This is a genomic window from Denitromonas halophila, assembly GCF_007625155.1.
GTDB lineage: Bacteria > Pseudomonadota > Gammaproteobacteria > Burkholderiales > Rhodocyclaceae > Nitrogeniibacter > Nitrogeniibacter halophilus.
In genome coordinates, this window is the sequence record NZ_VMNK01000013.1 from 1 (window position 1) to 57,671 (window position 57,671).

The following is a 57,671-nucleotide window of genomic DNA, read 5'->3' on the forward strand; positions in this document are numbered from 1 at the left end:
AGTCATAGACGAAGATCGGCGGGTTCGGCTCGGCCGGTGCGTCGGAGGCGGTGCCGGGCGCGGCAAACATCAGCGGCGTGTCGTCTTGCGAGATCTCGCGCATCGGCACACGGATGTCGGGGCGCGAGCCTTCGACATAGACTTTGCGCGAGTTGGGCAGCGGGGCAATCGCCGCCTCATCAACGTGGGCGCTTGAGGCGAGGAATTTTTCGTTGGCATTCATTCTGAGGCTCTCCGGGTTGAGGCGCTGGGGGAGAGTCGGAACGGGCGCCGGCAGGGGGGCCGGCACGTCGTTTCCCTTCGCCGGCATGACCCGGATCAGGTTCCAAGGGACTCTCTCAGCCGCATCGGCGGCACCCCCAACGAACCCCGTCAAGGTAAAGGAAAAGCAAGTGTCCGGCAACTGTCGTTCAGGACATTCTTGGCTTCCGTGCCGGGCGTGCGGGAGAGAACGATGCCTGTCAATCGCTAGTTCTGGTGCGCCTTGCCGCGCTGCCACAAGGCATGAAAGTGATGCACTGGCCCGTGGCCTTTGCCAACGCTGAGTTGGCCGGACTGGGCGATGGCGCCAAGCAGGTAGCGGCGGGCGTCAAGCACCGCTGCGTCGACCGGGCGGAACTCACGCGTGCGCTGCGGCAGCAGGGCGGCAATGGCGGAGGAGAGTGTGCAGCCGGTGCCGTGGGTGTTGGGGGTGTCGATGCGCGGGGTGGGCAGTTCGACCATGCGGTCGCCGTTGAAGAGCAGGTCGACCAGCTCGTTGCCGGGCAGGTGGCCGCCCTTGAGCAGCACCCAGCGCTCGCCACTGTGCGGCAGCATGTCGCGCAGGCGTTCGGCGGCGCGGGTCATTTCCTTGACCGACTCGGGCGCGCGGGCATCGAGCAGCACGCCGGCTTCGGGCAGGTTGGGGGTGAGCATGAACACCTGCGGCAGCAAGGCCTCCTTGAGCATGGACACGGCCTCGCGGGCGAGCAGGTGGTCGCCGCTCTTGGCGACCATCACCGGGTCAAGCACCACGTTGTCGGGCTGGTAGCGCGCGAGGCCTTCGGCCACGGTGCGCACGATGCCGGCGGTGCCGAGCATGCCGATCTTGACGGCGTGAATCGCCACATCGTCAAACAGCGTGTCGATCTGCAGTTTGAGGAAGTCGGTTGGTGGGGTGTGGATGCCGGTGACGGCGGTGGTGTTTTGCGCGGTGAGCGCGGCCACGATGCCGCAGCCGTAGGCGCCCAGCGCCGAGAAGGTCTTCAGGTCGGCGAAGACGCCGGCGCCGCCCGAGGGGTCGATGCCGGCGATGCTCACTACATTGGGGATACGCGATGTCATGCGGTGTCCTCGGTCACGGGTTCAAGAAATCAGCGTATTTGCCGAAAACCGGATTATCCCCTTTATGCAAGGGCGAGTTGTTCGGAGATCAGGTCATGAAGCATCGCATCCTCTTTACCGTGATGGCGCTGGCAGTTGCATTGCCGGCCGCTGCCGCCGACTGGGCGATGATCGTCAAGGACAAGACGCGGCGGATCGAGATCGATCGCGACAGCGTGCTGCAGTCCGACCCCGGCACCAAGGTGGCGTGGGGGCGCATTGTGTTGTCTGCCCAGGATGCCGAAGAGGCGGGCTATTCGACGGTGAAGGCGCTGAACCGCTACGACTGCAAACGCCGCAATTTTTCGACGATCAAGCGGGTTTATCTGGACGCGGCCAACCATGTGATTCGTGAGGAGCGGGTGACCGAGGAGCGCATCATCGAGGTCAATCCGCGCAGTGTGGATGAAGGCCTGTGGCGCGAGGTGTGCCGGCCGCCCGCTGCGATGGATGTGGCCTCGCTGGCCGAGGCGGCGAGCAAAGCCGCGGCCGCACAAAAAACAAGGCCAGAAAAGAACGCCCCGGAAGCGGCTTCCGTGCGACACGCCGATCAGACGCGGGCGGCCGACCAGCAGCCGACCACGACGCAGGTGGCAGATTCGCATGCGGCCGCGCCGCATGCACCGGCCCCTGTCGTCGAGCACGCGGCGCCGGCTGCCAAAGCCCCGCAAACAACCGCGCTGCCGGCCGACCAAGTGGAAGTGCAAACGCTCGGCAAGGGCCAGTCCCTGCTTCCCCCCATTCCCAGTTTTGGTCCCAAAACGCCGGCCGCGCCCATGGCCGAGTCGCCGGAGGCCAAGCCGACGATGCCTGACCCGGTGGCGGCGCCCACGCCGGCGCCCAAGCCCGCGCCAGTGGTTGTTGCGGCACCCGTGGTGAAGCCGGCGCCGCCGGTGATGCGTGCTGCGCCAAAACCCGCACCGAGAGTGGTGCGCGCGTCGCGGCCCAAGCCGGCCGCGATCAAGGTCGCCATGCTCGAAGAGACGCATGAGCCGAGCACGGCGGAAGTTCACAAATCGATTCACTGGGATTACGAAGGGGTAGGTGGTCCGGCCCGTTGGGGGCAGCTCAATCCGGCGTGGAAAACCTGCGACACCGGCAAGCGACAGTCGCCGATCGACATCCGTGACGGTATCCGGGTCGATCTCGAGCCGATCAAATTCGACTACGTGCCGACCTACTTCCGCATCCTCAACAACGGCCATACAGTGCAAGTCAGTGTCGGGCCGGGCAACACCATGTCGGTGATGGGGCGGACTTTCGATCTGGTTCAGTTCCACTTCCATCGGCCGTCCGAAGAACGCGTGAATGGTCGCGGCTTCGACATGGTCGCGCATCTGGTGCACAAGGATCTGGATGGCCGTCTGGCGGTGGTGGCCGTGCTGATCGAGCGCGGCGAATCGCATCCGCTGGTGCAGACGCTCTGGAACAATCTGCCGCTGGAAAAGCATCACGACTATGCGCCGGCGGTGTCAGTCAATGCCGCCGAACTGCTGCCGCAAGCGCCCGAGTACTACACCTACATGGGGTCGCTGACCACGCCACCGTGTTCGGAAGATGTGCTGTGGATGGTGATGAAGCAGCCGATCACGCTGTCGTCCGAACAGATCGCGATCTTCCAGCGCCTGTACCCGATGAACGCACGGCCGGTGCAAGCCGCCAACGATCGCCTGATCAAGGGCTCGCGGTAATCGGAGGGGGGCGGGAGCCCTCACGAACAGGCGCCGGCACAAGGTCGTCGGCCGTCGGGTGGGCGGCTCGCCGCCCACCATCGTGAATCATGACAAACGCTGCCTGGTGGGCTGTAAAGCCGACCACCGTGCGGGGTGAATGCGCCGATTTGCAGCGAGGTCGGAGCCGGCCGCGACTGCGCTAAATCGCCGAAAACTGATCCCCCAGAAACCGCTCCAGCCGCGGATCGTCTGAAAACGCCACATTGAAGCGTATCCATGGGCTCGCCTGCATCTGCGGCCGAAACACCTTGCCCGGCGCCAGCATGATGCCGACGTTCGCCGCACGGGTGGCCAGCGGCGCCGTGTCTTCGAGCGCCGGCTGGCGCGCCCACACGAAAATGCCGCCGCGCGGCTCGTGATACACCGTCATGTCCAGCCGGTCGAGCATGCGCAGTGTCCGTGACGTGGCCTGCTGGATGCGCCCCTGAAGGCGCTCGACATACTTGCGGTAGTGGCCGTCGGTGAGCATCTGATACACCAGCTGCTCATTGAATTCCGAACTGCTCACGCAGGTGAGCGTCTTCACATCGGTGAACTCGGCGGCCAGATCCGGCCGGGCGGCGATGAAGCCGACCCGCAAACTGCCCGACAGTGTCTTGCTGAAACTCCCCACGTAAATCACCCGATCGAGTTGGTCGAGATTGGCCAGACGGGTCGTCGCGCGTGGGTGCAGGTCGGCGTAGGTGTCGTCCTCTATGACCAGAAAATCGTGCTTGGCCGCCAGTTGCAGCAGGCGGAAGGCGTTGGGTGGCGACAGGTTGGCGCCGGTCGGGTTGTGCAGCACGGAGTGGGTGAAGAACACCCGCGGCTTGTGATCGACCAGAAGCGCTTCAAGCGCCTCGGTGTCGGGGCCGTCGGCGTTGCGCGGCACACCCACCAGCTTGGCGCCGAGCAGGCGCAGATTGCCAAAGAAATTGAAGTAACCCGGGTCGTCGACAAATACCGTATCGCCGGGTTTGATCAGGTGCCGTGCGACGGTGTCGAGCGCCTGTGTGGCGCCATGGGTGAGCACGATCTGTTCGGGTGGTGCGCCGATGCCGAACTCCGCCAGCCGGATCTGCAATTGCTGGCGCAGCGGCAAATAGCCCTGCGCCGTGCCATAACCGGTGACGCGCGCGTCGGCGCGACGCCCCAGCGCGCGCAGGTGGCGGCGCAGTCCTTCCTGATCGAGCCAGATTGAGGGCAGCCAACCGGCGCTGGCTTTGAGAATGTCGGGGGCGTCGTCGAGGGCGCGGCGCATCAGCCACGCCACGTCGACTGCGCGGTCGGGGACGACCGGGCGCTTTTCGCTGGGCGCGGCGGCGCGTGGCGCGACATAGAAACCCGAGCCGCGACGCGAATGCAGATAGCCCATGGCGACCAGTCGGTCGTAGGCCTCGACCACCGTGAAGCGACTGACCTGCTGCATCTGGGCCAGACGGCGAATCGGCGGCAGGCGCATGCCGGGGCGCAGGATGCGGTCGTCCACCTGGTGGCGGATCGCGTCAACGATCTGCTCGACCAGTGGCGTGGATTGGTCGGGGTCGATACTGAGTTGAAGCATCGGGGTTCTCCAAGGGGCCGCGTGCTCTTGTCGGGTGGCGCTGTGGCAGAAGTAAGTGTTTTGAAGTATCGGACAATTGTCAGGAATTGTCATTCGTAGAATAACGGCCTTCAAGACATGACGCACGAACGGCGGAGGCTCGCAAATGTTCAACCTTTGGGCGGCGGCGCCGTTATTCGGTGAGCCGCGCTGTTCGTGCGAAAACCAGCGGCAAGCATGGAGGCACGTCTTGCAGACAATAGTAAGAATCAAGGGGCTTCGGTGGCTGATTGCAAGCGGGCTTGTGCTGGCCGTTGCCGGTGTGCCTGCTGCAGAGCAGGCTGACCGTGCCGTTGCCGCGGTCAAGCAGCTGGTGGCGACCGGCGCGTTGCCTGCGGGGGCTGCGCTTCGCCTGACGGTCAAGCAGGGGAATCTGGCGTCCTTCCTGGGCGAGAATGAGCAGCTGAAGGCCGATTGGGAGCGCGCCACCGGGACGGAGATCGACGCGCGGATCATGCCTCAGCTCGCGTCCCGTGCGTTTATTCAGGACGATGACACGGTGGATCTAACCATCGCCCGCAGCAATGAGACGCCGGACCTCGTCAGCGAGGGGCTGATCATGCCGCTGTCGCCGTTGATTGAGCGCTTCGGCTTTGTGCTCCCCGATACGCCGCCGGATGGTTTTGTACATGTGCGCCAGCAGGCGTTGTTCAATGGGCAGGTCGTCGCCATTCCGGCCGATGGCGACGCGGCATTGTTGTTCTTGCGCCGGGACATGATGGAAGATCCCGCGCAGCAGGCCAGTTTCCTGGCCCGCTTCGGGCGGACGCTGGCGCCGCCGCGTACCTGGGCGGAGTATCAGGATCTGGTCGCGTTCTTCGATCGACCCGCCGAGGGCTTTTATGGCGCGCTTGAGCCGCGCGATACCCTGACCGGCTGGATGTACTGGATGCCCCGTTTTCTGGCGCATGCTCAGGTGGGGCAGCACCTGTTTGATGAGGCGATGCGCCCGACGATTGATTCACCCGAAGGGATCGCGGCGACCGAGTCGTATTTGGCCACGCTAGCGCACTCGCCAGCCGGCGTGCTGAAGCAGGGGAACGACTATAGCTTCACGCTTCCGCTGTTTTTGAGTGGTAAAGGCTTCTCGACGATCATTACAGTGGCGGCGGCGAAGCTGGCCAATACCCGGACCTCTCCGGTGTATGGCAAGGTGATGGCGGTGCCGATGCCGGGGCGCGTGGTGGCCGGCCAGACGGTGCCGCACCCGACGCTGATCTATGGCAACAATCTGGTGATACCGGCGCGTGCGAAGCACAAGACGCTGGCCTTCTTGTTTGCAATGTGGTTGACCGATCCGGACATTTCGGCCCGTTCCGTTGGCGTGGCTGGCGGTTTTACCGACCCCTATCGCTACCATCACTTTGACGACCCGAGAATACGCGCGGTGTATGGCGAGGCATTTCTTGATGCCGCCAAGGCGCAGTTGCCGTATGTTGCGCCCGCGGGGACCGGCTTGCCGGGCGACGCAGCCTACCTTGAGGCCTTGAGCGAGAACCTGTCAGTGGCTGCACATGGGCGTCAGTCGGCGGCGGCGGCGATGCACAATACTGCCCGCCAGTGGGAAGCGATCACCGAGCAGCGGGGGCGGCGGGCTCAGGTGGCGCATTGGCAGCGATATCGGGCTGCGTTGCCGGCGAGCGCATCACCCCGGCTTGCGCCGGTTCATTGAGTCGTTCAGGAATAGACATCCGATGCGTTTGAGACCCTCGCACGCCGGTATCACGCTCCGCACGCGGCTATTGATCAGTCTGGTCATGGTCTGCGCCGTGGTGCTCGCGCTGCTGGGTATGGCGGGGCTGATTTCCACGCAGGCCACGGACCGTGCGCAGGCGGTGCTCGATGCCCAAATCCAGCCATTGGTGTTGCTCCACGGCTTGAAGACGCGTTTGCACCGGATTCGTGAAAGCGAGGTGAAGCTGGCGCTCACCGAAGACTTTTTTGCCGCCTTCTCGCGTCATGAACGTCTGGTTGCGGAGCGCAAGAACTTCGGTGAGGCACTGGCGGTTTTGTGCAACGCGCCCTCGGCGACGCCCGCACATGTGCTGGAGCGGGTCGAGGCGCTCTGGACGCAATACGACGAGGCGCTGGCCGCGCTCGGGCAGCCGGTAATGGAAATGCGGATGGAGGAGGTTGCGCGGATCGCAACATATGAAACCGCAAACCGTTTCGCGGCATTGTCCTCGGCGCTTGACCGTGTGGCCGAAGAGACCCGGCTGGCGGCGAAGGCGTCGTTTGAAGACGCCGCGCTGAGGCAGCACCGCCAGTGGCGGATCCTCAAGTTGATTGCCGCTCTCGGTACGTTGGCGTTCGTCCTGTGGGTGATGTGGTTGTGGCGTGCGCTGTTCGGGCGGCTGCTTGCGCTGAACACGGCGGCGACAGAAATGGCGACAGAGGGGCGCGCTGAACTCGACGTCACTGGCCGGGATGAGCTGTCGGCGGTGGCGTTGGCCTTCAATGCCATGCAGGCGCGCATTCAGGCGCGCGAGAGCGCACTGCGTGATGCACAGAGCGAGTTGGAAACCCGCGTGCTGCTGCGCACCAGCGAGTTGTATGACGTCAATACCCGCCTGTTGCGCGAAGCAGATGAGCGGCAGCGCGCAGAGCAGCAACTGGCCTTGCTGTCGAAGGCGGTCGAACAAAGCCCGGTCGGCATCGTGATCACCGACACCGGAGGCGTGGTGCGCTATGTCAATCCGGCCATGGAGGTCGTGTCAGGTGGTTCGCAGGGTGTGGCGGTGGGGCGCTTGGCCGGTGTGTTTGATCCGGCAATGAACTCGCCTGTGCGGGTGTCGGAGATGTTGCGCAGGCTCGAGGCCGGCGCCGACTGGGATGGGGAGTTGGAGGTTGGCCGGCCCGACGGATCGCGCTATTGGGCGCATGTTTCCCTGTCGCCCGTGGTGGAGCACACCGGGGACACCACGCACTATCTGGTTCTCAGTGAGGATATTTCCTTGCGCAAGGCGCAGGAGGCACAAATTCTCCATCGCGCGCATCACGACGCCTTGACCGATCTGCCGAACCGGGTGTTGGCGATGGATCGCTTGAATCAGGCCCTGCTGCATGCCGAGCGCCATGCCGGGCGGGCGGCATTGCTGTTCATTGACATGGATAACTTCAAGGTGGTCAATGACCGATTCGGTCACGAGATGGGTGACGCCTTGCTGGTCAATGCCGGCCAGCGGATACGCGGGTTGTTGCGGGCCGGAGACACTGTGGCGCGTCATGGCGGAGACGAGTTTCTGATCATTCTCGATGATGTTGGCGGCGCCGACGTCGCAGCCAGTGTGGCCGAGGGGGTACGTCAGGCTTTTGCTGCGCCTTTCGATGTGGGCGGGAATGAAGTGTTTGTCACCCTCAGCATCGGGGCCGCGCTCTATCCCGATGACGGTGTTTCGGCCAGCGTTTTGTTGCGCAACGCCGATTTGGCCATGTATCAGGCCAAGGAAGCCGGTCGAAATAGCTGGCGCTTTTTCGAGTCCCGCCTGCACGAGGCGACCCAGGCCCGCGTGGAGATCGAGACTTGCTTGCGGGGCGCGTTGGAGCGGGGCGAGTTCCGTCTGGTCTACCAGCCGGTGGGTGACACGGCGAGTGGGCGGATCTTCGGTGCCGAGGCGCTGATCCGCTGGGACTCTCCTGTGTTGGGCGCTGTGGCACCTGATCGTTTCATCGAAATCGCTGAGCGAACCGGTCTGGTCGTGCCGATCGGCGACTGGGTGCTCGAGACGGCTTGCCGGCAGGCCGCGCAGTGGCAGCGCGAGTTCGATCCGGGCTTTCACATTGCGATAAATGTGTCGCCGCGCCAGTTTCGCGCGGATGATTTTGTTTCGCGCGTCGCGCAGGTGCTGGCGCAACAGGGCGTCGCTCCGCATACCTTGATGATCGAAGTCACCGAGGGTTTGCTCCTGCATGATCATGACGAGGTGCTCAAGGCCTTCGAGGCACTGATTGCCGTGGGCGCGCGGCTTGCGATGGACGACTTCGGTACCGGATATGCCTCGCTGCGTTATCTCAAGCATTTTCCTTTCCATACGGTGAAGATCGATCGTGAGTTTGTGCGCGATATCGGCAATGACCCCGATGACCGTGTGCTGGTCGATACCGCCATTCGCATGGGAAAAAGCCTGGGGCTTTCCGTGATTGCCGAGGGGGTGGAGACCGCAGACCAACTGGCCATCCTGCGCGGCTTCGACTGCGATCTCATCCAGGGCTACTACTTCAGCAAACCCCTGTCTGCCGAGGGCCTGCACGCCGTGCTGGCGAAGGCGTTGGTCGCGCCGCAGCACCTCATCAATCCTGCCTGAGCGCCTTCCCTTTGCTGCGGTTTCGTACCCTGCGTCCGGGGGCGCTGTGGCGGCGCGTGCCGAGCGCGGTGCGCGTCTGCGATCGGCCCGTTCGTCGGCTTTCACTCAGTTTTCACTTGCATTGCACGCCTCATCTTGGTAAATAACTGACTGGTCAGTTATTAATTGGCTTGGCATGTCTGGCATTGCGATATTTGCGCGGGGGATGGGTGTTGGCCGATCAAGTGGAAAAGAAGGCGCCGGTACGTCGGCGTAAAGAGGCCCGCCCTCAGGAGTTGACGACAGCGGCCTTGTCGTTGTTCGTCGAAAAAGGCTTTGCGGCGACGCGGCTGGACGAAGTGGCGGCGCGGGCGGGGGTGTCGAAGGGCACGCTGTATCTGTACTTCGACAGCAAGGAGGCCTTGTTTCTGGCGGTGATCCGTGAGGGTATCGTGCCGATCATCGAAGAGGGTCGCAAGTTGCTGGTCGCGCATGCCGACGACCCGGTGCGCATGCTGCGTGAATACCTGTTTGGCTGGTGGGCTTTGTTTGGCGACACCGAACTCGGCGGCGTGCCGAAGTTGATGACCTCGGAGGCGCAGAATTTTCCCGAGGTGGCGCAGTACTACGTGCGCGAGGTGATTTTGCCGGGCAAGGCACTGATGCGCGAAGTGCTTGATCGTGGCGTAGCCAAAGGCGTGTTCCGCCAGACGGACAGCGAGCTGGTCACCCATATTCTGATGGCGCCGCTCTTGCATCTGGCGTTGTGGCGGCACTCGTTTGCGGTGTGCTGCCAGGTGCCGGACATGGATCCGAACGCCTATCTCGAGAGTTTTTTTGATCTGGTGCTGAAAGGTCTGGCGGCGACGCCGGAAGGGGGCAAGTAATGCAGCGTGCTGTGGTGGTTTCCTTGTTGGTCGGCGTGGCGCTGGCCGGATGCTCTGCTCCCGAGTCCGAGCCGCTTCCGCCGGCCACGGTGCTTGTTCAGACGGTGGCGCCCGAGGCGGTGCAGACCGGGCGATATTTCACCGGTGAAATCGTGCCACGCCATGCGACCGATCTGGGCTTTCGGGTGGGGGGCAAGCTGGTGGCGCGCGCGGTGGACGTGGGCAGTGTGGTGAAAAAGGGGCAGGTGCTGGCACGGCTGGATGCCGAAGATACGCGGCTCGGTGCCAGCGCGGCGCAGGCCCAACTGGCGGCGGCGCAGTCGGAGTTGACGCTCGCGCAGGCTGAACTGGCGCGGGTGAAGGCGCTGCGCGCACAGAATTTCGTGAGCGATTCGGCCGTCGATACCCGGCGAACCACTCAGGCGGCGGCTGCGGCGCGGGTGAAACAGGCCGGTGCGCAGGCGGTGCTGGCGGCAAATCAGAACGAATACACCACTCTGGTGGCTGACGTGGATGGCGTGGTGACCACCGTGCGTGGCGAACTCGGCCAGGTGCTGGCGGCCGGTCAGCCGGTGCTGACGCTGGCACAGGATGGCGCGCGTGAAGTGAAGATCGCGGTGCCCGAAGGTCATGTGGCGCAGATGCCGGTGGGCACGCCGGCACAGGTGGCGTTGTGGGCCGACCAGAAGACCGTGCTGCCGGCCGTGGTGCGCGAAGTGTCCCCCGCGGCAGACCCGCAGACCCGGACGTATCTGGTCAAGGTCGAGGTCAAGGCCGAGGCGGAGAATCTGCCGCTGGGCGCGACGGCCACGGTGGCGTTGGCCGGCGAGGCGGCGCCGGGCGTGGTGCTGCCGTTGCGGGCAGTGGGCGAGCGTGACGGCCGGTCGGTGGTGTGGGTGTTTGATGCGGCGACCGAGTCCGTGTCGCCCGTGCCCGTGACCGTGACGCGCTTCGATGAGCGCGGCGCCCATGTGGCCACAGGTATCGCGCCGGGTGCGCAGGTGGTGGTGGCCGGGGTGCATCTGCTGCGTCCGGGGCAGACCGTCAAATCTAAAGCGGTGACCGACGCCGTGACGCTGGATGCCAAGCGATGAGGCATTTCAATCTCTCCGAATGGGGCCTGCGCCATCAGACGATGGTGCTCTATTTCATGCTGATGCTGACCCTGATCGGCTTGCTGGCCTACAAAGGCCTGGGCCAGTCAGAGGATCCGCCGTTTACTTTCAAGGTGATGGTGGTGCGCGCCGAATGGCCGGGCGCAACGGCGGCGGAAATGGCCGAGCAGGTGACCGACCGCATCGAGAAGAAGCTGCAGGAAGTCACCCAGGTGCACTACATCCGCAGCTACTCCAAGCCGGGTGAGGCGCTGATTTTCTTCGCCGCCCAGGATTCGACGCCGCCGGATGAGATGGACGGCATCTGGTATCAGGTGCGCAAGAAAATCGGTGATATGCGCCACACGCTGCCGAGTGGCGTGATCGGGCCGAGTTTTAATGATGAGTTTGGCGACACCTTTGGCAATGTGTTTGCACTGCATGGCGAGGGCCTCGGCTACGGCGAACTCAAGCGCTATGCGGAAGCCGTGCGGGCGGAGTTGTTGCAGGTGCCCGATGTGGCCAAGGTGAGCTTCATCGGCGAGCAGTCGGAGCGGGTGTTCATCGAATTGTCGAACACCAAGCTGGCGACTTTCGGGCTGAGCTTGAACGATGTGACCGGTGCGCTCGCGCAGCAAAACGCCAAAACCAGCGCCGGATTTTTCGAGACCGACGAGGAACGCATTTATCTCCGCCCTGACGGCGACTACGCCGATCTGGACGCAATTCGCGCGACGCTGATTCGCGCCGGTGGGCGGAGCTTTCGACTCGGCGATGTGGCCGAGGTGAGCCGGGGCTATCAAGACCCGCCGGGCGACCGCATGCGCTTCATGGGCAAGCAGGCCTTCGGTATCGGGGTGTCGATGCGCGCGGGCGGCGACATCATTGCGCTGGGCCGGCACCTGGATGAGGCGGTGGCGCGGATTGAGTCGCAGTTGCCGGTGGGGGTCGAGCTGGCGCGGGTGGCCGATCAGCCGCGCGCGGTCCAGCGCTCGGTGAACGAATTCGTCAAGGCGCTGGCCGAGGCGGTGATCATTGTGCTGGTGGTGAGCCTGGTCAGTCTCGGGCTGCGTACCGGCATCGTGGTGGTGGTGACCATTCCGGTGGTGCTGGCGATCACCTTTTTGTGCATGCGTGAGTTCAACATCGGCCTGCACAAGATATCGCTCGGCGCGCTGATCCTGTCGCTCGGCCTGCTGGTGGACGACGCCATCATCGCGGTCGAAATGATGGCGACCAAGATGGAGCAGGGCTGGGACCGGGTGCGCGCGGCGAGCTATGCCTACACGTCTACGGCCAAACCGATGCTGTCGGGCACGCTGGTGACCGCGGCCGGCTTCTTGCCGATCGCCACGGCGGCGTCGAGCACGGGCGAGTACACCCGATCGATCTTTCAGGTGACGGTGATTGCGCTGTTGATTTCGTGGGTGGCGGCGGTGGTGTTCGTGCCCTACCTCGGCTTCCATCTGCTGCCGGATTTTTCGAAGAAAAAGAAGGCGAAGGACGGCCGCATGGCGCGAATCGTCGGGCGCATTTCGCCGGCTGCGGGTCGTTGGCTGGCAGCCAAGGCGACGGCTGCGCCGGCGCATCATGATGAGTATGCGATCTACCACACCGCCTTCTACAACCGCTTTCGCAAGCTGGTGGACGCCTGCGTGCGTCGCCGCTGGTGGGTGATCATCGCCACGCTGGCGATCTTTGCTGGCTCGATCGGTGTGTTCCGCCATGTGCCGCAGCAGTTCTTCCCCGACTCCACGCGGCCCGAGCTCCTGGTTGATCTGGAGTTGCGCGAGGGCGTATCGCATACGGCGACCGATGCCGTGGTACGCAATCTCGAAGCCCTGCTCGACACGTCTGACGGCATCGAAAACTATGTCGCCTACGTGGGCGCCGGCAGCCCGCGTTTCTACTTGCCGCTGGACCAGAAGCTCGCGCAGACCAACTTCGCGCAATTCGTGATTCTGACGACCGGGCCGGAGGCGCGGGAAGCACTGCGCCGCCAGTTGATCGACCATTTTGCCAAGGACCCGTCGGGGATGGTGGCAGTGGTCAAACGACTGGAGAACGGGCCGCCGGTGGGCTTCCCGGTGCAGTACCGGGTGAGCGGGCCGGATTTTGCGAAGCTGCGTGAGATCAGCCATCAGGTGGCCGATCACCTGCGTGAGCAAAGCGCCTTGTCGAACGTGCATCTGGACTGGGAGGCGCCGTCCAAGGTCGTGCGTCTGCGCATTGATCAGGAAAAAGCGCGGCTGCTGGGGCTGTCGTCGGCGCAGATCGCCAGTTTTCTGAGCACCTCGCTGCATGGCATGACCGTCACCGAATATCGCGAGGCGACCGAAACCATCCAGGTGCGCTTGCGTGGTGCGGCGGCGGAGCGCACGCATTTGTCGTCGCTGCCCGATCTGGCCATTCCAGTGGCTGGTGGGCGCTCGGTGCCCTTGGCGCAGGTGGTGACGCCGGAGTACGGCTTTGAAGATGGCGTGATCTGGCGTCGCGACCGAGTGCCGACCGTGACCGTGCGCTCGACCTTGTATGGCACGCGTCAGCCGGCGCAGATTGTGGCGGCCCTGGCCCCCGCGATCGCCGACATTGAAGCCGCGCTACCGCTGGGTTACCGGATTGCGGTGGGTGGCGCAGTCGAGGAAAGCGCCAAGGGTGGCGCCTCGGTGGCCGCCGGCATGCCGCTCTTTCTGGTGGTGGTGATCACCGTGTTGATGATTCAGCTGCAAAGCTTTTCGCGGGTGGCGATGGTGCTGCTGACCGCGCCGCTGGGGCTGATCGGCGTGACCGCGTCGCTATTGCTGTTCAACAAGCCCTTCGGCTTCGTGGCCATGCTCGGCACCATCGCGCTGTCGGGCATGATCATGCGCAACTCGGTGATTCTCGTGGACCAGATTCGTCAGGACATGGAGGAGGGGCGTGGGCCATGGGAGGCCATCGTCGAATCCACCGTGCGCCGCTTCCGACCGATCATGTTGACCGCGGCGGCAGCCATTCTGGCCATGATCCCGCTGACCCGCAGCGCCTTCTTCGGGCCGATGGCGGTAGCGATCATGGGCGGCCTGACCGTGGCGACCGCGCTGACGTTGATTTTTCTGCCTGCGCTGTATGCCGCGTGGTATCGCGTCAAACCGGAGGCGGCGGCATGAAGTTTGCTCAGCTGAAGCCGCGCGGCAGCGCAGCAACTGCGCTAAAATGCCAGCGTTTGCGCCTATCTCATAAATTAGTATGTGCTAATATACGCACAGGGAGCCGATGATGGATTTTGAACGCGCGCGCTTCAATATGGTTGAGCAGCAGGTACGTCCTTGGGATGTGCTGGATCAGGACGTGCTTGAGTCGATGATGACCGTCAAGCGCGAGGAGTTCGTGCCTGCCTCGCACAAGGCCTTGGCGTTTTCGGAGGCGTTGATCCCCATCGGCTGTGGTCAGGCCATGTTGTCGCCGGTTATTGAAGGCAAGGTGCTTCAGGCGCTATCGCTGAAGCCGACCGACAATGTGCTGGAAATCGGCGCCGGCTCGGGCTATTTCGCCGCCTTGCTGGCCTCGCGTGCCGACTGGGTGCGCAGCATCGAGATCGAGCCCGAACTTGCCGCGCTGGCCGCGGCCAATCTCAAGGCCGCTGGCGTCGAGAACGCGGTGGTTGAAGAAGGTGACGGCGCCGAAGGCTGGCCCGCACGTGCGCCCTACGATGTGATTGTGGTGTCAGGGGCCATGCCGGAAATGCCTGCCGCGCTCAAATCGCAATTGAAAGTCGGTGGTCGCTTGTTTGCCTTCATTGGTGAGGGACAGATGATGGTCGGCCGCCTGGTGACCTGTATTGGCGAAGGTCAGTACGAGTCGGTCGATGTGTTTGAAAACGTGGTGCCCGCGTTGCGCAATGCGCGCCGGGCCGATGCCTTCCGCTTCTGAGGACACGCCATGCGCCAGATGCTCCCGACCGAACTCAAGGACTGGCTCGACGATCCGGCGCGAGAGGCGCCGGTGTTGCTGGACGTGCGCGAGCCGTGGGAGTTCGAGTTGTGTCATCTGGCGGGATCGCAGCTGATGCCGATGTCGTCCGTGCCGGCCCGTATCGACGAGCTCGACTCCACCGCTGACATCGTGGTGATCTGTCATCACGGCGGCCGCAGCATGCAGGTGGCCATGTTTCTGGCGCAACGCGGCTTCGGTCAGGTCATCAACCTGGCTGGCGGGGTTGCTGGCTGGGCCGCGCAGGTTGATCCGGCCATGCCCCAGTACTGAACAAGCCTCATTACGGAGAATTGCATGAAGCGCACCCTGAGTGTTCTGTTGGTCAGTCTCGCATCTGCCTCTGCCTGGGGCGCGGATCTGATGTCGGTGTATCGCGACGCACTGGAATACGATGCCCGTTTCGCCGCCGCCAAAGCGCAACGCGAGGCGGGGCTGGAGAAAACCGTGCAGGGGCGTGCGGGCGTGTTGCCTGGTATTGGCATGTCGGCCAGCACGACCTGGAACGACAACACCTACACCGGCGTCGATCGCAGCTTCAACAGCAATAGCTATGGTGCCGAGTTGCGCCAACCCCTTTTCAACCGCGCGGCCTGGACGCAATACGAGCAGGGCAAGCTGCAGACGACGCTGTCGGATACGCAGTTTGAGCTGGCGCGTCAGGATCTGATTCTGCGGGTGTCGGAAGCCTATTTTGCGGTGCTCAACGCGCAGGACGCGGCGGAGGCGCTGCGCGCCTTGCGCACGGCGGCCACGCAGCAGCTTGAGTTGGCCAAGAAGAGCTTCGAGGTGGGTACCGTGACGGTGACCGATGTGCACGAAGCACAATCGCGTTTTGACCTCGCCTCGGCGCGGCTGATTGCTGCCGAGAATGCGCTTGAAGTGGCGCGCCAGAGCCTGGCCCAGATTATTGGCAAAGCGCCGGAAGGCGTGGCGGGTTTGCGCGCCGGTGCCGAATTGGGTCGGCCGCAGCCGGACGACATGCAGCGGTGGGTGAGTTCGGCCGAGCAAGACAGCTACACCGTGCAGATTCAGCAGATCGCCACCCGGATTGCGGATCGCGAGGTGACGCGCAACGAATCCGGGCATTTGCCAACGCTGGATGTGGTCGCGCGCTACAACCAGTCCGATTCCGGCGGCAGCAGCTTCGGTAGCGGCCGCAGCGAAAACACCATTCGTACGATTGGCCTTGAATTGACCGTGCCGATCTACCAGGGCGGCGGCGTGTCGTCGCGCACCCGAGAGGCGGCGGCATTGCTGACAAAATCCGAAGCCGATCTGGACGACGCGCGGCGCAGCGCGGCGCTGGCTGCACGCCAAGCCTACCTCGGCGTGACCAGCGGTCTGGCGCAGGTGAAGGCGCTGGAGGCGGCGGAAGTGTCATCCCGTTCGGCGCTGGAGGCCAACCGGCTGGGCTATGAAGTCGGTGTGCGGATCAACATCGATGTGTTGAACGCGCAAAGCCAGTTGGCCGATACCCAGCAGCAACTGGCCAAGGCGCGTTACGACACGCTGATCGCTCAGTTGCGGCTATCGGCGGCGGCTGGAACGCTGGGCGAAGAAGAAGTGGCGCGCTTGAATGCGCTGCTGACCAGTACGCCCTGAGGCGTCGTCGCACGAATCAGGGTTTGATCAAGGGGCTGAGCAGCGCGACGGTGCGCCCGGTGGCGCCGCCGTGTTGCTGCGCAAAGTCTTTCCCCGCCTGACCCATCGCCAGACGCCTCGGTGCGTCGTCGAGCAACTCAAACGCCGCTTGCGTGGCTTCGGTTACCGTCTCAAAACGCAGGCCGGCTTGCGCATTGAGCGCGGCGTCGCTGGCGTCGCTGAAGTTGTAGGTGTGTGGCCCGAGCAGCACGGCCCGGCCGGCAGCGCAGCATTCAATCAGGTTTTGCCCACCAAAGGGCAGCCAGGTGCCGCCCATCAGCACCACATCGGCCAGCGTATAGTAGGCCGCCATTTCCCCCATCGAATCGCCCAGCCAGACTTGGGTATCTGGCGTGGCCGGTGCGGCCTCGCTGCGCCGCGCCACGCTTAGCCCAAGCGCGCGCGCTTGAGTGGCGACCGCGTCAAAGCGCTGCGGATGGCGCGGCACGATGACCAGCAGGGCGGTGTCGCGGGCGGGGTGAGTGTTGAACGCGTCGAGAATCGGCGCCTCTTCCCCCTCGCGCGTACTGGCGGCCAGAATGACCGGTCGCTCGCCCATCGCCTCGCGCCACGCTGCGCCCAGGGTGAGCGCGGCAGCGGGCAGTGTCATGTCGAACTTGATGTTTCCTGTGACGATGGGGCGCGTGGCGCCGATCGTTTTCAGCCGGGCGGCGTCGGCCTCGCTTTGTGCGGCAACGATCGAAAATCGGGCGAAGGTCTTGCGCGCCAGCGTGATCAGCCGCAGGTAGCGCCGTTCTGACCGGGCCGAGAGGCGGGCATTGACCAGCGCGCAGGGCACGTCGAGTGACGCGCAGGCCGCCATCAGATTGGGCCACACCTCGGTTTCCATGACGATGCCGAGCTGCGGCTGAAAGTGACGCAAAAAGCGACGCTGCAGCCAGGGCAGGTCGTAGGGCAGATACACCGACAGCAGGCGATCGCCATAGCGTCCGAACACGGCTTGCGCCGTCTCACGCCCGGTGGGCGTCATGTGGGTGAGAACAAAACGGTGCGCCGGAAAGCGCTCGGCGAGTGCGTCGATCAGCGGTTGCGCGGCGCGGGTTTCGCCCACCGACACGGCATGCACCCACAAGAACGGTCCTTCGGCGGTTTGTGCGTAACGGCCAAAGCGCTCCGCGATGCCCGATCGATAGCCCGGTTGCAGGCGGCCGCGCCACAGCAGCCGGAGCATCACGGCGGGCAGGGCGATGATCCACAGCAGGGTGTAGAGCAGGCGGGGCATGGGCGTTGCCGGGCAAACGAAAAATTATACGATGCAACGCGCCGGCCACCGATGCCGAAATGCGTCCGGGCGATGCCTCATGACGCGAGGCTGTGAGACAATAACGGCCTGAATTTCGGAACTGGGACGTGGGCGATGAAGGTATTGGTAACGGGCGCAGCCGGCTTTATCGGCATGCACGCCTCAGAGCGTCTGTTGGCGCGGGGCGACGAAGTTGTTGGCTTGGACAATCTCAACGACTACTACGACCCGCAGCTCAAGCGCGACCGTCTGGCGCGTATCGAACCGCACTCGAACTTCCGCTTCGTGAAGATGGACGTCGCTGATCGCGAAGGCATCGAAAAGCTCTTCGCCGACGAAAAATTTGATCGCGTTATCCACCTGGCCGCCCAAGCCGGCGTGCGCTACTCCATCGAAAACCCGCACGCCTACATCGACAGCAATATCGTCGGCTTCATGAACATTCTGGAGGGCTGCCGCCACAACAAGGTGCAGCACCTGGCCTACGCCAGCAGTTCCAGCGTGTACGGCGGCAACACCAAGATGCCGTTCTCCGAGCATGACTCGGTGGACCACCCCATCAGCATGTATGCGGCCACCAAGAAGGCCAACGAGCTGATGGCGCACACCTACAGCCATCTGTTCGGCGTACCGACCACCGGCCTGCGCTTCTTCACCGTGTATGGCCCCTGGGGACGCCCGGACATGGCGCTGTTCCTGTTCACCAAAGCCACCCTCGAAGGCCGCCCGATCGACGTGTTCAACCACGGCAAGATGCAGCGCGACTTCACCTATGTGGACGACATCGTCGAAGGCGTGATCCGCGTGCTCGACCACATCGCCGAGTCCGACCCCGAATTCAACGCCGACCAGCCGAACCCCGGCCGCAGCAAAGCCCCGTTCCGCGTCTTCAATATCGGCAACCACAGCCCGGTTCAGCTCATGGACTATATCGGCGCCATCGAATCGGCGCTGGGCATGGAGGCGAAGAAAAACTTCCTGCCGATGCAGGACGGTGACGTGCCGGCCACTTATGCGGATACGTCCGAGCTAAATGCCTGGACGGGGTTCCAGCCGGGCACGCCGGTCAAGGAGGGGGTGGCGCGGTTTGTGGCGTGGTATCGCGAGTATTTCCGGCTATGACGCACCGACCAGCGAAGAGACTCTTGGCAGTCAAATAACTTTATTCACACCGGGAGGCGCGTTAGCTGCATGTGACGGCTGGTTAATTGAGCTTTCGTGGCACTAAATGCGTATGAGTTAGAGGTGTTGCTGAGCTGTGGAGTATTTAAGAAAAATCTGGCCCCATCTCAATCATCGGCGACGCTGGCAGCTTGGCGGGTTGTGTGTATTGATTTTGTTGTCGTCCTTTGCCGAGTTGGTGAGTCTTGGCGCGGTCATGCCTTTTTTGGCTGCAATGGCCTCTCCGGCCAAGGTGTTTGAACATTCCGCAGCCGCCCCACTTGTCAGTCTGTTGAGTATTGAGACACCGGACCAGCTGCTTTTGCCCATCGCCGTTTTTTTTTCCGTCGCAGCAATTGGTGCTGCCTCCATCAGGATGTTGCTGCTATGGGCGGGCACCCGATTGGCCTTCGCGATTGGCGCCGATATCAGTATCGGCATCTATCAGCGCACCTTGCACCAACCCTATGCGGTTCATGTGTCCCGGAACAGCAGCGAGGTCATAAGCGGCATTACGGCCAAGTCGCATGCGGTCATCTACGGCGGGCTGATGCCGTCCTTGCAATTTGCGAGTGCGGCGGTCACCTTGGCCGCCATCGTTGTCGGACTGGTGGCTGTTGATCCGCTGGTAGCGTTGGCGACTCTTTTGGGGTTTGGGGCAGTCTATGGTGGGCTGATCATGGCCGCGCGCAAGCGCCTGGCCAGCAACGGAAAACGAATCGCTCAGGAGTCCACCCGCGTTCTGAAGTGCCTGCAGGAAGGGCTGGGCGGGATACGCGATGTCTTGCTCGACGGAAGCCAGGCAACGTATTGCAAGAGTTACCGCGCGGCGGACCTGCCGCTTCGTCGAGCTCAGGGCAACAATCAGTTCATCTCGGCAAGTCCTCGCTTTGCCATGGATGCCATCGGGCTCACGATGATGGCGGCCCTGTCCTACTACCTCGTCCGACAACCAGAAGGCCTCGAGACAGCCTTGCCTTTGCTCGGCGTGCTGGCACTTGGCGCGCAGCGAATGCTGCCGATGCTGCAACAGGCGTATGCCGCCTGGGCGGGCATCAAGGGCAATCAGGCTTCCGTGCAGGACGCGATCAATCTGCTCGAACAACCCATGCCGGATTCGCACGCGAGCACGTCGGGCGCCCTGGCGTTTCGCCGCGAGATTCGACTCGATGACGTCACGTTTGCGTACCAGTCCGGTCTGCCGTTGGTGCTGTCAGGCCTTGATCTGACGATCAGGCATGGGGAGCGGGTCGGTATCATCGGTGCAACCGGAAGCGGCAAGAGCACCTTGATGGATCTCCTGATGGGGCTGCTCGAACCGACCAGTGGCATGCTCGCGGTGGATGGCGTGAAGATCAATTCTTCCACGCGGCGAGCCTGGCAGTCGCACATCGCGCATGTACCGCAAGCCATCTACCTGGCCGATAGTTCCGTTGAGGAGAATATCGCCTTCGGCACCCCCGTGGCGGCGATCAACCATGCGCGTGTGCGCGAGGCGGCCCGGCAGGCGCAGATTGCCGATCTGGTCGAATCAATGCCAGGCGGCTATCAGGCCCTGGTGGGCGAGCGCGGTGTTCGCTTGTCCGGCGGTCAGCGACAGCGAATCGGCATCGCCCGTGCGCTATACAAACAGGCGGATGTGATCGTCTTCGACGAAGCCACGAGCGCGCTCGACAATGAAACGGAAAAGACCGTCATGGCGTCGATTGATACGCTCAATCCTGACTTGACGGTGATTATCATCGCGCACCGGCTGAGTACCCTGCGAAAATGCGATCGCATCATCGAACTCGTGAATGGCCGCGTCCATCGAACTGGCAGCTACGATCATATCGTCGGCGGCAATGCGTGACCTGAGGGATCAACCGTGACTGACTGCAGGAATCCGACCTTGGCGAAGCCCCGAATACTCATTACCGGCGGTAGCGGACTGCTGGCGCTCAACTGGTTCGCGGCCGCGCGCGACCGGTACGACGTCGTGCTTACCTTCCACGAGCGTACGCCGATCATTCCCGGCGCGACGGGTTGCAAGCTCGACCTCGATTCGATGGACAGGTTGCTGGCCGCGCTGGATGCTCATGCGCCAGAATTCGTAGTTCACGCGGCGGGCTGCACGAGTGTCGAAGGCTGCGAAAAGGCACCCGACGTCGCGCATCATGTCAATGTGGTGCTCGCCGCCAATGTGGCATCGGCCTGCAAGGCGCGAGGCATACCATTTGTTCACATCTCCACCGATCATCTGTTCGCCGGCAACGCGGCGATGGCAACCGAAGAGACGCCGGTCGCACCGCTGAACAGTTACGGAAAGACAAAGGCAGAGGCGGAGCTGCGCGTGGCTGAGGCCTGTCCTGACGCGCTGGTGATCCGCACCAATTTCTACGGCTGGGGGACCAGCTATCGCAGATCGTTCAGCGACGTCATCGTCGATGCCTTGCGCCAGAAGCGGTCCATTACACTGTTCGACGACGTACATTACACGCCCATCCTCGCAGAATGCCTGGTTGAAATCGTGCACGGTTTGCTGGCCTGCAAGGCGCAAGGCGTGTTCAATGTTGTCGGCAGTGAGCGTTTGACGAAGTATCGCTTCGGGCTGCTCGTGGCCGAGACCTTCGGGCTGGATGCGGCACCGATCCAGCTCGGCGCACTTGCTGATCATCCAGAGCTCGTGAGCCGCCCTCGCGACATGAGCCTGTCCAACCAGAAGGTCTGCGCGCTTCTCGGACGCGATCCGGGAGCCGTCAGCGAGCATCTCCATCGGCTTCGCCTGCAGGAGCAGCGCGGCCTCGCACTTGAACTGGGAAAACTATGATTCCATATGGAAAGCACCATATCGAGGAGGATGACATCGCCGCTGTCGTCGATGTCCTCCGGAGCGGTCTGCTCACCCAGGGGCCGGCCGTTGAATCTTTCGAGCGAGCTGTTGCCGAATACGTCGGCGTCAAGCACGCTGTCGCCGTGTCCAGCGGAACGGCGGCCCTACACCTGGCGGCACTTGCCGCCGGCGTCGGGCCGGGCACCACGCTGATTACGTCACCGATCACTTTCGTTGCATCGGCCAATGCGGGGCTATACGCCGGCGGCAAGGTTGCATTCGCCGACATCGATCCGGACTCGATCAACATGTCGCCCGCGGCGCTTGAGGCAAGCCTTGGCGCGAACCCGGATACCAAGGCGATCGTCCCCGTCCATTTTGCCGGCCTGCCGTGCGATATGCCCGCGATCAAGTCGCTCGCCGACAAGGCGGGCGCAGTGGTGATTGAGGATGCCGCGCATGCGCTTGGCGCCACCTATCCCGACGGCACGCGCGTCGGATGCTGCGGCCATTCGCTGATGACGATCTTCTCCTTCCATCCCGTCAAGGCGATTGCGGCAGGCGAAGGCGGCATGGTCACGACGAACGATGATGCCGTATACCGGCGCCTGATCCGTTTGCGCAGCCACGGCATCAACAAGCTCGATGACCCCTTGCTTCTTAAGGATCAGGCCTATGCAGATGGCATCCAGAACCCGTGGTACTACGAGATGCAAGAACTCGGCTTTCACTACAGGATTACGGACATTCAATGTGCGCTGGGCTTGTCGCAGTTCGGCAAGCTCGACGCGTTCCTGGATCGGCGACGTGCTTTGGTCAGGCGCTATGACGCTGCATTTGGCGGCAACGTGCACTGCCGTCCGGCGCAGATATGTGGGCGTGACGCCAGTGCCCATCATCTTTATGTTTTGAGGGTTCGTTTCGACGATCTGGCCACCACCCGATCAGCGTTCATGGCGAGTCTTCGGGCGCAAGGAGTTGGCAGCCAGGTCCATTACATACCCGTGCCGTCGCATCCGGTTTACCGTGCGTTAGGTGCCGACCCCGCGGCCTGCCCCAATGCGACCAGCTACTACAGTCAGGCTCTGAGTATTCCGCTGTTCGTCGATCTGACGGATGCAGAGCAGCGGCATGTGATTGAGACAATCACAAACCTCGTCAAACCCAAGTGATGTGAGCCCGCATGAAATTACTCGTTGTAGGGTGCGGTTCGATCGGCCGGCGGCATGCCAGGAACGCCAGGAAACTCGGGCTGGATGTTGTGCTATGCGACATCAGTCAGGAGCGGCTGCACGAGCTCTCGGCTGAGATCGGCGCAGTCGGAGTTTTCACTGACTATCAGCTTGCCGCGCGTGAATCCGGCGCCGACGCCGCGCTGATCGCCACGCCCAGCCATCTGCATGTTGCGCCGGCATCCGCGATGCTTGCGGCGGGCATGCACGTGATGATGGAGAAGCCGCTGTGCCCGTCGATTGCGGAAGCGAAGGCGCTCAAGCACCTTGTCGTCGAATCGAAGCGTATCTTCATGATGGCGCACACCTTTCGCTTCCGGGCTGAGTGGCAAGCGATAAAGCGACTGCTCGATACACAGCCGGTCGGTCGCGTGTTCAGCGCCGAGTTTATGGGCGGATGGTATCTGCCGGACTGGCATTTTCGAGAAGACTATCGCCAGGAGTACGCGGCGCAACGCCGGCAGGGCGGCGGCGTCATGCTGACCAGCATGAGCCATTTCTTCGATGTCGTATCGTGGTTTTTTGGCGAGATACAGGGCGTTGTTGGCGCCAAGATGCGTTTGAGTCCGCTCGATATCGATGTCGATGATGCCGTGATGTGCTCGGTGCGGACCGAAGGTGGCGTCGCTGTGACGCTATGTGAGGATTTTCTCGCACGCTGTCCGAGGCGAACCTTCCGGGTCAATGGCGAGCACGGATACCTTGAAGCGGATTTCAACCGAAAGTCCTTGCGACTTTGGGATGCGCGCGCCAAGCGGTATCTGCCGGGCGCCGATCCTGCCAAGGAGCAGGAAGGGCTCTTCAGAATCCTTGAGGATGGGGTCGGCTATGATCCGGAGCCCGACGTTTTGCCGCTGGAGTATTCTGGAAACGACGCTTACCTCGCTGAAATGGAGCATTTCGCGGCCCTTGTCGATCGGAATTGCATGGAACCTGAGCTCGGTATTGATGCCGGCATCAAGGTTCTGGAAGCGATAGGAAGCGCCGGGATTGTTGATTGGACAAATACAGGGACGAACTAGCATGGGCCTAATGAGAATCGGTGACAGGATCGTGGGCGACGGCCGTAGCCCGCTGATGATTGCTGAAGAAGGGCAGGCAAACCAGGGCGACATGGCGGTCGCCAAGAACATGACCCGTATCGCATCGGACGCCGGGGCGGATGGCATTGAGTTCCAGTTTTTTCTGGCCGACGACATGTATGTCCGCGCAGACCCGGGCCACGCAATCTACAAAAGTCGGGAGCTTTCCGCGTCTCAGATTCGGGAGATCATCGCGTATGCCAAGGAATGCGGCCTGCTATGCCAGATCGCCGGCCTGTCGCCTGCCATCATCGAGCTATGTGCGGACGCGGGCGCCGATGTTTTCTGCGTGAATGCCACCGACTTGAACAACCCGCAGATCATCGACGCCGTGGCCGCCACCGGAAGGCCTTTCTGGCTGGCGACCCTGATGGGCACGATCGAGGAAATCGACTGGGCGGTTGACTATGCACTCGGCCGCTGCCGGTCCGATATTGGCCTCCTGCACGGCCAGCACGTGATGTCCTCTGACAACACGAGAGGCGTTCCGCCGGAGTTGCTGCAACTGGACTGCATCGAGCTGTTCAAGCGGCGCTATGGCCTGGTGACTGGGTTTGTCGATCACACGGCAACCCAGTTCGTGCCTGCACTGGCCGTAGCCAAAGGTGCGGCAATGATTACCAAGCACCTGGCGCCAGATGCGGATTGGCGCGGGCCCGACTGGGTTGTTTGCCTTGACCCGGAAGAATGGAAGGCGGCCAGAGAGATGCTTCGGTATGCGTTCCTGGCCAACGGCGCTTCCAAGGAAATCTCGCAGATGGAATTCAAGGACCGCAGCGTCCACCGTCGGAGTATCCACACCCGCACTGCGCTGCCTGCGGGGCATGCGCTGGTGGCCGCCGATCTTGTCGCGCTGCGTCCTGGAAAAGGCGGGCTTGATCCGAAGGGAATTCACGATTTGCTTGGCGCGCGGCTGAAGAACGCTTTGCCCGAACAGCACCAGATCCAGTCAAGTGATCTGGTTCAGAACTGAAAAAACCTACGATATCGGAGTGACCATGGATCTCGGCTTGGCGAACAAGGTAGCGGTGGTACTTGCAGGAAGCGCCGGCATAGGGCGCGGCATAGCCACGATCCTTGCGGAAGAAGGTTGTCGTCTGGCGATCTGCGCCAGGGATGAGACGCGGTTGGCGCAGACTGCGGAGGAGATCCGCGCGCATACCGGTGTCGAGGTGTTGGCGCTCCCGGCGGATGTTCGTGATGCTGGATCGCTGAACGGCTTCTTCGATGCGGTTTTCGAGGCCTACGGTCGCGTCGATATCCTCATCAACAACACGGGCGGGCCGCCGGTCGGAAAGTGCCTGGCCTTGCCGGATGAAGACTATGAGGCAGCATTCCAGCTGGTGCTCATGAGCAAGATCCGGGCATGTCGTCGTGTGGTTCCCTCGATGGCGGAGCACGGGTGGGGGCGAATCATCAACGTCGAAAGCACCAGCGTGAAAAGCGCGCTGGAGAACATGGTGCTGTCCAACGCCTTTCGCAGTGCCGCGACGGCTTTTGCGAAAACGCTGTCGATGGAACACGCGCGCGAAGGCATCAGGGTTCATACCCTGCTGTCGGGCCCGTTCATGACGAACCGCGTCAACGAACTCGGGGAAGCGGCCGCTCAACAGCGCGGAATTTCCTTTGATGCGTGGCGTGCCGAGGCAGAGGCGGGGACCGCTCTCGGTCGTTTTGGCGACCCACTGGAGTACGGTGCGCTGGCCGCCTTTCTGGCCAGTGACCGGTCGACCTATATGAACGGAACATGCATTGCCATCGATGGTGGGGCACTGAAGACCGTTACCTAGAGGGGCACTTTCGATGAAACTTGCGGTGATTCCGGCCAGGGGTGGCAGTAAGCGCATCCCAGGTAAAAACATCATTCCTTTCTGCGGTCGGCCGATGATCGCCTACGCCCTTGAGGCGGTCGAGAGCTCGGGGTTATTCGACAAGATTCATGTCTCCACAGACTCTGAAGAAATCCGGGACGTTGTCAGCAAACTCGGTTTCGAGGTGGACTTCCTGCGCGATCCGGCATTGGCCGATGATTTTACCGGGCTGGTTCCGGTGTTGCGTTGGGTAGTCGATGAGTATCGGAAGCGCGGGCAGGTTTATTCTCAGGTCTGTTGCATGATGCCCAATGCGCCGCTGGTGCGCAGCGCCGATGTCGTTGAGGCCTTCGATACCTTTGAGCGCTTCTCCGGCAAGCACCCGCTGCTGGTTTACGCCCGTTATCCTGTGCCGGTCGAGTGGGCGTTTCGTCGCGACGAGGCTGGAATGATGACAGCCGTATCTCCGGACAGCCTGCTGATTCGTTCGCAGGATCTGGCGCATGCCTACTATGAGTGCGGACCTTTCAATTTGTGGCGCACCGAGCACCTGCAGCAAGACAACCCGCTCACCGGCAAGGTGCTGTCCTACATCATGCCCACAGAGAGAGCGATCGATATTGATACACCGGACGATCTGGCCTACGCAGAGCGCCTGTACCGTCTCATGGCGGAAACCTGACCGAACCCCGGGGCCACTTTAGATAGGCAATTCACATGCGGACATATCACAACTCCGAAAAGCTCCTTGAGCGTGCCCTGCGAACGATTCCGCTGGGCAGTCAGACGTTCAGCAAGAGCAAGACGCAGTACCCGCTCGGGGTCTCGCCGCTTTTCATCGAGCGGGGCGTCGGCTCCAGAGTCTGGGATGCCGACGGCAACGAGTACGTGGACTTCATCAATAGCCTGGCGGCCATCACCCTGGGTTACCAGGACCCGGATGTCGACTCGGCGGTGGCGGAGCAACTCAGGAGCGGTGTGGTTTTCTCCTTGCCGCACCCGATTGAAATGAAAGTCGCCGAGAAGATCGTCGATCTCGTGCCATGCGCTGAAATGGTTCGTTTTGGCAAGAACGGTTCAGATGCCACGTCGGGGGCTATCCGGCTTGCGCGGGCCTTCACCAACCGTGACCACGTTGCCGTATGCGGGTATCACGGCTGGCAGGACTGGTACATCGGCAGTACTGCTCGAAACCGGGGTGTTCCTGCCGCGACCCGGGCGCTGACCCATACCTGGAATTACAACGACATCGCGAGTCTCGAGAAGCTGTTCCAGGCGTTTCCACAAGAGATTGCGGCCGTGATACTCGAACCGATGAACCTCTTCGAGCCGCAGCCGGGGTTCTTGCAGGCGGTCAAGGATCTGGCGCACAAGCATGGCTCCCTGCTGATTTTCGACGAGACGGTCACGGGGTTTCGTTACGCCATCGGCGGCGCGCAGCAGCTATTCGGGGTGACGCCAGATCTCGCCACCTTCGGCAAGGGCGTGGCGAATGGTTACCCGGTTTCGGTGGTCGCTGGCCGAGCAGACGTGATGCGGCTCATGGAGGAGATCTTCTTCTCCTTCACCTTCGGTGGCGAAGCCCTCTCGCTTGCGGCTGCCCTCGCGACAATGACGAAGCTCGAGCGCGAACCGGTCATCGAGACGATCTACCGTCAGGGGCGCACGATCATCGAGCAACTCCAGTCGATCATTGCCGCCGCCGATGCCACCGATTTTCTCGGCGTTGCTGGCAATCCCTCGTGGAGCTTCTTCACGATTAAGGATTGTGGCAACTACACGATGTGGCAGATCAAGACCCTGTTTCTGCAGGAGATGTTTGCGCGCGGCCTTCTTACGATCGGCACACATAACATGAGTTACAGCCACTCCGATGAAGATATCCGGCAACTCCTGCAAGCCTACCGCGAAGTGGTGCCGATGCTTGCCGAGGTGGTTCGGCGCGGTACGCTCGAGTCGGCGCTCCGCTGCGAGCCGCTTGAGCCCTTGTTCAAGGTTCGCTGAGCTCGGCGTACGTTCGTGAATATCGTCATTCGAGCAGATTCGTCGGTCGAGATCGGCAGTGGGCACGTCATGCGGTGCCTGACGTTGGCGGACCGACTACGTGAAAGCGGGGCCCAGGTCGCCTTTCTGTGCGCTGATCTGCCGGGCGCGATGCTCGATCTGATTCGCGCCAGAGGATACCGGTACCGGAGGTTGTCATCCTCAGTCGCGGGTGACTGGGCCATTGATGCAGAAGAGAGTATCGCTGCTGCAGCCGATCTTGTGCCGGGTATCGTGGACTGGGTAATCGTCGATCACTACCATATCGATTACCGTTGGGAAGAAATGCTCCGCTTGGGTTGTTCTCGTTTGATGGTGATCGATGATATTGCAAATCGTCGGCATTCATGTGACCTGCTTCTCGATCAGAACTACGATGATCAACTGCGCTACCGAAATCTGGTTCCCGTACATTGTAAGTGCCTGCTTGGCCCGACGTATGCGCTCCTCCGGACTGAATATGGCGCCTACCGGGCGGCGGAGGAAGTCAGAAATCGACCACTGCGCCGGGCGTTCGTTTTCTTCGGCGGTTCAGATCCTGCTGATTTGACCGGGATGGCGATCAAGGCCTTGTCAGAACCGACACTCGTCGATCTAGCCGTCGATGTAGTGATCGGTGCAAATTATAGCCACCGGGATGCCTTGGTTAAGTTGGCTGCTGCTAGGGGTAACACGACAATTCACAATCCGCGCCCGCATCTGGCTGACTTAATGGCTGAAGCCGACATAGCGATCGGCGCGGGGGGCGTGACCAATTGGGAGCGCATGACCGTGGGCCTGCCAAGCGTCGTTATCGCCATTGCAGACAATCAGGTTCCGATTTCGGAACAGCTGCATGGGATGGGGGCGATTCGTTATCTGGGTAAGGCTGAGCATGTATCTGAAGGGAGCGTCAGAAACGCCTTGATGGAAGAAGTGAACGAGATGAAGTATCTGGCGCGGATAGCACCGGCTATGGCCACGTGTGATGGGCGAGGGGTAGGCCGGGTGTTCGATGCAATCAGTTCGTTCGAATGTGAATAATCTTGAGGTAACAATGAGTATCCAATACGAGAAACTGCAGACACCTGAGGGCTATGTGACGACCACGCCGCAGCCAACACCGGAGCAGTTGAGTCGGTTCTATGCCGAGACGTATTACCAAGCGCCGCAGTCCAGTACGTATCAGGTGTCGTATGACGAGTTGGAATTGAATTACAAGAAAATGAAATGCGACGCCACGATGCAGGCGTTGAGCGGCTATTGCCCGGAGGAAGGGAGCTCCTTTCTCGATATTGGCGCCGGTGAAGGTTTTCTCCTGAACGCTGCACATCAACGTGGCTTCGATGTCACTGGATTAGATTTTTCGGCCTACGGTGTCGCAAAGTTCTTCCCGGAATTGTCGAGCAGGCATGTTGCCGGAGATGTGTTCGCAAGCCTCAGGGAATTTGTCGCGCAGGGTCGGAAATACGACGTATGCACTTCGACTAACGTTCTGGAGCACGTCATCGATCCGGATATGTTCCTCGGTCTCGTAAAAAAGGTTATGGGGCCGAATGCCGTTTTCGCGCTGACCGTCCCGAACGACTTCTCTGACATCCAGCGGCTTGCGGTGGAGGAGGGCATGATCGACCGCGAGTTTTGGTTCGTTCCTCCGCATCATTTGCAGTATTTCAATACCGACAATCTCGTGCCCTATTTAGTTAAAAATGGCTTCGAGGTCGTCGACGCCTTTTCCGATTTCCCCGTCGACCTTTACCTACTGCACTCCGAGTCTAATTACATCATGAAGCCAGCCAGTGGTCGTGACGCGAATCGTGCACGCATGCACCACGACCTGATGATCGTCCGGAAATATGGACTCGATCGCTACTTGGATTACTACCGGGCAATGTTTAAGGTAGGAATTGGACGGGATATAAACGTCATCGTCCGGTTGGCTGGGGACTGATCGTTGTGAAGCTGGGTATCCTCAGCGACATCCACGGCAATTGTGGCGCCTTGCAGGCGGTCCTCGATGTGGCCTTTGCTGTTGGCGTTGAGCGCCTTTTGGTTGGTGGCGATTTGGTTGGCTATTACTTTTCCCCAAAAGCAGTCCTCGATTTACTTCAGCCGTGGCAGAAAGACATGGTGCGCGGCAATCATGAGGAAATGTTGCATCGATCGCGTTTTGATCCGGAGTTTCTTTTGATGGTGGGGCGACGTTACGGATCGGGGATTGATGAGGCGATCGAGCAGTTATCTATTTCGGAAATCGATACGTTGTGCGGCCTGCCGCACCCTCTGCCGCTCGAATTCGATGGTCGAAAAATTCTGTTGTGCCATGGTGCGCCTCACGATGTCGACTGTTATGTGTATCCGGACAGCGATCTTGCCGCGCTTGATGCGGCGGCTTTGACTGAATTCGATCTCGTGGTGACCGGACATACCCACTATCCGATGCGGCGAGTTCTTGGAGAGAAGACGTTACTCGTCAATCCGGGCTCGGTGGGCCAGCCGCGCGACCGTCGGCCGGGGGCGCATTGGGCGCTTTACGATACTGCGAGCGGGGACGTGTCGTTTCACTGCGAGCGTTATGATTACGCTCCGCTTCAGGCGGAGGCACGAAGACGGCATCCGGAGTTGCCTTACTTGGCAGACGTATTGGGACGTACATGAAATCCATCTTGATTACCGGCATCGGGGGCGATATTGCCCAAGGCGTTGCGACAATACTTAGGTCGCAATGGCCTGCGTGTCGGCTGTATGGCACGGATACGCACGAGCAGCATGGTGGGCGTCTGTTCGTCGACGAGTTTTTCATCTTGCCGGCGGCAAGCGATCCGGGCTATGTCGGCGCAGTGCGAAACCTGCTTGAATCTCGCCAGATCGACGTGCTTTTGCCGATGTCGGAGCCGGAACTGGCTGTTCTCGGCGGGCTGCTGGAAGAGCTCGGGCCGTCGCGTTGCGTGGCGGCCGGTGCGTCCGTGGTGTCAGCTGGGCTCGATAAGTTGGCGACGGTCGAGGCGATGCGACGCTTTGGTTTGCCGGCGCCCTGGACGCTCGCCGTGAGCGACGGGGCGCCCCGTTCTTATCCGTGTATTCTAAAGAGCCGCTTCGGCTCCGGTTCACGGGCGGTATTCGTTGTTCGTGACGCGGCTGAAGCGACGTATCTGGCCCAACGCCATCCCGAGGCGATTTATCAGGAGCTGCTTGAGCCCGCCGACCGCGAAATTACCTGTGCGGTCTATCGCACTCGCGACGGACGCACGACCAGCCTGCTGATGCTTCGGCGGCTGACCGGCGGATTCACCGGCTGGGCCCGGGTGATCGAGGATGCTGAAACGTCGCGTATGTGCGAGGTCTTGGCGGAAAAGCTGGACCTGCGAGGAAGCATGAACGTTCAGTTGCGTCTGACCGACCAGGGGCCGAGGGTGTTCGAGATCAATCCCCGGTTCTCATCGACGGTGCTGATGCGGCATCGACTGGGTTTCACCGATGTCGTCTGGGCGTTCGAGGAGCTTCAGGGAAATAGCATCCGTTTTCCGGCAATTGCTGCGGGCCAGGTGATGGTGCGTATTCAGGACGCGGTTGTCGTCAAGGATTCGGGATTGGGAGCATGAGCATGATCAGTATTGCAGGGCGCAGGATTGGCCTGGGCGAGAGCCCGTTCATCATTGCGGAGATGTCCGGCAACCACAATCAGTCCCTGGACAGGGCGCTGGAGATTGTCGATGCGGCAGCGAAGGCGGGGGCGCACGGGCTCAAGATCCAGACTTATACCCCCGATACGATGACGATCGATCTGGATGAGCGCGAGTTTCATATTTCCGACAGCAAGAGCCTCTGGGCGGGGACGTCCTTGTACAAGCTCTATGGCGAGGCGTATACGCCGTGGGAGTGGCACAAGCCGATTTTCGATCGTGCCCGTGAACTCGGCATGATCCCGTTCAGCTCGCCGTTCGACGAGACGGCGGTCGATTTTCTGGAATCGCTGAACGTCCCCTGCTACAAGATCGCTTCGTTTGAAAACACTGATGTTCAACTGATCAGGCGCGTCGCCGCGACCGGCAAGCCGCTGATCATTTCAACGGGGATGGCGACCGCCGCCGAACTCGATGAGAGCGTACGGGCGGCGCGCGAAGCGGGCTGCCGCGATCTGATCCTGCTCAAGTGTACAAGCACGTATCCGGCAACAGCGGAGAACACGAATATTCGGACGATTCCGCATATGCGCGAGCTGTTTGGCTGCGAGGTGGGGCTGTCGGACCATACGATGGGTTCCGGGGTGTCCGTGGCCAGCGTCGCCCTTGGGGCCACGGTCATCGAGAAGCACTTCACCCTGTGTCGCGCGGACGGCGGCGTCGACAGCGCCTTTTCCTTGGAGCCGGCCGAACTGACCGACCTGGTGGAAGCCACGGAGCGCGCCTGGCAGGCGCTTGGCAGCGTGAGTTACGGCCCCACGGAAGCGGAGCGCAAATCGCTTCAGTATCGCCGCTCGCTGTATGTCGTTGAAGCCGTGACGGCCGGACAGGTGCTGACGCGCGAAAATGTCCGCGCCATTCGCCCGGGACTCGGGTTGCCGACAAAGTACTTCGATGTGGTCGTTGGCAAGCGGGTCGCGCGGGATGTGGCGCGCGGCACGGCGCTGACTTGGGATCTGATTGAATGAATCCGGAGCTGGCTTTGCCGATCAATGGCGGATTCCTTCGCCCATTGGTTGAGGCGGACGTCCATCAAGGCTATGTTGACGGCCTGAACGATCCCTTGGTGAATCGCTTTCTGGATGGCGTCAAGGCATCCGTGCAGACGGCCGGGTCGGTGTGCGATTTCGTCGCTGCTGATCGCCTGTCGCCCTCATCCGTGCTGTGGGGCGTCTGGACGGATGAAAGCCCCCGTCATGTGGGGACGGTCAGACTGCACGGCATCGAGCGCCGGCATGGTACGGCGCATATCGGCATCTGCCTCTTCGACCAGCGTTGCTGGGGGCGGGGCCTCGGTTCTGCCGCCATTGCGGCGGCAACGCGCTGGGCGATTGATGCGCTCGGACTGCGATGGATTGAAGCCGGCGCCTACGAGGCCAACCTGGCCTCGCAGCGTGCTTTTCTGTCCGCCGGTTATGTGGAGGTGTTCGACATTCCCGGCAAGTACCTTCTCGAAGGTGTTCCCACAACGGTGAAAGTCTACGCCGCTCGTGCCTGATTCTGGGTGCGCACGAAAAATTACTTTTTGTGCCGGCCCTGCGTGTGAATTCCATTCCTATGTTCCGTTTGCTTTCGCTGATCCCTGGTACCGCCGCGTGGCGCCGCAAGCGCCTGCGCGCCACGATGCGCGGTTACCGGGCGCTGAAAACCTCGGGGCGACTCGGGGTGATCGGCGAGATTAAGAATGCGCTGACCGAAGTACCGATTCGCGTGTGCGCCGGCAAGTTCAGTACCGCGGTGCTGGGTGCCGTCACCGGCTCGGCTGAAGTCGCGCTGCGGCAGTATCTTCTGATCCAGCTCGGTGGCGTGAATCTGAATCGCGCGCTGCTGATGGCGGCGGCAAACCCTCGAAAAAGCATCGCGTATCCCATGCCTCGTGACTGGCGACAGCTTGTCGAAAAGCATGGGTTCCCAGTGTCTGAGTGGCGGTGTGCGCTCTACTGGGGTGCCTATGTTTTCGGGATGTGGGGCTACGGCGCGATACGAGCATTCCGGATCATGCTGAACGGGCTTCGGTTCGGCGGCACGCGCAAGAGCGATGGATCTCGCTATGCCTGTTTTCTCGATCTGTCGCCGGCCAACGTGCCGTCGAGTGGTGAGCAGCCGAGTCATGACGTTGTTTCCTGGTACGCACAGTGGCCGGGCCGGAATCCGACGATATCCGCCATCAAGCATGGTGTTCTTGGCGTGTCCCGGATCACTGTGGCCGGTCTGGATGTCTCGCCGCAGAAAGCGCCGTTGCCGCCCTTGGCTGGCGCCCGGGAAATCACCGCTTACCTGCGATGGAGTCTTGCCGCCATTGTGCGATCGGCGTTCGACGCACTGCGCGGACGGTGGTGGCATGCCGTGATGCTGAGTCACGCCGCTGTCGCAGCCCAAGTGCGTCATGTGCCCGGCGAGACGCTGGCGACAACCTATCTGTTCAACAACAGCGGCTGGATTTACCGCCCCCTCTGGACGTACGAGGCTGAGCGCAAGGGCTGCGAGATCGTGATGTACTTCTACTCGACCAACAGCGAGCCCTTCAAGCGCGCAGAGGGCTATCCGTCGATGTACTACGGCTATCGCGCGATGAACTGGCCGCGCTATCTGGTGTGGGATGCCTATCAGGCCGATTTCATTCGCCGTGCGACGGATGGCGCCGCACAAGGCGAGGTGGTCGGTCCGATTTGGTTTCAGGGAAATGCCGAAGACTTGCCGGCAGGGGCCGGTTTCTCGGTTGCGGTGTTCGACGTTACGCCGACCCGCGCTTCGTGGTATCGCATCCTCGGGCTTGATACCGAGTTCTACGTTCCAGCGACGGCGAACGCATTCCTGGAGCACGTCTGGCGGGCGGTGTCGCGCCATCAGGGGCGGATGCTGTGGAAGCGAAAGCGGAATATCGGCCGGACAGCGCATCCGCGGTATCGTGCCTGTGCCGAGGGGCTCGGCAATGCGGAAAACGTCATGTTGGTTGACCCGGCGGTGTCGGCGATGAAAGTGATCGAGGCCGCGACCGTCACGATCTCCCTTCCATTTACGTCGACTGCATTGCTGGCGCGGCACTTGGGAAAGCCTTCTGCCTACTACGACCCATCCGGATCGGTTCAGCCCGATGACCGTGCCGCCCATGGCATTCCTGTCCTGTCCGGTCCGGCCGAGTTGGATGCCTGGCTACGGATTCAGCGTCAGGGCGATGGCCCTGCTGCGAGCTGAATACCGACATGCATGTGAAACAGTTCAGACCAGAAGAGTGGGCGGTGCGATCTGCCCGATTGATCCACGACGCCGTGCTGGCGGCGTCCCACCGGGGCGATGGTTGCAAGGTAATGCTGACTGGTGGCCGGAGCGCAGCACGGCTGTACCTGGCGTGGCGGGCGCTCCCGGGTTTCGATCAGTTGCGTGCCGTAGAGTTCTTTTTCGGCGATGAACGATGTGTTCAGCTCGATGATCCCGAAAGCAACTACGGGCTTGCAATGCGAACCCTGTTTGCCAGTGGCGTTCCATCTGGTTGTTCGGTGGTCCGCATGGCGGCGGAGGGGCCAGACCGCGAGGGTGCGTGTTTGCACTATGAAGGCCGCTTGCCGAGTAAAATCGACGTTTTGCTGCTGGGTGTCGGCGAGGACGGGCATATCGCTTCGCTGTTTCCCGGGGGCGCGTTGCTTGATGAGCGCACGCGGAAAGTCGCCCCTGTGGTCGGCACCAAGGCGCCCAGAGAGCGGCTGACGGTGACCCCTGTGGTGATCGCGCAGGCATCGTCGGTCTTCGTTCTCGCAAATGGTGAGGCCAAGGCTGCCGTGTTTCGGCGGGTCGCAGGCGGTGCAGATGATTTTCATGCGTTGCCGGCATGCCTGGTGGGCGGAGCCACCTGGTTGCTGGACACGCCTTTTTGAAGAGAAGTTCGATGTCGATTGACAGGAAGTGCAGATGGCAAGAGTCCTGATCACCACTGTTCCGTTCGGGGACAAGAACGATCTGCCGATCCGGCAACTCGAGGCGAACGGGATCGAGTATCTGATCAATCCGCTTGGCCGCAAACTCAAGGAAGACGAACTCGCCGGGATGGTGAGCGACGTCGAGGTATTGATTGCCGGCACGGAGCCCATCACCGCGAAAGTGATGGCGAATGCGCCGCGATTGAAGCTGATTTCCCGTGTCGGCATCGGGCTGGACAGTGTCGACTTGTTGGCCGCCGAGCAGCGTGGCATCAAGGTCAGCTATACCCCCGATGCACCAGCGCCGGCAGTGGCCGAATTGACGATCGGGTTGATGTTTTCGTTGATGCGGTCGATCCACATTGCCAATGCCAGGATGCATCAGGGCGAGTGGCAGCGCTACTTTGGGCGGCGCTTGGCCGATCTGACGATCGGCATCGTCGGCGCGGGGCGAATCGGCGGGCGGGTGCTGCGCCAGCTTGCAGCGCTGGGCGCTGGCCGCCTGCTGGTGAATGACATCAATCCCGCAGCGTGCGGGCTCGACGATATTGCGACCATTGAGTGGGTGGAGAAGGACGTTATTTATGGGGCGTCGGATATCGTCAGCCTGCATGTTCCGCTGACCGTGCAGACGAAAAACATGGTTCGCCGTGAGGACCTTCGCCAGATGAAACCCGACGCGATAATTGTTAACACGGCACGTGGCGGCATCATCAATGAAGACGACCTCGCCGAGGTGCTCGGTTTGGGCCACCTTGCCGGCGCCGCCGTGGACGTCTTCTGCGAAGAACCCTATCAGGGGCGGCTGGCGTCGATCGAACGGTGTTTGCTGACGTCGCACATGGGGTCGATGTCGATAGATTGCCGCACGCGAATGGAGATCGAGGCGACTGAAGAGGCGATTCGGTTTTTGACAGAACAGCCGCTGGAAGGTCTGGTGCCCGAGGTGGAATACCAGGTCCAGCGGGAGGGGCTCTGAGATGGCGCGGGTATGTGTGATTGGGGGTTCCGGATTTCTTGGCAGCCATGTGGCGGATGCGCTGTGTGCGGCCGGTCACCAGGTCTCGATCTATGATCGCCGGCCTTCGCCGTGGTTGCGGCCTGACCAGGAAATGGTGGTCGGCGACCTGCTCGATGCGGAAAAACTGTCTGCGGCAATCGCCGGCTGTGAGTATGTCTATAACTTTGCGGCCCTGGCGGACCTGAACGAGGCTCTGGGCAAGCCGCTCGACACCATTCGCATCAACGTGCTTGGCAATGCGAATGTGCTCGAGGCGTGCCGGCAGAACGGCGTCCGGCGGTTCATGTACGCCAGCACGGTGTACGTCTATAGCCGTGAGGGCAGCTTCTATCGTTGCAGCAAGCAGTCTGCGGAGCACTACGTCGAGGAGTATCAGGCGGCCTACGGGCTCGACTACACGGTGTTGCGTTACGGTTCGCTGTACGGCCCGAGGTCGGACGCGCAGAACGGTCTGTGGCGCATCGTCAACGAGGCGCTGACGACGGGCCGGATCCGCTATGCGGGCAGTGCCGAAGCGATGCGCGAATACATTCATGTAGAGGATGCGGCCCGCGCCAGTGTCGCAGCGCTCGGCGACGAATTCAGGAACCAGCATGTCGTTCTGACCGGACAGGAGCCGATGCGGGTGATGGATCTGCTGAAGATGCTGGCCGAGATTCTTGGCATGCCGCAAGCGGTGGAATTCGAGGAAACCGAATACGCCGGGCACTACGTCCGGACGCCCTACGCCTATCAACCGAAGCTGGGCCGGAAGTATGTGCCGCCCATGCATGTCGATCTGGGGCAGGGGCTGTTGCAGCTGATCGGCGAAGTGCAGAACGGCATTTCGAATGAGGGGAACAAAGCGTGAAAACCCAGTTGAAGCAGGCTCTGAAAGGGGCCATACGATATTCGCTTGCTACAGGCGGACGAACCCAGGTTGGCCGATATGTCTTCAAGCAGATCCTGGACACGTCGATGGAGGAGGTTCGCGAGCTTGTGCACGAGGGCGTTCAACTCCGCTTTGCCACCCCCAATGCGCTGTGTGACTGGCGCGCGCAGACGTTCTCCACGAAGGAGCCGGAAACCCTCGCATGGATCGATGCGATTCCCGAGGGGGCGGTCGTCTGGGATGTGGGCGCCAATATCGGTTTGTATGCTGTCTATGCGGCGGCGCGGCGCAAGTGTCGGGTGTGGGCGTTCGAGCCGTCGGTGTTCAATCTCGAGCTGTTGGCAAGAAACGTGCACCTCAACGGGCTCGTCTCTCAAGTGTGCATCGTTCCATTTGCCTTGAGCAACGCCGTCGGCTCCAACACGCTGCGGATGACAACCACGGAGTGGGGCGGTGCGCTGTCGACGTTCGGCGAGGCGTATGGCTGGGATGGTGAGGCGATCAAGCGCGTTTTCGAGTTCCAGACGATGGGCCTGCCAATGGATGCGGCGCGCGATCTGCTGGGGATTCCACAACCCGATTTTGTCAAAATGGACGTCGACGGTATCGAGCATCTGATCCTGTCGGGAGGCGCCTCCGTACTGAAAGCGGTCAAGGAAGTCCTGATTGAGGTGAATGACGACTTCAAGGAACAGGCGGAGGGCTGCGAGCGACTGCTCAAGGCCGCCGGTTTGACGATGAAGCACAAGCTCCATTCAGAGATGATCGATAACTCGACGACCGGTTTCCAGAATACGTATAACCAGATCTGGGTGCGAGAGCCGTCTTGATTGATGCATTGGTCCGGGCGCGCCTGGTGTTTTGGGACTTCGATGGCGTCATCAAGGAATCCGTGGCGGTCAAGACGGAAGCCTTTGTGCAGTTGTTCTCGCCCTTCGGCGCCGAGGTGGTGGCGCGCGTGCGGGCGCACCATCTGGCGAATGGCGGCATGTCCCGTTTCGAGAAAATCCCGCGCTATCTGGAGTGGGCTGGCCAGAGCGTGACCGACGCGAGCGTAGATGACTACTGCCAGCGGTTTTCGCAGGCGGTGCTCGGCTGCGTGGTGGCGGCGCCCTGGGTGCCGGGGGTCGAGTCGTACCTGCGCACCAACCGTCATGGGCAGGAATTTGTGCTGGTCACCGCGACGCCGCAGGGAGAAATCGAGGCGATTTTGCAGGCGATGGATCTGCACCGCTGCTTCTCGGCCGTTTTTGGCGCGCCGACCCGAAAGGGCGAAGCGATCCGGCAGGTGCTCACCCATCGCGGTGTGCGCGCGTCGGAAGCGCTGATGGTCGGAGACGCCACGGCAGATCTTGAAGCCGCGAGGCAGAACGAGGTGCCCTTTTTGCTACGCCGGCATGTCGACAATCAGCAGGTATTTCGCGACTACGGTGGCGCATTTGTAGAGGATTTTTCCGGATGATGAACCGCAGGGAAAAAATAGGGGCCATTCGCAAGGCACTGCGCGACGGCAAGGCAAGCATCGGTAGCTGGATGCAGATCCCCCATTCGTCCATTGCTGAAATTCTGGGGCGCTCGGGCTACGACTGGGTCGCCGTCGACATGGAGCACGGTGCGATCGGCGCCCATCAGCTTCCGGATATCTATCGGGCGCTGGAACTGGGGGGCACCTTGCCGATGGCGCGACTGGCGCAGGGCGAAACCAAGGACTGCAAGCAGGCCCTCGATGCCGGTGCGGGCGGCGTTATCATTCCGATGATGGAGTCCGCGCAGCAGCTGACGCGGGTGAGGGATGCGTGTCGCTGGCCGCCGGCGGGGTTGAGAGGTGTGGGCTTTTCGCGTGCGAACCTGTTCGGCACCGATTTTGACAGCTATGCCGAGGAGGCCCAGGCGCCTTTGTTGATCGCGATGATCGAACATGTCCGCGCGGTGGATAGCCTTGAGGCCATTCTGGCGGTCGATGGCCTGGACGCGATACTGATCGGCCCATACGATCTTTCGGCGTCGATGGGCTTGACCGGTCAATTCGCGGAGCCGGCGTTTGTCGCGGTCATGGAGCGCATTCGCGACGCCTGCCGCACATCGCACACCCCGTGCGGCATCCACGTCGTGCAGCCCGATCCTGAGCAGCTTGCGCAGCGCGTTGCGGAGGGATATCAGTTTCTGGCCTATTCGATCGATGCGGTGTTTCTGAGAGCGTCGGCGACAAACCCGCAGAGCATGTCCTGATGGGCATCCGCGGCAGGCTCAGGCTGTGGTTCTATCAGAGCAGGCGTTTTGGCGGGCGGTATCGTCAGGGGGCGCATTCGAGCGCGATCCTGTCGAAGATCCTGATCGGCAAGGACGCCGAGGGGCAGATCGTTCTCGGCGACTACGTCATCTGTGCGGGCGAGCTCTACAGTTTCTTCAGCAAGGGCGTCATCTCCGTCGGCGATTGCAGCTACGTGGGGCAGGGAACGCGGATCTGGGCGCTGTCACGGGTAGAGATCGGTCGTCGGGTGCTGATTTCGCATGACTGTTTCATCTGCGACAACCTCACCCATCCGCTGAATGCACAGACGCGTCATCAGCAGTACATGGCAAAGCACGGCTTTCCCTTTCCCGAGCGGATTGAGCTCGAGGAGCGCCCGATACTTATCGGCGACGATGTCTGGGTTGCGGCAGGGGTGACGATTCTTCGGGGTGTGAGCATAGGGCAAGGCGCGGTGATTGCCGCAGGGTCCGTGGTCACCACGGACGTGCCTGCTGGCGTGGTCGTGGCAGGAAATCCGGCGAGGGTGGTCAAGCAGCTCGGTACTGAGCAAACGATGGAAAGAGGAGTTGTCAATGGCATTGCCTGATCGGTGTCCGCTATGTTCAGCCGGGCGAGAATCGCAGTCAGTCGTTACGCGCCATGTGTATGGCGATGCGTCTGTATCGCGTGCTTTCTTTCACTGCGCGGCGTGCGATGTTCGCTATCAGTTCCCGGGCCTGACACCGGAAGAAGAGGCGCGATTCTATGCCGCCGAGTTCGAGGGCTTTATGGCGAGCCGGTCGGGGGAGTCCGGCGGTTGGCTGAAAACCGAGCAGCATCTCGTCGCCAACGAGCCGACGCGCATGCGCCGGATGAAGTATCTGGCGCCCTATCTCAAGCAGTCCGTCGATATCCTTGAGGTTGGTTGTTCTTCCGGGTTCATGCTCTATCCGCTGGCTGCGGCCGGCCATCGCTGCACGGGGATCGAACCGTCCGGCGTCTTCAGCGAGTTTGTGCGGGGTCGGGGCATTCCGGTCTACCAGTCCGTCGCGGAGCTTCAGCGCGACGTGCCGGATGCGCGCTTCGATCTGATCCTCCATTTCTTTGTCCTCGAACACATCGCAGACCCCGGCGCTTTCCTGATGGCGCAGCTGGCCATGCTCAAACCCGGCGGTCGAATCGTTTTCGAGATACCCAACGCGGCCGATCCGTTGTACTCGGTTTATGACATCCCGGCATTCGAGCGGTTTTACTGGTCGGTGGCCCATCCTTGGTATTTCAGCGAACCGTCCTTGCAGTTTTTGCTGACGCGGCTGGGTGAGAGCAGCGAGGTGCTTCGCGACCAGCGATACGACCTGTCCAACCACATGATCTGGGCGCGAGACGGGCGGCCCGGGGGCATGGGACGCTTTGCCCCTGAGCTTGGCGCCGATGTCGAGGAATCCTACAAGCAGTCGCTGATCCGCAGCGGCAAGTGCGATACGCTGGTCGGCATCATCAAGAAGGATGGGGGGACTTGAGATGCAGCGGGTTCTGATCACGGGCGTCGGGGGGTTTATCGGGTCCCATGTCGCGCGCCGCTTCCTGCAGGAGGGATTTGCGGTCGTCGGCGTCGACGATTTCTCGAACGGCAAAGCCGAGAACGTGCCGCCGGGCGTTGATTTCATCGAAGGCGATCTGGCGCGCCGGTCGACGATTGAACGCATTCCGACCGATTGTCGAAGGATTCTGCATCTGGCGGGGCAGTCGTCGGGGGAGATCAGCTTCGATGATCCGGTCGCGGATCTCGAAAAGAATACGGTGTCGACGCTAAATCTGATCCGCTACGGTATCGAGCATTCCGTCGAGCGGTTTCTCTACGCGAGCTCCATGTCCGTGTATGGCGCGGTCGACGACACCCCGATCAGTGAATCCCGGACCTGCCGGCCCTTGTCCTGCTACGGGGTAGGAAAGTACGCCTCCGAAGACTACTTGCGCGTCTATCAGCGCAAGTTGCCCGCTGTGATTCTCCGGATGTTCAATGTCTACGGGCCTGGCCAGGATTTGAGCAATCTGCGCCAGGGCATGGTGAGCATCTTTCTGGCGCAGGCATTGAAGACAGGGCGCATCGAGGTCAAGGGGAGCGTCGAGCGCTTCCGCGACATCATTTATATCGACGATGTGGTCGAGGCCTGGTTCCGTGCTGCCACCTTGGAAAGTGCCAAGGGCCAGACGCTGAATATCGGAACGGGCATCAAGACGACCGTCGGTGCGCTTCTCGAGCGCATCTGCAGCCTGGTGCCCGGCGCCTCCTATTATGTCGATGGCGGAACGCCGGGGGATCAAAGCGGTATCTATGCAGACGTGTCGGCACTGAAGGATGTGCTCGGGATCGATACGTTTACAATGCTCGATGCCGGGCTGACGCAGTTCGCCGAGTGGGCTCGGAAGTGATCGGCGAGCTGACTTTCTGACAACGATCCATTCTTTATGGCACTTACAAAACCATGAATATTCTCGCCTTGATTCCCGCACGGATGGGTAGCAGCCGTTTCCCTGGAAAACCGATGGCGCCGATCCTCGGAAAGCCGATGATCGGGCATGTGTACGAGCGCGTCGCAAAATCGCCTATGCTCACCCTGACCGCCGTGGCAACATGCGACAAGGAAATCTTCGACTATGTCGAATCGATCGGCGGCGTAGCGGTCATGACGGGGAACGAGCACGAGCGCGCGACCGATCGCTGTGCGGAAGCCCTCGTCGCGCTCGAGCGCGCCAACAACACGACATACGACATCATCGTCATGGTTCAGGGTGACGAGCCCATGACCCATCCGGACATGATTGCCGAGGCCGTGCAGCCATTGATCGACCACGCCGATGTTCAGGTCACCAATTTGCTGGGCAAGATCAAGGATGCGGCCGAGTTCGAGGACAGGAATTGCATTAAGGTCGTCTGCGATCTTCAGTTGAATGCCATGTATTTCTCCCGGGAGCCGATCCCGACCCGTTGCAAGGTCGATCAGATTCCGATGGGCAAGCAGGTCTGCGTCATTCCGTTTCGTCGGCAATTCCTGCTCGATTACACCAAGCTCGCGCCTACGCCGCTGGAGATCGTGGAGTCGGTGGACATGATGCGTGTGCTTGAGCATGGAATGCGTGTTCGAATGGCGCCCACCCGGCACGACACCCAGGCGGTCGATACGCCGGCGGATCTGAAGAAGGTCCAGGGCTTGATGCAGGGACTTGATGCCTGACAGTGATTGCCGGCCAAGCGAAAGCACGGCGGGGCGTGTTCTGGTCTGGGACGCGGAGGGTGTGCCAGACGCTGGCTTTGAGCTGACGGTCCTCTGGCAAGGTTTCGAGCAAGGCTCGTCGCAGGGCGGGCGGATGGTCTCCATTGCACGTCTCGTCGAGGACGGTGCCGATGCGCAGAGAGCGCGCTATCTTGCGTGGCTGCATGCCCTTGGCCAAGCACCGGTTAACGGCAGGACGGTTGCCGAGCATCTGATGATTCGCCCGGCGCTCAGCTATTGGTGGATGGCCGCCCCGGCGCAGAAATTCAGCATCTCGGCGGCATCCCTCGTTCCTGATGCGATGAAACTGCTTGCGCTGGAGACCTTGCTGGCCAACGAGAAGGAACGGGCGGTCGTGCTGCATTCGGCCAATGCACGGCTGGCTGAATGCCTGGCGTCGTATTGCGTAGACATGCAGTGCCGTTTCGAATGGCGTCAACCTGAGCCGTCCGGGCCGGCGGTGCAGTCACGACGAAGTGCCTACGGCCGGCTTTCACCCCGGTTGCGCGCCGTGATCTCGTTCGGGTGGTATTGCGCGTCCAGGTTGCCCGCCGTTTTTCGTCAGTCGGGCGCGCGCGCCGGCGCCGGGACGCTGTCTTTTTTTGACGTGCTGGTGCATCTGGACCGGCGGGCGATTGGTTCCGGTCGATTCATGTCGAACTACTGGGGCCCTCTTGTTGATCGGCTTGCCGATGACGGAGTCCGGACCAACTGGTTTCACTTCTTTCATCCGCACGCTGCCGTCCCGACGTTTGCCGCGGCGCGTCGCCTTGTTGGGCGCTTTCAGGAAAACGCAGCCGGCCGGCAGTTTCACCGCTTGATCGACATGTTTCCGCCGCTCACGAAGGCCGTCCGGGCGTGGCGTGACTACCGGCGCCTTCAGCGGGCGGTCCGAGCGATTGAGGGTTGCCATGCCGAGGTGCGTCCGGAGGGATCGGTCCTCCAGCTTTGGCCGCTGCATCAGGACGAGTGGACGGAGTCGGTGTCGGGACCCAATGCCCTGATGGAATGCCTTCGGCTCGGTTTGTTCGAAGTGGCCCTGTCCCGCCTTCCCCGGCAGCAGGCTGGCGTGTATATCTGCGAGAACCAACCCTGGGAGATGTCGCTGATTTATGCCTGGCGAAACAGCGGCCATGGCAAACTCATCGCGGCGCCTCATTCGACGATTCGCTATTGGGACTTGCGGTATTTTTATGACCGGCGCAGCTATTCTTCCGCCAGACCGAGTGATCTGCCCATGCCCGATCACTACGCCGTGAATGGCCCTGTCGCCAAGGCGGCGGCGCTGGCCGGCGCGTATCCGGCAGACAAGATCGTCGACGTCGAGGCGCTGCGATTCATGCATCTCGGTCGCCCAAGCGCGCACCGCAAGCCTGGGCGTGAGCGCACAGGTATGCTGATCTGCGGCGATTTTCTGGCGACGACTAACGACAGGATCTTCGACTGGCTGCAGCGGGCCGAGGCGGATCTGCCGGCCGGCGCGAACTTTGTCTTCAAGCCACACCCGGCCTTCCCTTACCAAGCGCCCCCCGATTTTGCGGCGCGCATCGGCTTGCGCGTCGATGAGCGGGCGCTTGAGGAATTGCTGCCAGACTGCGACATCGTCGTCACAAGTGCGATCACCTCTGCAGCCGTCGATGCCTATTGCGCGGGCAAGCAGGTCATACAGATTCCCGATGGGCATGGGGTGAACGCCAATGCGCTGCGCGGGCTGGCCGGTGCTCGATTGGTGAGCTCGCCCAGCGATCTGGCTGGCGCGCTTCAAGCGGCTTTGGCCGGCGACGCGGTCGCGGTGGCAGAGCCTTACTTCAATCTGGACCCGTCCCTGCGGGCATGGCGGGAAGCGCTGGGGGCGGGGCAGGACGTGCAGACCTTTCAAACCAAGTCAGGATCGGGAGACCGCTGATGGCTCAGCAACCGACGCATCCGAGCGCCGAGGCCCTGCCAGCGTTGTCCGTGGTCATGGCCACGCTGGGTGGGGCGCAGATTGCGCGAACGATTGCCGAAATGAACCGAGGCTCGGTTCGGCCGACGGAGATTCTCATCTGCATCCCGGAAGAGGACGCGCATCGGGTGGCGACCTTGTCAGTCGACAACGTGTGCATCGTGCCCACCAAGGTGCGCGGGCAGGTCGCGCAACGGGCAGAAGGGTTCCGGCAGGCGTCGTGCCCGGTCGTAATGCAACTGGACGACGACATTCTGCTCGCCAGAGATGCCATCGAGGCCTTGATGGCGTCGCTGGTGGCGTTGGGGCGAGGGCATGTCGTTGGCGCCGTTTTCTACAATTCGGTGACCGCCGAACCCTTGTCGAAGATCGACACCGGGCTGCGCGGATTCATCATCAATCTCTATGAGAGTGCCGTGCGTGGGCTGCCATGGGGAAAGCGTCGCATGGGCGCGCTGAGCAAGATCGGCGGCTGCGGCAGCGTAGACCCCCGGTGCTGCGACGAAGACCTCGTGACGACCGCCTGGTTGCCAGGCGGGTGCTCCCTGTCCTTTCGCGAAGACCTGGTCCTCGACGCCTTCTTTCCCTTCCGCGGAAAGGCCTACTCTGAAGACATTATTCATTCCTGTCTGAGGGCGCGGAAGGGCATGACGCACCACGTTGCGGTAACCGCCAAGGCGACGATCCTTCCGCCGGAGCGCGGTGTGACGCGCGACAGTGCCATGGCCGAAATCAGGGCGCGACGATACGCTGCACAAATGCTGGGCGGTAACATGGCTCGGGCCACCTTCGCTGCCATTCTCGACATCGTCCGGCGCCAGGTGGCTGCCTTGCTCGCGCGATAGGGGGCTTGATGACGGCCTCCAATATCGTTCTGACCGGTGCGACGGGTTTCATCGGGCAGCACTTCGTGCAAGCGGCGCAGGGTCGTGCGGTCAGCGCTCTGACGCGAGGACTGAAGGATCGCTCCGGCGCGCCCGACAACATCAGGTGGGTTACCGGTGATCTCGTCTCGCCCGGGAGCTGGGCCTCGCTCTTGACGCCCGGATGTACCGTCATCAATCTGGCCTATCCGGAAAGCCTGTCGTCCGAGCAGTCGCTTGGGGCAGCGCAGGCGATGGTCAGGGCATGCGCCGAGGCGAATGCGGCGAGGCTGATCCACTGCAGCACGGTATCGGTCTATGGGCGCACATCGGGGGGGATGATTGACGAGACGACGCCCTGCAACCCGCTGGATGAATATGGGGGCAGAAAGCTGGCCATCGAGGAGGCGATTCGCGCGTCGGATTCGGGCGCCTGCGAGGTTGCAGTGCTTCGCCCCGCCGCCGTTTTCGGTGCCGGTGGGCAGAATCTCGTCGCTTTGGCGAACAGTCTCTGCGGCGGCGCGGCCCTGGCCAACTACCTGCGGGCATCGCTGTTTGGTCGGCGGAGGATGCATCTTGTACCGGTGCAGACGGTGGTTGCTGCCTTGCTGTTTCTGGCCGACTGCGAGCGCCCCATTGGCGGCGAGGTATTCAATGTGTCCGACGATGACGACGCGCTAAACAATTTCCGGGATGTTGAGAGGATTCTTGCCGAGGCGCTGGAGATTCCGGCGCGCAAGCTCCCCGTCCTGCCGATTCCGTCCGTCGTGCTGAAGTCGCTGTTGCACTTGCGCGGGCGAAGCGAGCGAGATCCGCATTGCGTGTATCGCGCCGACAAGATTCGGCAATTGGGGTTCGTGTCCCCCATCGATTTCGAAGCCGCGCTTCGATCATTTGCGATGCTTTGCCGATCGGACCGAATCGTGCGAGGACGGCCTTGAAAATACTTCTGGTCAATCACTTGCTGGACCCCGTGTCGGGCGGGGGGACGGCGGAGCGTACGCTCCAGATGGCGCGTTTTCTCGCGACGGAAGGTGCCGAATGCACCTTGCTGACGCTGGATATCGGCGGCATTGGCGCAGGGGCGCGCCCGTCGCTGATCAGCGGCGTCAAGGTCGTGGCCGTCCCGTGCCTGAACCAGCGCTTCTTCCTGCCTTACCTGCGCTACGCCAGACTCAAGGCGCTTGTGGAGGGCGCCGATGTCGTCTATCTCTCGGGGCACTGGACACTCCTCAACGCATGGGTTTTCCATGTCTGCAAGCGGCTCGGAAAGCCTTATCTCTTTTGCCCGGCCGGTGCGCTCAAGCCTTTTGGGCGTTCTCGTGTCTTGAAATGGCTGTACGCCAAGCTCGTCGGCGGCAGCCTGGCGCGATCCGCGGCCGCCTGTGTGGCGGTCACCGAGGGAGAGAAATCGGATTTTGCCGAGTGCGGGGTGCCGGCTGAGCGTGTGGTCGTGGTGCCAAACGGGATTGATCCCGCCGAATATGTGCTGGCCAACCCGACAGGGGAGGTGGCCAGTTTTCGCCGCAAGCTCGGGCTCGACGCGTCGCGCTTCATTCTTTTTCTTGGTCGTTTGAACCCGATCAAGGGGCCGGATCTCTTGCTGGAGGCGTTTTCACGCTTGCCGCCATCGGCGCGGGATGTCCACCTGGTGCTGGCCGGGCCGGATGGCGGCATGAGAGGGCTTCTTGAGCAGAGCGTCGCCGCGCTCGGTCTCGACGGACGGGTCCACTTTGCCGGTTACGTCGGTGGCTCAGAGAAGGTCGCCGCACTGCATGCAGCCACGGTGCTGGCCATACCCTCGCGGCGCGAGGCAATGTCCATCGTCGTTCTGGAGGGCGGTATTTGCGCCTGTCCCGTAGTATTTACGGATACCTGTGGTCTTGATGCGATTGCGCGCGACAATGCGGGCGTCATGGTGCCGGTCTCGGCCGCGGCGCTCTCAGGGGCCTTGGAGAATCTGCTTGCGAGTCCTGAAGAGCTGCGCCGCTCCGGCGAGCAGTTGCAGCGTATAATCCGCCAGCATTATTTGTGGCAATCACAGGCGCGGCGTCTTCTGGCCTTGGCGGAGCATGTCGCCTCGAATCCTGGCCAGGAAAAAAACGGGTAGTAGTGTCCGTCAATGATTCGTGTTGTTCTCTTTCTTTTTCTTGCGTCCGTTGTTGGGTTGTCGTTTGTCGCGGGTTTGCGCTATTCCGGGCATTGGGCGGTGTATCTCTCTTTTGCCATCGCCGCGAACGCGCTGCTGCTTGCAGGGTTTCGCAGGGGGGCGCTGTACTTTGACACCTTCATCGGCATTTTCCTGTGGCTCGGTTTCTGGCTGAAGCTCTCCATTCGCGTGGCCTTCCTGGGGGGCGAGTTCAGCGAACCCGTGGGCGCATTCGATGCTTCGCCGCAGTCCTTCGATGCCGTTCTGCTTGTGGCCACTGCCAGCTTTTCAGCATTGCTGCTCGCAACTTTCGTGCGGGAGCGTTGCTTTACCTATCCGGCGCTGGCCCCTGGTTGCGCCGACTCCGGGCTGTTCCTGTTCTACCGGAAGTATCGCGGCCTCGTCGTGACAGTCTTCCTTGTCACGATTCTTCTCGCAGCGCTGAGCAATGTCTGGCTCGGGATCTATCAGCGCGGGATGGTCACAGGAACCGTGCTGCCCTTCGGTCTGAACGGCGTGTACAAATGGGCACTGCAGTTTGGGCTTGCTTCGATCTCGGCGCTGATCGTGCGCTTCGAGATCGAGCTTGGACGGCGCTTGACGCCGCTTGCCATCATCGTTCCTGTGTTTGAAGGTTTCATGTCGAATACGGCGATGCTCAGCCGGGGGATGGTGTTGAACGCGTCCGCCATCGGCGTTGGTGGATTGCGAACAATGCTGTCCCGGACAATGAGAATTGGGGCACTGCGCCTTGGCGCGGCATCTGTCTTGTTCTGCCTTTTGTTCGTGATATCGGTTCTTGCCGTCAATTATCTTCGTATCGCGGCCTTCAACATGGGTGAAGAGGGTGTTCGGTCACAGACCGCAGCGGTCACCGGGAGTATGACTACTCCGCTATTTATTGATCGATGGGTGGGTATCGAGGGCCTGATGGCGGTCGCCTCATCCGACATCAAGGGGTGGGATCTGTGGCGGGCGGCATGGCAAGAGCGCTTTCAGGAGGGGACGCCAAGTCTGTACGATCAGCGACTCATCGCCTCTCCGTATTTGACCCCCGGGGTCGATCGCTCGCGGAATCATTTTGTCTCCTTGCCAGGGATGGTTGCTTTTCTTTACTACCCCGGATCGATGCTGTTCCTGTGTGCATCGTTGCTCGTTGTAGCCTGGTCCGCCGCTTTTCTTGAATACCTGACCTACCGATTCTGTGGCGCGAACTGGATTCTTTGTGCGCTGTTTGCACAGGTGATCGCTTTCCGCTACGCAAGCTTTGGCTACGTCCCCGGGCAGTCGTATCTTCTTTTCGGGTCTCTGATCCTCAATGGTGCCCTGATCCTGCTTGCCGATCGACTGCTGCTGCGTGTTCAGCAAAATGGTGTGGCATGAGGCTCTGCGGTAAAGGAACGGCTGGGCGGCTCGTCGTCAGCAGGAGATGACCGGATGAAGCAATCGGCTTACCTGCTATTCCCCTTGGCAGCCTTGTTCAATTCGTTTTCGATGACCGCATTGCTGCTGGTCTTCGGGCTTTCCGGTCGGGCCGAAATCGCTGCAGACATTGCGCTCATTCAGGGCGCGTCCCTGGCGCTGTTTTTTGCGTTCTCCGCCAATGCGCGCAATGTCGTGCTGGCCTCTAGCGACGACACCGTTCAACAGGCGGCGTCCGCTCTGATGGTGACGCGTCTCGCGTTACTGGCGCCGCTGGCGCTTGTCACTTATTTCCTGAGCGTTGGTGTCGGCGGCGCGATTGCCAGCCTCGCCATCACTCTGATTGTCCGGCGTGTCTGTGAATGGCTGGGTGAAATAGCCTTGGCCAGTCACGAGGTTCGTGGCGATACTGCCGCTGTGTCGCGTGTCCTCGTTGCCGAGGGCTTGGCGCTGGCCGCATGTGTTGTCGCTTCATTGATCATGGGCTTTGATCTGGCGTTGAGCGCGATGCCTTGGGCGGTTGTTCCACTGTTGTCGCTGCGTGGCGCAAAGCTATCGCTGCGATCGCAGCATTTCGGCCTCGGCACACTGTTGCCGCATTTCGGTTCGTCAGGGATTATTGGCGCAAGCGTCTTCGTGTTCCGGCTGTCTGTGACCTTTCTCGCTGGAAAAGCGCTGGCGGGTACGTTGTTTACGGCATTTGCGGTCGGCAGCCTTGTTCCGACGGTGTTCGGGCAGGCGCTTGCGCCAACGCTTATTCGTCGATTTGGCCAAAGAAAGTTGCCCTATCAGTTCGCGGCCGCGCCCCTCGGCATGATCCTCGCCGGGAGCCTGCTCGCCGTTGTAGCGGCTTGGTTTCCACATGTACTGCCAGAGGGCGGGCTGCCGCGAGTATTCTGGCTGGCGACGGGGCTCTCGGTTGCCGGCGGCGCTGTCATGACTGTTGCGATGCTGCTGCGCACCCGACTGCTTCACGAGGGAGGCGGGCGGGACGCTTTTGGTCCTGATCTCCTTGCCAATGTGCTTATTGCGACGTGCGTCCCCTTTGTTTTTTACGTGTTCGGAGCGGTATCGCTGGCCGGGCTCTATCTTCTGAGTGCAGTTATCAACCTTGGCTTCATTCTGAGTGCAAGGCGCTGGTTTTTGGTTGAAGGCGAGCGTCGAAAATGGTTTCTGACCGGACTTCCGGTATTGCTGGTTTTTCCCGTCTTCTTCCAATTGGATGGCGGTTTGTTCAGGGATATGGCGTTTGTTTTTGATGCTCAGGGGGCAATCAAGAAGCTCCCTTTGCCGGCATCCGTCATCGTCATGTTCCTGGGTATTGCTGTGCTGGGGAATTATTGGCAGGCATCGAGAGCGCTGACGGCTTTGTTTTTCTCGTCACTCCTGTTTGTCCTCACCTCGTTGGTTGCCGCAGATGGGAGTGCTTATCAAGAAGGGGCCAAACTGATCCTCCTTGCCCAGTTTCTGCTGCCGATGTTCGGTCTGGTTCTTGGTGAGATGTACGGAATGACCGACAATAGCGGCCGGTCCCTGCAGTGGGCCGCGTGCGGGATGTTGCTCGTGGTGCTGCCCGCGCAGTTGGTATCGACTTGGAGTGACGGCTATGCGGTTCTGAGCCCGCATGTATTCCTGTTTAGTATCTATCAACACCTTCAGTATTTTCCAATGGTGGTGTCAGCGTTGGCCATTGCGACCGCAATTGCGCTTTGGGACAAGACAACTCTTGAAAAGCGGGCGGTTTTCGTTCTGATGCCAGTGGCAGCCATTTATGTGTTTTCGACACATTCGGTGGCGGCAGTACTCGGTCTTGCCGTGGCGCTAGCCGGGTTCGGTTTTTACCACCTGCGAAAAGAGACTGGCCGTGCCCAGGCCGCGCTTTTGCTGATTGTGGTTTTGTCATCGCTTGCGACGTTCAGTGTCGCCAGGGAATCGGGATGGCTGGCGAGTCAGCTAGTACCGGATGGGCAGGTCGTTGAACAGGAAACATGGCAGACAAAACTTTCGCCATCCTCTGAATCTAGCGCCGCTGCCGTGCCGCAAGGCGCCGTTGAACGCCTCGAACATTGGCGTTTTTTCTATCGTGGTGTGCTGGAGTCGCCACACAGCTTTCTTGCGGGACATGCGACGCCTCCCGATCGGGAAAAGCATCCGAGTGCGCACAATTACTGGCTCGATACCGCATACAATTTTGGAACGATATCGCTTATTCCCCTGGCCGGCATGTTGATTTGGACGCTGCGCGCGCTATGGGTCAGGCGCGATGAATTGTTCAAGGATTCGATACTTTTCGGACTGGCGCTTGCGGTCCTTTATTTGCTGCTTTTCGAGAACATGCTCAAGGTCGGCATGCGGCAGCCCTATCCCGGGATCATCACATTTTTCCTGTGGGGCCTGCTCGTCGCCCGTTTGCGGCTTCGCGGTAGTCGTATCGATGTTACGGAGCCGAGATCCGTATGAAGGTTCTGATCGTGACGCAGTATTTCTGGCCGGAGAGTTTCGGCATCACGGCACTCGCGCGCTCGATGCAAGAGCGCGGCGTGGCCGTCACCGTCTTGACCGGGCAGCCGAATTATCCCGGCGGCGTGGTCTTCCCGGGCTATGCGGCGTGGCGCACCGGTCGGGAGACGTTTAGTGGCGTTGAGATCATGCGGGTGCCGCTCGCGCCACGTGGCATCAAGTCCGGACTGCGGTTGGCGGTGAACTACCTGTCCTTCCTGGTCAGTGCTTCACTCCTGGGGCCGTGGATGCTGCGGGGTCGTCAGTTCGACGCGGTTTTCGTGTATGCCCCGTCGCCTCTCCTGCAGGCATTGCCGGCGGTGCTTCTTGCCTGGTGGAAGCGTGCGCCGTTGGTCGTCTGGGTGCAGGATTTGTGGCCTGAAAGCCTGTCTGCGACGGGCTTCGTGCGAAACAAGCGGATACTCGGTTTGGTCGGTTCGGTGGTGCGGTACATTTATCGGCGTACCGACCTGATACTTATTCCATCGGAGGCGTTCCGGGAGCCCGTCCAACGCCTGACGCCCTCGAAGGGGCGCATCGCCTATTATCCGAACGCGTTTGTCGAGGAGCCCGTTGGTGCGAGCACGCCCTCGCCGGCCTTGAGTGCCCTGGTTGGTGAGATCGCAGCAGCCCCGTCCGTTGTTTTTGCCGGAAATCTGGGTACCGCGCAGTCGCTGGATACGATACTGGACGCGGCAGAGCGCGTTGCGGCGCGAGGCCAGCCGATTCGCTTCTTCATCGTGGGCAGCGGCAGTCTGTCGGGGTGGCTTGCCGAAGAGGTGGCGCGAAGGGGGCTGACCAACGTCTTGCTGCCGGGGCGTTTTCCGTCCTCGGCGATGACGTCGATCTACGCGTCGGCAACGGCGCTTCTGGTGAGTCTGCGCGATGAGCCGATTTTCGCGCAGACGATTCCGAGCAAGGTTCAGGGCTATCTGGCGGCAGGAAAGCCGATCATCGCCTCGCTCAATGGTGAGGGGGCCCGCGTCGTCGTCGAGGCGAAGGCGGGAGTGGCGTGTCCTGCGGGCGACAGCGAGGCGCTTGCCGATGCCGTCATTCATATCTGTGGGCAGGATGACGACGCAAGGCGTGAAATGGGCGAAAATGGGCGCAGCTATGCGCAAAAGCATTTTGGACTTGCCGGGCTGACGGATGATCTGATCGCCCGGTTCGAGGCACTATCGGCACAACGGAGGGAATCGTCGCGATGAGAATTCTGGTGCTTGGCGTCTCGGGTATGCTGGGCAACGCCATGTATAGGACGCTTTCGGAGAGCGTGGATCTTGAGGTCTGGGGTTCGGTCCGCTCCTCTGGCGCAAAGCGCTATTTTGCCGAGAGTTTGAGGGATCGGATTCTGGCCGGCGTCGATGTGGAGAATATGGATTCGCTCTCGTCGCTGTTCGAGCGCGTGCGTCCGCAGGTGGTTGTCAACTGCGTGGGTCTCGTCAAGCAACTCGTTGAGTCGAATGACCCTTTGGTTGCGCTTCCGATCAATGCCATGCTGCCACACCGTCTGTCACGGTATTGCGCCCTGGTCGGCGCCCGCCTCGTGCATTTCAGCACGGACTGCGTCTTCAGTGGCAAGCGCGGAGCGTATCGTGAATCGGATGTTTCCGATGCCCAGGATCTGTATGGAAAATCGAAGTTTATCGGCGAGGTGTCGGACGACGCGCATGCGCTGACGCTCCGGACCTCAATCATCGGGCACGAGCTCGCAAGCCACCATGGTTTGGTTGAGTGGTTTTTGCATCAGGAAGGAAGTGTTCGTGGTTATCGCCGAGTTATTTTTTCGGGGCTCCCAACGGTCGAACTTTCGCGGGTCGTTCGCGATGTCGTGATCCCGCAAGCGGGGCTCTCAGGCGTACATCATGTCGCCTCGGCCCCGATCACGAAGCATGATCTGCTTGAACTGGTGGCGAAGGCGTATGGCAAGGCGACTCGCATTGAGCCCGATGATTCGGCGGTCATTGATCGCTCGCTGGTGGCGGACCAATTCAGGGATTTGACGGGTTACGTCGCACCAGACTGGCCCGAACTCGTGCGGCGCATGAAGCATTTCAGCTAAGAGGTAGTTTATGTTTTCTGGCAAGACACTCATGATTACCGGCGGGACGGGGTCCTTCGGTAACGCCGTGCTCACCCGCTTTCTTGACACCGCCGTGAAGGAAATACGGATCTTCAGTCGCGATGAGAAGAAGCAGGAGGACATGCGGATCGCGCTGGCGAACGACAAGGTCAAGTTCTACATCGGCGACGTGCGTGACAGCGACAGCCTCGCGCAGGCCATGACCGGGGTCGACTATGTGTTCCATGCCGCGGCGCTCAAGCAGGTGCCTTCCTGTGAGTTCTATCCGATGGAAGCGGTCCGCACCAACGTGCTGGGTACCGAGAACGTGCTGAACGCGGCGATCGCGCGCGGGGTGAGCCGGGTGGTGGTGCTCAGCACCGACAAGGCGGTCTACCCGATCAACGCCATGGGCATTTCCAAGGCGATGGCCGAGAAGCTGATGGTGGCCAAGTCGCGCACCATTCCTGCCGGTGGCACGGTGGTCTGCGCGACCCGTTATGGCAACGTGATGGCCTCGCGGGGTTCGGTGATACCGCTCTTTGTCGATCAGCTTCGGGCGGGAGAGCCGCTGACGCTAACCGATCCGAACATGACGCGTTTCTTGATGTCGCTGGAGGATTCGGTGGATCTGGTGCTGCATGCGTTTGAGCATGCGGAGCAGGGTGACATCTTCATTCAGAAAGCGCCGGCCTCAACCGTAGGCGATCTGGCGCAGGCCTTGAAAGAGCTGCTGGGAAGTGCGAATCCGGTGAAGATCATCGGTACGCGTCACGGCGAAAAGCTCTACGAATCGCTGGTGTCTCGTGAGGAAATGGCCAAGGCCGAGGACATGGGCCGCTACTATCGCATCCCGGCCGATAACCGCGATCTGAACTACAAGAAGTATTTTGTCGAGGGTGAGCAGCGTATTTCGGAACTGGACGACTATACCTCCCACAATACCGAGCGGCTGGATATCGCCGGGGTCAAGACTGTGCTGCAGTCACTTGACTACATTCGCGAGGTGTTGCGTGCTTAAAGTCATGACGCTCGTCGGCACCCGGCCCGAATTGATCAAGATGAGCCGGGTGATCGCCGAGCTCGACCGCCAGGTCGAGCATGTGTTGGTGCACTCTGGTCAGAACTACGATTTCGAGTTGAATCAGGTGTTCTTCGACGATCTGGATATCCGCAAGCCAGACCACTTTCTCGGTGCCGCTGGTGAGAATGCCGCCCAGACCATCGCCGAGGTGATCGCCAAGGCAGATGCGGTGTTCGAGCGCGAGAAGCCCGATGCTCTCATGCTCTATGGCGACACCAATACTTGCCTCGCGGTGATTCCCGCAAAGCGTCGAAAAATTCCGGTTTTTCACATGGAGGCGGGCAACCGTTGCTTTGATCAACGGGTGCCTGAAGAGCTCAACCGCAAGGTGTTGGACCATCTTTCCGACATCAACATGGTACTGACCGAGCACGCCCGCCGGTATCTGATTGCCGAGGGCATTCGACCCGAGACGATCATTAAGACCGGTTCGCACATGGAGGAGGTGCTCAACTACTACATGCCGCGCATCGAGGCGTCGGATGTGTTGGCGCGCGAAGGTCTGGACAGCGGAAAGTTTTTCATTGTCAGCGCGCATCGTGAAGAGAACGTCGATACCCCGGAGAATTTGCGCGACTTGCTTGAGTCCTTGCGTGGACTCGTCGATACCTACGGTTTTCCGGTGATCGTTTCGACTCATCCGCGCACCCGAAAGCGTCTGGAGGCGCTTGGGGAATCGCTTGAGCATCCCTTGATCCGGTTCTCGAAGCCTTTCGGCTTGCTCGATTACATCAAGCTGCAGATGTCAGCTTTTTGCGTGTTGTCGGATAGCGGCACGATTACCGAGGAGGCATCCCTGCTCAATTTGCCGGCGGTGACCCTGCGTAATGCGCATGAGCGTCCGGAGGGTATGGATGAAGGTACGCTGATCATGAGCGGCCTCAAGCGTGCTGCGGTTCTGGAAGCAGTGAAGGTCATCACATCGCAGCACGACCGGGCGCGACGCGTGATTCCGGTGGTGCCTGACTATCAGGCGGGGCCGGTGTCAAAGCAGGTTGTGCGCGTTGTTCTCAGCTACACCGACTACGTCAACCGTACGGTGTGGCGCAAGACCTGACTGCCATGCGGGTTCTGGTGACTGGGGCGAGTGGTTTCGTCGGGCGGGCGGTGCTCAGCCGTTTGCTGCGCGAGGACGGTGTGGTGGTGCGGGGTGCTTACCGAACGTTGCCGGCGTCGGTAGATGACCGGATTGAACCATGCCTGGTGGGCGACCTTGGCCCTGATACCGATTGGCTGCCGGCGTTGGTCGATGTTGATGTGGTGATCCATTGCGCGGCGCGGGTGCATGTCATGCACGACACCGAGTCCGACCCGCTGGCGGCGTATCGCCGAAGCAATGTCGACGGCACGCTGCACCTGGCGCGTTCGGCGGCGCGGGCGGGGTGTCGTCGTCTGGTGTTCGTCAGCTCGATCAAGGTTAACGGTGAGGCCACCGAACCGGGGCATCCATTTGCTGAAGCGACGCCGCCGATGCCGTGCGATCCCTATGGTGTGTCGAAGCTTGAAGCCGAGCAGGGCCTGCTCGATCTGGCGCGTGAGACCACGTTGGAGGTCGCTGTAGTGCGCCCGCCGCTAGTTTATGGCCCGGGCGTGAAAGCCAATTTCCGTTCGATGATGAGTTGGCTGTGCCGAGGCATACCGCTACCTTTCGGTGCGATCGATAATCGTCGTAGCCTGGTTGGCGTGGATAATCTGGCCGATCTGGTGGTCTGCTGTGCCAGTCATCCGGCCGCGGCGAATCAGGTGTTTCTGGCGGGCGATGGCGAGGATTTATCGACCACTGCCTTGTTGACGCGTGTGGCCGACGCACTGGGGCGGCGTGCGCGCTTGCTGCCGGTGCCGCCGAGCTGGATTTCGACCGTTGCCCGCTTGCTAGGGCGCCAGGCGCTGGCGACCCGCTTGTGTGGGTCGCTTCAGGTTGATATCAGCAAGGCACGGACTATGCTCGGCTGGATGCCGCCGGATTCGGTGGACGTTGGCTTGAAGAAAGTCGCGGCCGATTATCTGGCCCAGCGCCAATGATGTTCTCCCTCTTTCAAGCGATTGCGATCCGCCCATGAGTGCCTGGTTCTTGCCCCTGATCGTGCTCGGCGCGTTCTTTTTGACTGGACGACTGCGTCGCTACGCGCTGGCGCGCAGTCTGATGGACGTGCCGAACGCGCGCAGCTCTCATGTCACACCGACGCCGCGTGGCGGTGGCGTGGCGATCGTGCTGTGTTTTCTGGGTGTGTTGCCGCTGTTGGTGGTGCTGGGCGCGCTGGAGGCTTCCGGTGCCTGGGCGATGGCCGGGGCCGGGGGATTGGTGGCGTTGATTGGCTTTCTGGACGACCACGGCCATATTGCGGCGCGTTGGCGCTTGCTGGCGCACTTCGGCGCGGCGGTCTGGGCGCTGGTTTGGTTGCAGCCGGCTGGGGTGATGCCGGCCGGTGTGCCTGGCAGCGCCAGCGGTGTGAGCATGGTGCTGGCCGCGCTGTATCTGGTGTGGATGCTCAATCTGTACAACTTCATGGATGGCATCGACGGCATTGCCAGTGTCGAGGCCATCTGCGTTTGCGGCGGCGGTGCGCTGCTCTACTGGCTCCAGGGTGCGAATGCCGATGCCTTGGTGCCCTTGTCGCTGGGCGGCGCGGTGCTGGGGTTTCTGGTGTGGAACTTTCCGCCGGCCAAGATTTTCATGGGCGATGCCGGCAGTGGTTTTCTGGGCATCAC

Annotated in this window: 50 protein-coding genes, 1 pseudogene and 1 riboswitch (1 of these 52 running past the window's edge); of the genes and pseudogenes, 47 read left to right on the plus strand and 4 right to left on the minus strand. The window is 61.5% G+C overall.

Features of this window, described 5'->3' with window-relative positions; translation table 11 throughout:
* Both FHP91_RS13260 and thiD read right to left on the minus strand, forming a co-directional pair.
* Positions 1-223, minus strand: a pseudogene (locus tag FHP91_RS13260) (hypothetical protein); the annotation flags it as partial.
* A 55-nt stretch (positions 224-278) separates the two neighbouring features.
* Positions 279-371, minus strand: a riboswitch (TPP riboswitch).
* A gap of 97 nt (positions 372-468) precedes the next feature.
* A complete protein-coding gene (gene thiD / locus FHP91_RS13265; RefSeq protein ID WP_144310051.1) occupies positions 469-1,323 on the minus strand; it encodes a bifunctional hydroxymethylpyrimidine kinase/phosphomethylpyrimidine kinase in 855 nt (284 codons plus the stop codon).
* A 95-nt stretch (positions 1,324-1,418) separates the two neighbouring features.
* Between thiD and FHP91_RS13270 the strand changes: the two genes are divergently transcribed.
* Positions 1,419-3,053, plus strand: a complete 1,635-nt coding sequence (locus tag FHP91_RS13270) for a carbonic anhydrase (RefSeq protein WP_144310052.1) — start codon at positions 1,419-1,421, stop codon at positions 3,051-3,053.
* Between the two features lie 181 nt (positions 3,054-3,234).
* Here FHP91_RS13270 and FHP91_RS13275 read toward each other — a convergent pair whose 3' ends face one another.
* Positions 3,235-4,638, minus strand: a complete 1,404-nt coding sequence (locus FHP91_RS13275; protein WP_144310053.1) for an aminotransferase-like domain-containing protein — start codon at positions 4,636-4,638, stop codon at positions 3,235-3,237.
* 229 nt (positions 4,639-4,867) lie between these two features.
* Here FHP91_RS13275 and FHP91_RS13280 point away from each other — a divergent pair, with 229 nt between their 5' ends.
* The 8 genes from FHP91_RS13280 (at position 4,868) to FHP91_RS13315 (ending at position 16,518) form a co-directional block, all read left to right on the plus strand.
* A complete protein-coding gene (locus FHP91_RS13280) occupies positions 4,868-6,349 on the plus strand; it encodes an ABC transporter substrate-binding protein (RefSeq protein WP_144310054.1) in 1,482 nt (493 codons plus the stop codon).
* Between the two features lie 22 nt (positions 6,350-6,371).
* Positions 6,372-8,981 (plus strand): EAL domain-containing protein, encoded by a 2,610-nt coding sequence (locus tag FHP91_RS13285; RefSeq protein WP_186301547.1) that lies wholly within the window; start codon positions 6,372-6,374, stop codon positions 8,979-8,981.
* Between the two features lie 212 nt (positions 8,982-9,193).
* The gene (locus tag FHP91_RS13290; protein WP_144310056.1) at positions 9,194-9,847 is read left to right on the plus strand and encodes a TetR/AcrR family transcriptional regulator; all 654 of its coding nucleotides are present in this window, start codon (positions 9,194-9,196) and stop codon (positions 9,845-9,847) included.
* A complete protein-coding gene (locus FHP91_RS13295; protein WP_144310057.1) occupies positions 9,847-10,941 on the plus strand; it encodes an efflux RND transporter periplasmic adaptor subunit in 1,095 nt (364 codons plus the stop codon). The genes FHP91_RS13290 and FHP91_RS13295 overlap by 1 nt, the downstream gene beginning before the upstream one ends.
* Positions 10,938-14,090 carry an efflux RND transporter permease subunit gene (locus FHP91_RS13300; protein ID WP_144310058.1) on the plus strand — a complete coding sequence of 1,051 codons (3,153 nt, stop codon included), beginning with the start codon at positions 10,938-10,940 and terminating at the stop codon, positions 14,088-14,090. The genes FHP91_RS13295 and FHP91_RS13300 overlap by 4 nt, the downstream gene beginning before the upstream one ends.
* A gap of 109 nt (positions 14,091-14,199) precedes the next feature.
* On the plus strand, positions 14,200-14,853 hold the full coding sequence (locus tag FHP91_RS13305; RefSeq protein ID WP_144310059.1) for a protein-L-isoaspartate O-methyltransferase family protein: 654 nt from the start codon (positions 14,200-14,202) through the stop codon (positions 14,851-14,853).
* Positions 14,854-14,862: 9 nt separating this feature from the next.
* Positions 14,863-15,186 (plus strand): rhodanese-like domain-containing protein, encoded by a 324-nt coding sequence (locus FHP91_RS13310; protein ID WP_144310060.1) that lies wholly within the window; start codon positions 14,863-14,865, stop codon positions 15,184-15,186.
* A 24-nt stretch (positions 15,187-15,210) separates the two neighbouring features.
* Entirely contained in the window at positions 15,211-16,518 is a 1,308-nt protein-coding gene (locus FHP91_RS13315) for a TolC family outer membrane protein (RefSeq protein ID WP_144310061.1), read from the plus strand.
* Between the two features lie 16 nt (positions 16,519-16,534).
* On the opposite strand, the gene waaA is transcribed toward FHP91_RS13315, so the two are convergent.
* Positions 16,535-17,800, minus strand: a complete 1,266-nt coding sequence (gene waaA / locus FHP91_RS13320; protein WP_144310062.1) for a lipid IV(A) 3-deoxy-D-manno-octulosonic acid transferase — start codon at positions 17,798-17,800, stop codon at positions 16,535-16,537.
* A gap of 135 nt (positions 17,801-17,935) precedes the next feature.
* Between waaA and FHP91_RS13325 the strand changes: the two genes are divergently transcribed.
* The 38 genes from FHP91_RS13325 to FHP91_RS13510 form a co-directional block, all read left to right on the plus strand.
* Complete coding sequence (locus tag FHP91_RS13325; RefSeq protein ID WP_144310063.1) at positions 17,936-18,943, plus strand: NAD-dependent epimerase; 1,008 nt, start codon at positions 17,936-17,938, stop codon at positions 18,941-18,943.
* A gap of 208 nt (positions 18,944-19,151) precedes the next feature.
* Positions 19,152-20,834, plus strand: coding sequence for an ABC transporter ATP-binding protein (locus FHP91_RS13330; protein WP_246116310.1), 1,683 nt, complete (start codon positions 19,152-19,154; stop codon positions 20,832-20,834).
* 39 nt (positions 20,835-20,873) lie between these two features.
* Entirely contained in the window at positions 20,874-21,791 is a 918-nt protein-coding gene (locus FHP91_RS13335) for an SDR family oxidoreductase (RefSeq protein ID WP_186301548.1), read from the plus strand.
* Complete coding sequence (pseC, locus tag FHP91_RS13340) at positions 21,788-22,966, plus strand: UDP-4-amino-4,6-dideoxy-N-acetyl-beta-L-altrosamine transaminase (RefSeq protein ID WP_144310065.1); 1,179 nt, start codon at positions 21,788-21,790, stop codon at positions 22,964-22,966. Before FHP91_RS13335 ends, pseC begins: the two co-directional genes overlap by 4 nt.
* Before the next feature lie 11 nt (positions 22,967-22,977).
* Positions 22,978-24,048, plus strand: coding sequence for a Gfo/Idh/MocA family protein (locus FHP91_RS13345; RefSeq protein ID WP_144310066.1), 1,071 nt, complete (start codon positions 22,978-22,980; stop codon positions 24,046-24,048).
* Between the two features lie 55 nt (positions 24,049-24,103).
* Entirely contained in the window at positions 24,104-25,081 is a 978-nt protein-coding gene (locus FHP91_RS13350) for an N-acetylneuraminate synthase family protein (RefSeq protein WP_186301549.1), read from the plus strand.
* A 25-nt stretch (positions 25,082-25,106) separates the two neighbouring features.
* Entirely contained in the window at positions 25,107-25,898 is a 792-nt protein-coding gene (locus tag FHP91_RS13355; RefSeq protein ID WP_144310068.1) for an SDR family oxidoreductase, read from the plus strand.
* 13 nt (positions 25,899-25,911) lie between these two features.
* Positions 25,912-26,601: an acylneuraminate cytidylyltransferase family protein gene (locus tag FHP91_RS13360; protein WP_144310069.1), complete on the plus strand. Its 690-nt coding sequence runs from the start codon at positions 25,912-25,914 to the stop codon at positions 26,599-26,601.
* Between the two features lie 35 nt (positions 26,602-26,636).
* On the plus strand, positions 26,637-27,923 hold the full coding sequence (locus tag FHP91_RS13365) for an aminotransferase class III-fold pyridoxal phosphate-dependent enzyme (protein WP_144310070.1): 1,287 nt from the start codon (positions 26,637-26,639) through the stop codon (positions 27,921-27,923).
* 15 nt (positions 27,924-27,938) lie between these two features.
* Positions 27,939-28,985 (plus strand): UDP-2,4-diacetamido-2,4,6-trideoxy-beta-L-altropyranose hydrolase, encoded by a 1,047-nt coding sequence (gene pseG, locus FHP91_RS13370; RefSeq protein WP_144310071.1) that lies wholly within the window; start codon positions 27,939-27,941, stop codon positions 28,983-28,985.
* A 13-nt stretch (positions 28,986-28,998) separates the two neighbouring features.
* A complete protein-coding gene (locus tag FHP91_RS13375) occupies positions 28,999-29,892 on the plus strand; it encodes a class I SAM-dependent methyltransferase (protein ID WP_186301550.1) in 894 nt (297 codons plus the stop codon).
* 5 nt (positions 29,893-29,897) lie between these two features.
* Positions 29,898-30,599, plus strand: coding sequence for a metallophosphoesterase family protein (locus tag FHP91_RS13380; protein ID WP_186301551.1), 702 nt, complete (start codon positions 29,898-29,900; stop codon positions 30,597-30,599).
* On the plus strand, positions 30,596-31,543 hold the full coding sequence (locus FHP91_RS13385) for an ATP-grasp domain-containing protein (protein ID WP_144310074.1): 948 nt from the start codon (positions 30,596-30,598) through the stop codon (positions 31,541-31,543). Before FHP91_RS13380 ends, FHP91_RS13385 begins: the two co-directional genes overlap by 4 nt.
* The gene (gene pseI, locus FHP91_RS13390; protein ID WP_144310075.1) at positions 31,540-32,592 is read left to right on the plus strand and encodes a pseudaminic acid synthase; all 1,053 of its coding nucleotides are present in this window, start codon (positions 31,540-31,542) and stop codon (positions 32,590-32,592) included. Before FHP91_RS13385 ends, pseI begins: the two co-directional genes overlap by 4 nt.
* 14 nt (positions 32,593-32,606) lie before the next feature.
* Positions 32,607-33,122 carry a GNAT family N-acetyltransferase gene (locus FHP91_RS13395; RefSeq protein WP_186301552.1) on the plus strand — a complete coding sequence of 172 codons (516 nt, stop codon included), beginning with the start codon at positions 32,607-32,609 and terminating at the stop codon, positions 33,120-33,122.
* A 59-nt stretch (positions 33,123-33,181) separates the two neighbouring features.
* Complete coding sequence (locus FHP91_RS13400; protein WP_144310077.1) at positions 33,182-34,819, plus strand: polysaccharide biosynthesis PFTS motif protein; 1,638 nt, start codon at positions 33,182-33,184, stop codon at positions 34,817-34,819.
* 8 nt (positions 34,820-34,827) lie between these two features.
* On the plus strand, positions 34,828-35,496 hold the full coding sequence (locus FHP91_RS13405; protein WP_144310078.1) for a 6-phosphogluconolactonase: 669 nt from the start codon (positions 34,828-34,830) through the stop codon (positions 35,494-35,496).
* Between the two features lie 34 nt (positions 35,497-35,530).
* Entirely contained in the window at positions 35,531-36,517 is a 987-nt protein-coding gene (locus FHP91_RS13410; protein ID WP_144310079.1) for a phosphoglycerate dehydrogenase, read from the plus strand.
* Position 36,518: 1 nt separating this feature from the next.
* On the plus strand, positions 36,519-37,409 hold the full coding sequence (locus FHP91_RS13415) for an NAD-dependent epimerase/dehydratase family protein (RefSeq protein WP_144310080.1): 891 nt from the start codon (positions 36,519-36,521) through the stop codon (positions 37,407-37,409).
* Positions 37,406-38,260, plus strand: a complete 855-nt coding sequence (locus FHP91_RS13420) for an FkbM family methyltransferase (RefSeq protein WP_222105208.1) — start codon at positions 37,406-37,408, stop codon at positions 38,258-38,260. The genes FHP91_RS13415 and FHP91_RS13420 overlap by 4 nt, the downstream gene beginning before the upstream one ends.
* Positions 38,257-38,892, plus strand: a complete 636-nt coding sequence (locus tag FHP91_RS13425) for an HAD family hydrolase (RefSeq protein WP_186301553.1) — start codon at positions 38,257-38,259, stop codon at positions 38,890-38,892. The genes FHP91_RS13420 and FHP91_RS13425 overlap by 4 nt, the downstream gene beginning before the upstream one ends.
* Positions 38,889-39,659 carry an HpcH/HpaI aldolase family protein gene (locus tag FHP91_RS13430; RefSeq protein WP_186301554.1) on the plus strand — a complete coding sequence of 257 codons (771 nt, stop codon included), beginning with the start codon at positions 38,889-38,891 and terminating at the stop codon, positions 39,657-39,659. The genes FHP91_RS13425 and FHP91_RS13430 overlap by 4 nt, the downstream gene beginning before the upstream one ends.
* Positions 39,659-40,270 carry an acyltransferase gene (locus tag FHP91_RS21485; protein WP_144310082.1) on the plus strand — a complete coding sequence of 204 codons (612 nt, stop codon included), beginning with the start codon at positions 39,659-39,661 and terminating at the stop codon, positions 40,268-40,270. Before FHP91_RS13430 ends, FHP91_RS21485 begins: the two co-directional genes overlap by 1 nt.
* A 55-nt stretch (positions 40,271-40,325) precedes the next feature.
* Complete coding sequence (locus tag FHP91_RS13440; protein WP_186301555.1) at positions 40,326-41,183, plus strand: class I SAM-dependent methyltransferase; 858 nt, start codon at positions 40,326-40,328, stop codon at positions 41,181-41,183.
* Position 41,184: 1 nt separating this feature from the next.
* On the plus strand, positions 41,185-42,096 hold the full coding sequence (locus tag FHP91_RS13445; protein WP_186301556.1) for an NAD-dependent epimerase/dehydratase family protein: 912 nt from the start codon (positions 41,185-41,187) through the stop codon (positions 42,094-42,096).
* A gap of 53 nt (positions 42,097-42,149) precedes the next feature.
* A complete protein-coding gene (locus FHP91_RS13450) occupies positions 42,150-42,899 on the plus strand; it encodes a 3-deoxy-manno-octulosonate cytidylyltransferase (protein ID WP_144310085.1) in 750 nt (249 codons plus the stop codon).
* Entirely contained in the window at positions 42,892-44,844 is a 1,953-nt protein-coding gene (locus FHP91_RS13455) for a TIGR04326 family surface carbohydrate biosynthesis protein (protein WP_144310086.1), read from the plus strand. The genes FHP91_RS13450 and FHP91_RS13455 overlap by 8 nt, the downstream gene beginning before the upstream one ends.
* Complete coding sequence (locus FHP91_RS13460; protein WP_186301557.1) at positions 44,844-45,728, plus strand: glycosyltransferase; 885 nt, start codon at positions 44,844-44,846, stop codon at positions 45,726-45,728. Before FHP91_RS13455 ends, FHP91_RS13460 begins: the two co-directional genes overlap by 1 nt.
* A gap of 8 nt (positions 45,729-45,736) precedes the next feature.
* A complete protein-coding gene (locus FHP91_RS13465) occupies positions 45,737-46,687 on the plus strand; it encodes an NAD-dependent epimerase/dehydratase family protein (RefSeq protein WP_144310088.1) in 951 nt (316 codons plus the stop codon).
* On the plus strand, positions 46,684-47,856 hold the full coding sequence (locus tag FHP91_RS13470; RefSeq protein ID WP_144310089.1) for a glycosyltransferase family 4 protein: 1,173 nt from the start codon (positions 46,684-46,686) through the stop codon (positions 47,854-47,856). Before FHP91_RS13465 ends, FHP91_RS13470 begins: the two co-directional genes overlap by 4 nt.
* Before the next feature lie 12 nt (positions 47,857-47,868).
* Positions 47,869-49,278 (plus strand): hypothetical protein, encoded by a 1,410-nt coding sequence (locus FHP91_RS13475; RefSeq protein ID WP_144310090.1) that lies wholly within the window; start codon positions 47,869-47,871, stop codon positions 49,276-49,278.
* A gap of 54 nt (positions 49,279-49,332) precedes the next feature.
* On the plus strand, positions 49,333-51,777 hold the full coding sequence (locus FHP91_RS13480; RefSeq protein WP_144310091.1) for a hypothetical protein: 2,445 nt from the start codon (positions 49,333-49,335) through the stop codon (positions 51,775-51,777).
* Entirely contained in the window at positions 51,774-53,024 is a 1,251-nt protein-coding gene (locus FHP91_RS13485) for a glycosyltransferase family 4 protein (RefSeq protein WP_144310092.1), read from the plus strand. Before FHP91_RS13480 ends, FHP91_RS13485 begins: the two co-directional genes overlap by 4 nt.
* On the plus strand, positions 53,021-53,878 hold the full coding sequence (locus tag FHP91_RS13490) for a dTDP-4-dehydrorhamnose reductase family protein (RefSeq protein ID WP_144310093.1): 858 nt from the start codon (positions 53,021-53,023) through the stop codon (positions 53,876-53,878). Before FHP91_RS13485 ends, FHP91_RS13490 begins: the two co-directional genes overlap by 4 nt.
* Before the next feature lie 10 nt (positions 53,879-53,888).
* On the plus strand, positions 53,889-54,899 hold the full coding sequence (locus tag FHP91_RS13495; RefSeq protein WP_144310094.1) for a polysaccharide biosynthesis protein: 1,011 nt from the start codon (positions 53,889-53,891) through the stop codon (positions 54,897-54,899).
* Positions 54,892-56,019, plus strand: a complete 1,128-nt coding sequence (gene wecB, locus FHP91_RS13500; protein WP_144310095.1) for a non-hydrolyzing UDP-N-acetylglucosamine 2-epimerase — start codon at positions 54,892-54,894, stop codon at positions 56,017-56,019. The genes FHP91_RS13495 and wecB overlap by 8 nt, the downstream gene beginning before the upstream one ends.
* Before the next feature lie 5 nt (positions 56,020-56,024).
* Positions 56,025-56,984, plus strand: coding sequence for a UDP-glucose 4-epimerase family protein (locus tag FHP91_RS13505; RefSeq protein ID WP_144310096.1), 960 nt, complete (start codon positions 56,025-56,027; stop codon positions 56,982-56,984).
* 34 nt (positions 56,985-57,018) lie between these two features.
* On the plus strand, positions 57,019-57,671 hold the 5' portion of the coding sequence (locus tag FHP91_RS13510; protein ID WP_144310097.1) for an MraY family glycosyltransferase. The gene runs 367 nt beyond the window's last position; only the first 653 of its 1,020 coding nucleotides appear in the window; it begins with the start codon at positions 57,019-57,021; the stop codon falls past the right edge of the window.

What these genes read in the sequence shown, in the direction of transcription:
- thiD (WP_144310051.1), bottom strand. Translation starts at nt 1,323, where the DNA reads ATGACATCGCGTATCCCCAATGTAGTGAGCATCGCCGGCATCGACCCC.
- FHP91_RS13270 (WP_144310052.1), top strand. Translation starts at nt 1,419, where the DNA reads ATGAAGCATCGCATCCTCTTTACCGTGATGGCGCTGGCAGTTGCATTG.
- FHP91_RS13275 (WP_144310053.1), bottom strand. Translation starts at nt 4,638, where the DNA reads ATGCTTCAACTCAGTATCGACCCCGACCAATCCACGCCACTGGTCGAG.
- FHP91_RS13285 (WP_186301547.1), top strand. Translation starts at nt 6,372, where the DNA reads ATGCGTTTGAGACCCTCGCACGCCGGTATCACGCTCCGCACGCGGCTA.
- FHP91_RS13295 (WP_144310057.1), top strand. Translation starts at nt 9,847, where the DNA reads ATGCAGCGTGCTGTGGTGGTTTCCTTGTTGGTCGGCGTGGCGCTGGCC.
- FHP91_RS13300 (WP_144310058.1), top strand. Translation starts at nt 10,938, where the DNA reads ATGAGGCATTTCAATCTCTCCGAATGGGGCCTGCGCCATCAGACGATG.
- FHP91_RS13305 (WP_144310059.1), top strand. Translation starts at nt 14,200, where the DNA reads ATGGATTTTGAACGCGCGCGCTTCAATATGGTTGAGCAGCAGGTACGT.
- FHP91_RS13310 (WP_144310060.1), top strand. Translation starts at nt 14,863, where the DNA reads ATGCGCCAGATGCTCCCGACCGAACTCAAGGACTGGCTCGACGATCCG.
- FHP91_RS13315 (WP_144310061.1), top strand. Translation starts at nt 15,211, where the DNA reads ATGAAGCGCACCCTGAGTGTTCTGTTGGTCAGTCTCGCATCTGCCTCT.
- waaA (WP_144310062.1), bottom strand. Translation starts at nt 17,800, where the DNA reads ATGCCCCGCCTGCTCTACACCCTGCTGTGGATCATCGCCCTGCCCGCC.
- FHP91_RS13325 (WP_144310063.1), top strand. Translation starts at nt 17,936, where the DNA reads ATGAAGGTATTGGTAACGGGCGCAGCCGGCTTTATCGGCATGCACGCC.
- pseC (WP_144310065.1), top strand. Translation starts at nt 21,788, where the DNA reads ATGATTCCATATGGAAAGCACCATATCGAGGAGGATGACATCGCCGCT.
- FHP91_RS13345 (WP_144310066.1), top strand. Translation starts at nt 22,978, where the DNA reads ATGAAATTACTCGTTGTAGGGTGCGGTTCGATCGGCCGGCGGCATGCC.
- FHP91_RS13350 (WP_186301549.1), top strand. Translation starts at nt 24,104, where the DNA reads ATGATTGCTGAAGAAGGGCAGGCAAACCAGGGCGACATGGCGGTCGCC.
- FHP91_RS13355 (WP_144310068.1), top strand. Translation starts at nt 25,107, where the DNA reads ATGGATCTCGGCTTGGCGAACAAGGTAGCGGTGGTACTTGCAGGAAGC.
- FHP91_RS13360 (WP_144310069.1), top strand. Translation starts at nt 25,912, where the DNA reads ATGAAACTTGCGGTGATTCCGGCCAGGGGTGGCAGTAAGCGCATCCCA.
- FHP91_RS13365 (WP_144310070.1), top strand. Translation starts at nt 26,637, where the DNA reads ATGCGGACATATCACAACTCCGAAAAGCTCCTTGAGCGTGCCCTGCGA.
- FHP91_RS13375 (WP_186301550.1), top strand. Translation starts at nt 28,999, where the DNA reads ATGAGTATCCAATACGAGAAACTGCAGACACCTGAGGGCTATGTGACG.
- FHP91_RS13385 (WP_144310074.1), top strand. Translation starts at nt 30,596, where the DNA reads ATGAAATCCATCTTGATTACCGGCATCGGGGGCGATATTGCCCAAGGC.
- pseI (WP_144310075.1), top strand. Translation starts at nt 31,540, where the DNA reads ATGAGCATGATCAGTATTGCAGGGCGCAGGATTGGCCTGGGCGAGAGC.
- FHP91_RS13400 (WP_144310077.1), top strand. Translation starts at nt 33,182, where the DNA reads ATGTTCCGTTTGCTTTCGCTGATCCCTGGTACCGCCGCGTGGCGCCGC.
- FHP91_RS13405 (WP_144310078.1), top strand. Translation starts at nt 34,828, where the DNA reads ATGCATGTGAAACAGTTCAGACCAGAAGAGTGGGCGGTGCGATCTGCC.
- FHP91_RS13410 (WP_144310079.1), top strand. Translation starts at nt 35,531, where the DNA reads ATGGCAAGAGTCCTGATCACCACTGTTCCGTTCGGGGACAAGAACGAT.
- FHP91_RS13415 (WP_144310080.1), top strand. Translation starts at nt 36,519, where the DNA reads ATGGCGCGGGTATGTGTGATTGGGGGTTCCGGATTTCTTGGCAGCCAT.
- FHP91_RS13430 (WP_186301554.1), top strand. Translation starts at nt 38,889, where the DNA reads ATGATGAACCGCAGGGAAAAAATAGGGGCCATTCGCAAGGCACTGCGC.
- FHP91_RS21485 (WP_144310082.1), top strand. Translation starts at nt 39,659, where the DNA reads ATGGGCATCCGCGGCAGGCTCAGGCTGTGGTTCTATCAGAGCAGGCGT.
- FHP91_RS13445 (WP_186301556.1), top strand. Translation starts at nt 41,185, where the DNA reads ATGCAGCGGGTTCTGATCACGGGCGTCGGGGGGTTTATCGGGTCCCAT.
- FHP91_RS13450 (WP_144310085.1), top strand. Translation starts at nt 42,150, where the DNA reads ATGAATATTCTCGCCTTGATTCCCGCACGGATGGGTAGCAGCCGTTTC.
- FHP91_RS13455 (WP_144310086.1), top strand. Translation starts at nt 42,892, where the DNA reads ATGCCTGACAGTGATTGCCGGCCAAGCGAAAGCACGGCGGGGCGTGTT.
- FHP91_RS13460 (WP_186301557.1), top strand. Translation starts at nt 44,844, where the DNA reads ATGGCTCAGCAACCGACGCATCCGAGCGCCGAGGCCCTGCCAGCGTTG.
- FHP91_RS13465 (WP_144310088.1), top strand. Translation starts at nt 45,737, where the DNA reads ATGACGGCCTCCAATATCGTTCTGACCGGTGCGACGGGTTTCATCGGG.
- FHP91_RS13475 (WP_144310090.1), top strand. Translation starts at nt 47,869, where the DNA reads ATGATTCGTGTTGTTCTCTTTCTTTTTCTTGCGTCCGTTGTTGGGTTG.
- FHP91_RS13480 (WP_144310091.1), top strand. Translation starts at nt 49,333, where the DNA reads ATGAAGCAATCGGCTTACCTGCTATTCCCCTTGGCAGCCTTGTTCAAT.
- FHP91_RS13485 (WP_144310092.1), top strand. Translation starts at nt 51,774, where the DNA reads ATGAAGGTTCTGATCGTGACGCAGTATTTCTGGCCGGAGAGTTTCGGC.
- FHP91_RS13490 (WP_144310093.1), top strand. Translation starts at nt 53,021, where the DNA reads ATGAGAATTCTGGTGCTTGGCGTCTCGGGTATGCTGGGCAACGCCATG.
- FHP91_RS13495 (WP_144310094.1), top strand. Translation starts at nt 53,889, where the DNA reads ATGTTTTCTGGCAAGACACTCATGATTACCGGCGGGACGGGGTCCTTC.
- FHP91_RS13505 (WP_144310096.1), top strand. Translation starts at nt 56,025, where the DNA reads ATGCGGGTTCTGGTGACTGGGGCGAGTGGTTTCGTCGGGCGGGCGGTG.